The organism is Micromonospora sp. WMMD723 (genome assembly GCF_049863385.1).
GTDB lineage: Bacteria > Actinomycetota > Actinomycetes > Mycobacteriales > Micromonosporaceae > Micromonospora > Micromonospora wenchangensis.
The window spans coordinates 4,416,619-4,474,289 of sequence record NZ_JBMKNR010000001.1 but is presented as its reverse complement, the minus strand read 5'-3'; the positions used below and the strand labels follow the sequence as shown (position 1 = coordinate 4,474,289).

Sequence of the window (57,671 nt, the reverse complement as noted above, 5' to 3'; positions counted from 1 at the left end):
GGCGGGCCGTGACCCACCGGGCGGCGTACGACGTGCCGGGCGGCTCAGCGCTGCCAGACGCGGACGTAGTCGACCCGGAAGTCGGCCGGGAAGCGGGTGGCCGCGTCGGGGTCGCCCAGCCAGCCGCCGACCTGGAAGTTCAGCCGCAGGTTGAACGGCTTGTTGAACGCCTCGTCGAACCACGGGGTGGTGCTGCGGTCCCGCTGCCAGACCTGGCGGCCGTCGATGTACCAGCGGATCACCCCCGGCTCCCACTCGGTGGTGTACGTGTGGAAGCCGTCACCCGGGTAGCCGGTCGGGAAGTCCCACCGCTGGTCCTGCTTGACCGGCGTGTAGTCGTAGAAGATCGCCTGGGTGGCGGCCCCGTGCAGGGACGACCCGCCGGGCAGCTCCACCACGTCGATCTCGCCCTTGCCACCGTCGTCGGGACGCAGCCAGAACGCCGGCCAGAGCCCCTTGGAGTCGGTAGGCCCGTTGGGCGACTTGGCCCGCATCTCGAACCGGCCGTACGTGAACGACGCCTTGCCGATGGTGTCCAGGTAGCTCTGGGTGTACTGCCGGGTCTGCGAGCTGCACACCGCGGTCTCCCGCTGGGCGCGCAGGGTCAGCACCCCGTCGGCGACGAAGGTGTTGTCCGGGTCGTCGACGTTGCAGCCCTTGTCGATGTCGCGGCCCTCGTTGTCGCGCAGGTTCCACCGCTTGAGGTCGACCGTGGGCCCGGTGAACTCGTCGGACCAGACCAGCCGCCAGCCGGGCACGTCGGTGCCGGGGCGCACGGTCGGCGTCGGGCGCGGGGTGGCCGTGGTCGGCGCGGGCGGGCTGACCGTCCGCGTCGGCTTCGGTGACGGCGACGTCCGCGTCGGCGACGGGGCGGCGGTGGTCGGTGCCGCCGTGGTGGCCGGCGGCCGGGTCGGCGTCCGGTCGCCGCGCTGGTAGGTCAGCACCAGGCTCGGTCGGATGGCGGCCTTGGCGTTCTCCCGCGAGGCCCAGTAGATCCGGGTGTTCCAGTTCTCCTGGGTCAACGCGAAGGTGACCGGACCGTTGCCCGTGACGGCGGCGGAGACGTCCCACTCGTTGTAGCCCTGGGCGACCCGGTCGACGGCCGAGAGCACCGGGCCCAGAGTGGGTCGGTAGGCCCATTGGCCGGCGCCGACGGCGGTGCCCTGGGCGGCGTGGGCCCGCACCCGGGAGGAGAACTGCTGCCACGCGTACACCCGCAGCGACGCCTTGACGTCGACCGCGTCGGCGGGCAGGCCCCGCACCTGGAACTCCAGCACCGCGTCGCGCCGGCCGTTGCGGTTGCCGTCGCACAACTGCGGGCAGCTGGCCAGGGTGGTCTTGATCCCGTTGTCGCCGTCCTGCGGCACCTGGGTGACAGTGGTGTCCGCGACGGCGGAGAGTGTGATCGGTGGCACCTCGGCGGCGATCAACGGCATCATCGTGGCCGTGATGCCGCCGACTGCGGTGACGCTCAGGACACTGAGGACGACCGCCTTGCGTCGACCGCTGATGGCCGGAAGTGCGCGGTGGATTCCGTGCCGGCTCAAGGAACACTCCCCGGGTGGGCGACGATTACCGGCAGCAGCGTATCCACCACGGCTGGATATGGCAGGTCGGAAATCAGAGTGGCGACACGACTTAACCAAAGAATAAGGGAACAGGGGTTGCTTTTCGGCAGGCCAGCAAACGAATGCCGCTTCGGCGAGGTTACGCCTGATTGACCGGAAAGTCGGCGATGCGGTGACGACCGGCCGCCGGTGGGTCAGCCGCGGGCCGCCGCCAACGCCGCCCGCATCGCGTCCACCGGTGCCGGCACCCCGGTGAACTGGGAGAACTGGCCGACGGCCTGGGCCAGCAGCAGATCCAGCCCGGAGACCACCCGCCGGCCGGCGGCCTGCGCCGAGGCCGCCAGCGGGGTCGGCCACGGGTCGTACAGGGCGTCGAAGAGCACCGTGGACGGTCCCCAGTCGACCCCGGTCGCGACCGGGTCGGCCACCCCCTTGGGCACGGTGGAGACGACCAGGTCGGCGCGGGTGTGCGCGGCGGCGTCGGACCAGGCGGCCGGCACCAGCTCCACCCCGACCGCCGACGCCACCGGCCGCAACTGCGCCACCGCCTCCGCGCGCCGGGCCACCACGGTCACCTCGGTCGCGCCGAGCCGGGCGGCGGCGGCCAGGGCGGCACGGGCGGTGCCGCCGGCGCCGAGCACCGTCACCGTGGCACCGGGGCGTACCCCGGCCCCGGTCAGCACGTCCACCATGCCGGTGACGTCGGTGTTGTCGGCGTACCACGAGCCGTCGGGACGACGGACCAGCGTGTTGGCCGCGCCGACGGCGGCGGCGACCGGCGACGCGGTGGCGGCCACCGCGAGCGCCGCCTCCTTGCCCGGCATCGTCACCGACAGCCCGGCCCACTCCGGGCCCAGGCCGGTGACCAGTGCCGGCAGCTCCTGCGCCCCGCACTCGATCCGGGTGTACGACCAGCCGTCGAGCCCGGCGGCGACGTAACCCGCGTTGTGGATCACCGGGGAGAGGGAGTGCGCGATCGGCTTGCCGAGCACCGCCGCCCTCACCGGCAGTTCTCGCCGCTCAGCACGCCGTTGGTGCACATCTTGCGTTGCAGCTCGCGGAAGTCGGCGTCGGTGGTGCCGTAGCCCATGGTGCCCTTCTTGTCGATGGTCATGAAGTAGACCCAGGTGCCGTTGGGCGGGCTCATCGCCCCCTTGAGGGCGTCCTCGCCGGGGTTGCTGATCGGGGTGATGGTCAGGCCGTCCGCGCCGTGCGTCCGGTACGGGTTCCTCGGGTCGTTCAGCTCGGACTGCTTGAGGATGTCGGAATCCTTCGGGTTCTTGCCCTGCAACCGCAGCCAGTAGTTGATCGCGCTGTCGATCTCCAGGCACTTGCAGTGGTAGCGGTCGGTGTAGACCCGGTTGTAGATCACCCGGGCCACCTTCGGCATGTCCTCGTGGTTGACCGACTCGGCCTGCGCGATCGACGCGGTGATCAACGCCTCGTACGGCGAGATGCCCCGGTCGGCCTCGACCGTCTCGACGAACTTCATCTCCCCGGTCACGTCGAGGAACTTGTCCACCATCAGCGACAGGATCTGCGGGGCGGTCGCCTTCGGCGGCAGCTCGTAGGTGGCCGGGAAGAGGAAGCCCTCCAGGCTGCGCGGCCCCTTCTTGCCGTCCTTGCGGTTGAACCAGAACTCCGGCACGCCCAACTTGACCGGGTCCTTCGCGGCGGCCTTGAACTCGGCGACCGGAATCTTGGTCTCCTTGGCCAGCAGGTCGTAGATGGCCAGCGTGATCATGCCCTCGGGAATGGTGACCCCGTTGACCACCCGGCTCTTCGGGTCCAGCAGCAGGGCGAGCGCGTCGGTGGCGCGCATCTCCTTCTTGACCTTGTACCGGCCGACCTGGATGTTCTTGCTGAGCGCGTTGTCGTCGGCCGCTTCGACGAAGGCCTTGGTGCTCTTGACCACACCGGCGTCGTAGAGGGAGTTGCCGATGTCCGTGGCGGTGTCGCCCTGCTTGACGTCGACCAGCGCCTCACCGGTGCCCGGCCCGTCGAAGTCCGGGGTGATGAAGTGGTTACGGATCCGGTCGAAGCCGTAGAAGGCCCCGCCGCCGATGCCACCCAGCAGCACCAGGGCCATGAACAGGGCGAAGATGGTCTTTCCGAGCCCGCCGCCCGACTTGCGGCCACCCGACGTGCCGTTACGCCGGTTGACGAAGCCGCGCCGGTGCCGGCCCTTCTCCCCCCTCTCCTGCTCGTCGAACCCGAGGTCCAGATCGTCGATCATTCCGTCCGCCTCCGCTGCGCTTCCAGCCAGCTCTGCAGGATCTCGACCGCGGCGGCCTGATCCACCACCGCACGTTGGCGCTTTCCCCGGACGCCACGCTCGGCAAGCCTACGAGACGCGACGACAGTTGACATCCTCTCGTCGGTGAGGGTCACCGGAACCGGGGCGATCACCTCGGTCAACCGGCCCGCGTACGCCAACACGTGCTGGGCGGCCGGGCCGTGCCGACCGGCCAGGTTGACCGGCAGGCCGACGACGACCTCGACGGCCTCGTGCTCGACGACCAGCTGCTTGAGCTGGGCGAGATCGCTGGGCACCGCGTCCGGTCCGGTGGTCAGGTCCCGGGCCAGGGTGACCAGCGGAGTGGCCAGGATGCCGTGCGGGTCGGACCGGGCCACCCCCACCCGGACCTGCCCCACGTCGACGCCCAACCGGACCCCACGGGACGACTCACTCACGGATGGTCACCCTCCCCGGTGACGAGCCAGGGCGGACCAGCTCGGGTCCGCCCTGGCTCGGGTGCTGTTCCGTCACGCGTCGGCGATCGCCTTCTCGACCGTGAGCAGCAGGTTCGGCGCCTCGGCGGCGGGCAGGCCACCGCCCTGCGCCACGTCCGGGCTGCCGCCGCCACGCCCGGAGAAGGCTGCCTTGACCAGGTCGTTCGCCGCCAGGCCACGCCCACGGGCCGCCGCGTTCACGGCCACCACCAGGGATGCCTTGCCGTTCGATCGGGCCGCCACCGCCACCACGGCCGGCCGCGCCGGATCGATCTTGCCGCGGATCTCCTGGGCCAGGGTCCGCACGTCGTTGCCGGCCGCGCCCTCCGGCGCCTCGGTGCCGACGTACGCCACCCCCCGGACGTCCTTCGCCTGCCCGGCCAGCGCCGCCGCCCCGCCCAGCACCAGCTGGGCGCGGAGCTTCTCCAGCTCCTTCTCGGCGTCACGCAGCTGGGTGACGGTCTGCTCCACCCGGTCGGCGACCTGCTCACCGGGCACCCGGAACAGCTCCGCCAGCCGGGACACCAGCAGGTGCTCGCGGGCCAGGAAGCCGAACGCGTCCATCCCGACCAGCGCCTCGATCCGGCGGACCCCGGAACCGACCGACGCCTCGGAGAGGATCTTCACCAGGCCGAGCTGGGCCGACCGGGCCACGTGGGTGCCGCCGCACAGCTCCCGGGCGTAGTCGCCGACCTCGACGACCCGGACCCGCTCGCCGTACTTCTCGCCGAACAGCGCCATCGCGCCGATCCGCCGCGCCTCCTGCTGGGTGGTGATGAAGGCGTTGACCTCCAGATCCGCCAGCAGCACCTCGTTGACCTGCTGCTCCACGTCGTGCAGCACGCTCGGCGACACCCCGGTCGGGGTGTTGAAGTCGAAGCGCAGCCGGCCCGGCGCGTTCAACGAACCCGCCTGGGTCGCCGACTCACCGAGGAAGTTCCGCATCGTCTGGTGCACCAGGTGGGTCGCCGTGTGCGACCGGGAGATCGCCCGGCGGCGGGTCACGTCGATCTCGGCGTAACCGGTCTCGCCGGCCCGCACCTCGCCCCGGACCACCTTCGCCCGGTGCACGATCAGCCCCGGCACCGGCTGCTGCACGTCGAAGACCTCGACCTGGCCGGCACCGACCGTGATCAGCCCCTGGTCGGGCTGCTGACCGCCGCCCTCGGCATAGAACGGGGTGGTGTCGAGCACCAGCTCGACCGTCTCCCCCTCGACCGCCGCGCCCACCGTCGCGCCACCGCGCAGCAGCGCCCGCACCCGGGACTCCCGCTGCAACTCGGTGTAGCCGGTGAACTCCACCTCCCCGCCGTCGTCGCGCACCGACCGGTACGCCGACACGTCGGTGTGCCCCGTCTTGCGGGCCTGCGCGTCGGCCTTCGCCCGGCTGCGCTGGTCGGCCATCAGCCGACGGAAGCCCTCCGCGTCGACCTGCAGGCCCTGCTCGGCCGCGATCTCCAGGGTCAGGTCGATCGGGAAGCCGTACGTGTCGTGCAGCTGGAACGCCTTCTCCCCCGACAGCGCCGGCTTCCCCGCCGACCGGGTTTCCGCGATCGCCGTGTCCAGGATCGTCGTGCCCGCCCGCAGCGTGGACAGGAACGCGTCCTCCTCGGCGTAGGCGTACTGGGAGATCCGGTCGAACTCCTGCGAAAGCTCCGGGTACGACGGGGACATGCAGTCCCGGGCCACCGGCAGCAGCTCCGGCAACGCCCGATCCTGCCAGCCCAGCAACCGCACCGCCCGGATCGCCCGCCGCATGATCCGGCGCAGCACGTAGCCGCGCCCCTCGTTGCTCGGGGTCACCCCGTCGCCGATCAGCATCAGCGCGGTCCGCACGTGGTCGGCGACCACCCGCAGCCGTACGTCGTCCGGGTGCGACTCGCTCGCCACGTGCCCGGAGTGCGCGCCGTACCGCTTGCCGGTCAGCTCCGCCGCCCGGTCCAGGATCGGCCGCACCTCGTCGATCTCGTAGAGGTTGTCGACGCCCTGCAGGATCGAGGCCATCCGCTCCAGGCCCATGCCGGTGTCGATGTTCTGCGCCGGCAGGTCGCCCAGGATCGGGAAGTCCTCCTTCCCGCTGCCCGGACCCCGCTCGTACTGCATGAAGACCAGATTCCAGAACTCCATGTAGCGGTCCTCGTCGACCGCCGGGCCGCCCTCGCGGCCGTACTCCGGACCCCGGTCGTAGAACAGCTCCGAGCACGGGCCGCACGGGCCGGGAATGCCCATCGACCAGAAGTTGTCCGCCTTGCCCCGGCGCACGATCCGCTCGGCCGGCACCCCCACCGAGCGCCAGATCTCGAACGCCTCGTCGTCGTCGAGGTAGACCGTCGGCCAGACCCGCTCCCCGTCCAGCCCGTAACCGCCCTCGGCGACCGGCTTGGTGACCAGGTCCCAGGCCAGCGGGATCGCCCCGGCCTTGAAGTAGTCACCGAAGGAGAAGTTGCCGTTCATCTGGAAGAACGTGCCGTGCCGGCTGGTCTTGCCGACCTCGTCGATGTCCGGCGTGCGCAGGCACTTCTGCACGCTCACCGCCCGCCGGTACGCCGGGGTCTGCTGCCCCAGGAAGTACGGGACGAACTGCACCATGCCGGCGTTGACGAACAGCAGGTTCGGATCGCTGATGGCGGGCAGCGGAGCGGACGGCACCACGGTGTGCCCGTTCGCCTCGAAGTGGGCGAGGTACCGCCGCTTGATCTCCGCCGTCTTCATCGCTGGGGTTCCTCCGGAAAGATCTCTCGGTCACCGATGCGCGGGTCCTCCCGCAGCTCGGCGAACTGGTCGTCGAACGCCTCACCGCGGGCGAACGCCTCGTGGATCTCCTGCTCGCGCTCGGCCATCCCGATCCGTACGTCCTCCACGAAGTTACGCAGCGACTCGACCAGACCGCCAGCGGATTCGGACAGCCCACTGGCGATGCCCGCCGGGGTGTACGCCTGGGCCGTCCGGGTGGCCTTGCGGACCACCACCACGCCCACGGCCAGCCCGATACCGAGCCAGAAAAGTCGCCTCATGTCCCTATCCTCCTGTGCGCCGCCGGCCCGGGGTCAGCGGTTGCCGCGCCGGGCGGCCCGACGCTGCTGCTTGATGGTGTCGCGCACCTCACGCTCGGTCTCCGCGGTCCGCCGCGCCGACGCGGCCCGGCGGACGCCGTACCCGAAGGCCGCCACCTTCACCAGCGGGTTCGCCGCGGCGGCCGAGACGACGGTGGCCAGGTTCGCCACGTTGGCGGTGACGTTCTGCGCGTGGCTCGTCATCGTGTCGACCTTGGCGAGCTGGAGGTTCACCCCGTCGAGGGAGGTCTGCACCTGCTCCAGGGCGACGTTGACGTTCTTCACCGTGGTGTTCACGTCCCCCAGCAGCGGAGCGGTCTGCTCGTTGAGGTCGTTGATCATCCGGGTCGTCGCGTCCACGGTGTGCCGCAGCCGCAGGATCGGCACCGCCAGCACGAGCACCAGCATCAGGAACGCGCCGGCCGCGATCAGCGCAGCGATCTGTCCACCATCCACGCAAGTCCTCCTCAAGCAGGGTTCCGGGGCCCGACGCCCCGGAACACGCGACCCGGATCCCCGCCGTCGCGGCGTGACCCCGCACGGGGTCATCGGGAGCAGGCGGGCCTGCCAGCCCCAGACCCTACCGTCCGTGATGGAAACCGGCTCAGGATGGTGAGCGTGTCAGATCGCCGAGCGGATCATCGGTAATCGTCGGGAACGGGTCCTCACCGGTCAGTGACGGGTCGGTGCTCGGCTGTGGCCGGGTCCGCTCGTCGTCGATCGCGTTACGGACCTTCACCGAGACCAACGAGCCGGTGCACTCCCCCGCCGCGGGGGGGACCGGGGTGGCCGGCGGCACCGCCGGGTCACCGCTCGCCTGTGGTGCCGCGCAGGTCGGCTCCCGCACCCACAGGTCGAGGGTCAACTCGTCGCGCCGCCAGCAGGTGTAGCTGCCCTTGGCCGGCTGCTCCGGGCAGCGGGTGACCTCCCACCGCCGCCAGCCCTCCGTCCGCAGGGCCTGCTCGTAGACCCGGGCGGTCTCCTCCGGTGCCCGGTCGGACTCCACGGTGCGCTCCCGCAGCCGGCAGTCCTGCAGGCACCAGCGGCTGCCGCTGACGTTGTCCACCGTCTTCGCCGTCGCCCAGCCGGGCACACCCAACTCGTCGAGGGTGTCGAAGACCGGGTCCCGGCTCAACGTCCGCATCGCGAAATAGAGCGGGAGCGCCCCGAGGAGCACCACGCTGACCAGCACCAGGACTCCCAGCCGCAGCCGACGCCGCTCCCCCGACCGGCGTCGCGGCTCGGTGCCGGTCGGCGCGTCGGAGCCGACGCCGGACGCGTCGCCCCCGCTGGCGGGGCGCAACGACCCACCGGCCGGACCGTCGGCATCGGACCGAGCCTCCTGCGGGGAGGTCACCCGGGCCACACCCGGCCCGTCGACCCGGCCGGCGGCGGGTGGCACGGCGGCGGAACCCGCCGCCTCCGCCCGGTCGGCGGGACGCACCGGCGGAGCCGCCCGACCGACGGACTCCTCCGGCCGTACGCCCGGCGCGGTGGCCCGGGCCACCGCCGCCGCCGCGACGACCCCGCCCGCACCGGCGGGCCGGGGGGTGGCATCGGCAGCGGGTCCGGGCCGCCGGTCCCCCTCCGGTCCCGCCACCCGACGCGGGTCGTCGGCGGGTACGGGCGGACGCGCGGTGCCGGTGGCGGGGCCGCCCGGACGCGCGGTGCCGGTGGCCGGACCGGCCGGGCCGTCCACCCGCGCGGTACCGGCGGCCGGGCCGGCCGGACGTGCCACCCCGGTGGCCGGACGCGCGGTACCGGTGGCCGGGGTGTCCGGACGTGCCACCCCGGTGGCCGGACGGGCGGTGCCGGTGGCCGGGGTGTCCGGGCGGGCGGTGCCGCGCGACGGTGCGCCGGGGCGCGGGGCCCGGGGATCGGGCTCGCCGAGCCGCGGGCCGCCCGGGCCCGGGACATCGGGGCCGGGGGCGCCACCGGCGGGCCCGGTCGGGTGGGGGGCGTTCGGGACCGGGACACCGACCCGGGGAGCGCCGGAGGTGGGTGCCGCGACGGCCGCGTCCGGACCGGTGGCACCGGCCGGGCGGGCCACCGGTGGGGACGCCGCCGCACGCGGGCCGTCGGCGACCGGCGCGACGCCGGGCACCGGCACGGCCGCAGTGGCACCGGTCCGGGGCCCGCCGGACGGGGTGCCCCGGACGCCGGGGAAGCCGGGGCCGTCAGGACCGCCGGGGCCGTGGGCGCGCGGGCCACCCGGCACCGGCGCGCTGCCGGGCACCGGAGCCGGGCCACCGGCCCGGGGGTCGGGGACCGCCCCGGCGGCACCGGGACGCGGACCCCGGGTCGGCTCCGGTGACGGACCGGGACCGGCGTGGGTGCCCCGGGCGGGACGTTCGGGCCCCTGCGGCCCCCGGCCGGGGGCCGCCTCGGGCGGGCTCGGCCGGGCCGTCGCCCGGGTCGGGCCGGGCTGGTCGGGCCGGTCGGTCGGTCGGGTCGGGCCGGGCTGGTCGGGCCAGGACGGCCCGGCGGGGACGCCGGTCGTCTCCGGGCCACCCCGACGGGTCGGGGCGGCCGGGGTGGCCGCCGCCGACGGGTCCGGCCGGCCGGGCGGCGGGGTCGACCGGTTCAGCACCCGCAGGGCGGGGTCGGTGTGCGAGGTGCGCCCGGCCTGGCGCAGCCAGTCGGCCGGGCGCTCCGGCCGCTCGCCTCGGGGTCGGTCGCCCGGCACCGGCGGGACCGTCGGCTGGCCGGCCGTCCCGCCCTCGTCGGACCGGCTCCGCCGGCCCGGTGCCTCGTCGGTGTCCGGACGGGCCCGGGAACCGGGGGCGTCGGTGCCGACCGGGTGCCGCCATCCGCCCGACGGCTCCTCGTCGTCGGGGCGGGCCCGACGACCCGCGGGTGCGTCGCCGGCCGGCTCGGGGCGGTGCACGGCCGGCTCGGGGCGGTGCACGGCCGGCTCGGGGCGGTGCACGGCCGGCTCGGGGCGGTGCACGGCCGGCTCGTCGTCGGGGCGGGCCCGTCGGCCGGGCGGTGCGGCGACGTCGGTGGGCGGGCGGCGACGCCCGTTGTCGTCCCGGGCGGCCGCACCGGGCCGACCCGCGACGGAGGGGGCGGCCGGCGCACCCGGCGCGGCGTCCGGCAGCGGTGGCGCGTTGCCGCTCAGCGGCACCAGCGGCTGGTCCGGCTCGGCCGCGCGTCGGCGGCCACCCCGCTCGGCGGCCGGCCGGTCCGCGGGCTCCCGGCCCGCGCCGGTCGCCGCGACGGCGGGCCGGCCCGGTGCACCGGGTGCGGTCGTCTCGGGACGCGGGCCCACCGGTGCCACGGCGGCGGCCCGTGGGCCACCGACCGACGGGTCCGGCAGCAGTCCGGCACCGGCCGGGGCACCCGCCCCGGCCCGGGGGGCACCGCCCGGGTCGACGCCGACGGAGGCGGAACCCTGGCCGGACCTGGCCGGCTCGACCGGTACCGCCGCCCGGCGACCTCTCGGCCGGTCGTCCGGCACCGTCCGGCGGCTGCGCAGGGACGGCTCGGCGGGGGCCGCGACGCCGGGCCGGTTCTCGGGGACCGCCCGGCCGGCCGGTGGCCCGGCTGCCGGGCCACCGGGGGTCGCGACGCCGGGGGCCGTACCGCCGGGGCCGGCCCAACCGACCGGAGGTGCCTGAACCGGCGGAGGTGACTGACCGGGCGGGGGCGCCTGACCCGACGGGGACGCCTGACCGGGCGGGGGCACCGCCCGGCCGGGCCCGGTGCCGGGGACCGACGCACGGCCGGGGGCCGGGACGGCGGCCCGGACCGGGCCGTTACCACCGGTGGTGGGGTCGGGGCGGGACGCCTCCTCGGGCCGCTGCGGGGCCGGCCGGCCGGGCGGTGCCGGGTCCGGCCACGGCCCCGCGCCCGAACGAGGACGCTGCTCGGAGGTCGCGGGCCGGCCCGGCCCACGGACCGGTGGGGCAGCCGGGGCGGCGGGGTGCGGCGGCGGCCCGTCGGAGTGGGCGACCGACCGACCGGGCCGGGCCGGATCGCCCCCGGCCGGCACCGGGCCCGGCCGGGTCAGCCCGGCCGGTGGCGGCTCGGCCGGGCCGCCGGCCTGCGGCGGACGGGCGACACCGGGGGCCGTCGGCTCCCGGCGCGGGCCCGGTTGACCGGGGAACGGGGCTGCCGGGGGCCCGGACTGCGGCCGGACGCCCGGCGGTGCCGGCTCCGGCCCGGTCCCGGCAGGTGTCGGGTGCGGTCGGGGGTCCGGCTGCGCGGGCCGGGGGGCGGCGGGGTCGGGGCGGAGCACCGGCTGACCGACGCGCGGCGCGACCGGCCCGGGCTGCGGCGCGACCGGCCCTCGGCCGACGGGCGGCGCGGCCGGGCCACGCACGGGCGGAACCGGGCCGCCGTCCGGGCCGAGTTCGGTGCGCTGCTGTTTCGCCGTACGCAGGTCGTCGATCCAGCCGAAATCCTCGCCGGCCGGCTCGGGCGGGGTCTCGTCGCCGCCCCGCCCCCGACCCCACCGACGTCCCTTGGCGCGAGGTTCACGCCGCTCGTCGGGACCGTCCTGCGGTTGCTCCCCACCTCGCGATGTCACTGCCGAACCTCCCCGGCGGCGTCGCCGCCGTCCTCGTCCGCCCCACCGGCGTGCCCCGTGCCCGACGGGTGCCGGCCGTTGACCACCGGCACCGGACCGTCGGGGCGCGCCGCCGGGGCGGACAGCCCCCGGACGATCCGGCGCAGCAGGGGCAGCCGGGCGGCCACCGACCGCTCGGCCCCGTGCCCGCTGGGCCGGTAGTAGTCGGTCCCGACGAGATCGTCGGGAGCGTACTGCTGGGTGACCACCCCGCGCTGGTCGTCGTGCGGGTAGCGGTAACCCGTGCCGTGCCCGAGCCCCCGGGCGCCGGCGTAGTGCGCGTCGCGCAGCCCACGCGGCACCGCGCCGCCCCGGCCGGCCCGCACGTCGGCCATCGCCGCGCCGAGGGCGGTGGTCGCCGAGTTGGACTTCGGCGCGGTCGCCAGGTGGATCACCGCCTGGGCCAGGTTGAGCTGGGCCTCGGGCAGGCCGACGTACTCCACCGCGTGTGCGGCGGCGGTCGCCACGCTCAGCGCCGACGGGTCGGCCATGCCGACGTCCTCGCTGGCGAAGATGACCAGACGCCGGGCGACGAACCGGGCGTCCTCCCCGGCGACCAGCATCCGGGCCAGCCAGTGCAGCGCGGCGTCGACGTCCGAGCCGCGCATGCTCTTGATGAAGGCGCTGGTCACGTCGTAGTGGGCGTCGCCGTCGCGGTCGTAGCGCACGGCCGCCACGTCCACCGCCTGCTCGGTGGTGGCCAGGTCGATCCGGTCGACGCCGAGCGCGGTCGCCGAGGCCGCCGCCGCCTCCAGCGCGGTCAACGCCTTGCGGACGTCGCCGCCGGCCAGGCGTACCAGGTGGTCCTCGGCATCGGCGGCCAGGGTGAGCGTGCCGGCGAGGCCGCGCGGGTCGGTCACCGCGCGGCGCAGCAACGCGCGCACGGCGTCGTCGTCGAGCGGCTGGAGGGTGAGCAGCACGCACCGGGACAGCAGCGGCGAGATGACGGAGAAGTACGGGTTCTCGGTGGTCGCCGCGAGCAGGGTGACCGTGCGGTCCTCGACGGCGGCGAGCAGCGAATCCTGCTGGGTCTTGCTGAACCGGTGCACCTCGTCGATGAAGAGCACGGTCTGCGGGCCGCCGGAGCGGCGCTGGCGGCGGGCGGTCTCGATGACGGCCCGGACGTCCTTGACCCCGGCGGTCAGCGCCGACATGGCCACGAACCGGCGGTCGGTGGCCCGGGCCACCAGGTGGGCGATGGTGGTCTTGCCGCTGCCCGGCGGGCCCCAGAGGATGACCGACAGCGCCGCGCCGCCGCCGACGAGCTGCCGCAGCGGGGCCCCGGGGGCGAGGAGGTGCTCCTGGCCGACCAACTCGTCGATGCTCGCGGGTCGCATCCGCACCGGCAGCGGGGCGTCCTGCCCGACGGAGGCGAAGTCGTCGACGCCGACGGAGCCCGCGGGGGCGCTGGGCGCCGCGGCGGGTGCACCGAGGGAGAAGAGGGCGTCGGAATCCATCAGGAAGACAGTACCGGGCGCGGCCCACGACGCCGGAATCGCGCCGTGGGCCGCGCCCGTTCTGATCTGTTGCGGTCAGCCGCGGCCCGGCCGACGGCCCCGGTACCACCGGCCGCCGCCACCGCCGCGCGGGCCGCTGCCGACGCCGGCCAGGTAGAGCGAGAGCAGCAGCAGGCCGATCAGGACCAGGGTGTTCCAGTTGAACAGGTCGGGGGCACCGAAGTTGGTGTTGAGCAGGTCCAGCAGGAGCGCGAAGCCGAACACGACGGCCGCGAGGATGGCGAGCATGGTTATGTCCTCCGGTAGGGGGTCCCAGTAGGTCGGCCCGGATGTACCCAAACGGTCGACTCGTCAATCTCCATCGTGGAGATCGGCGTCGCCGAGGCGTCCCGCCCGGCCGGGTTCTAGGCTGCTTGCATGATCGACACCGACCGGGAACTCGCCGGCCGGGCGGCCGTCCTCGCCGCCACCGACCACCACCCGTTCGTCCGGCACGCGCTGCGGCTCGACGACGCGCCCCGCGCCTGGGCCCGCGACGGCGCGGTGGCCTGGGTGCTCCCGACGGCGGGCAACGACCGGGCCGGCGGCGTGGTCGGCCCGGTCGACGCGGCGGTGGGGCTGGTCGCGGCGCTGGTCGCCGACGGGGTCGTCCGCCCGGGGCAGTACCTGCAGCTACCCCGGGCCGACCGGGAGCTGCTGGTCGACCGGTTCGCGGCGACCCGGGTCGACGACTGGGATTTCCTCTGGACCACCGCCGCCCCGCCCCGGCAAGCCGGGCAGGAGCGGGTGGTCAGCCTCGGTCGGGCGGACCACCCGGCGCTGGCGGCGCTGATCGACGACGCCTTCCCCACCTCCTCGTCACGCCCGCAGGACCCGACGGTCACCGGCTGGTACGGCATCTGGGACGCCGACCGCCTGGTCGCCTGCGGTGCGGACCGCAGTCGCGGCGACATCGGCTTCCTCGCCGGGCTCACCGTGGCCCGTGACCGGCGGGGACGGGGGCTGGGCGCGGCGCTGACCGCCGGGATGACCCGGGCCCTGCTCGCCCGGTACGACCACGTCGCGCTCGGCGTCTACGCCGACAACCTGGCCGCGCTGCGGCTCTATCGTCGGCTCGGCTTCACCGGCACGCTACGGCGCAGCTCGGTGTGGCTCGGCTGAGGCCGCCGCGCCGACCGGTGGGACGGCCCCGGCCGGTTCGGCACCGGCTGCGGGCCCGACCGGTTCGGCCCCGACCGGTTCGGCCCCGGTTCCGGCCGGATCGGTCGCCGGCCCGGCTCCTTCGGGCGTGGCCGGGGTGGCCCGGCGGCCGGCCCACCAGGCGGGCAGGTAGAGCGGGGCGGCCGCCGCCAGCGCGACCGCGCCGACCACCATCGCGGTGCCGACCCCGGAACGGTCGGCCAGGGCGGTGAGCAGCACCGCGCCGAGGGCGAACCCCGGTTGTCCCATCATCGAGTTCAGCGAGATGACGCTGGTCCGGTAGGGCCCGTCGACCTGCCGGTGCAGCAGCCCCAGGTGCAGTGGGTTGGATGCGCCGTGCACGGCGTAGCAGGCCAGGTAGGCGACCAGCACCCCGGCGGGCCCGGCGAGCAGCCCCATGCCGAGCACGGTGACGCCCTGCAGGATCCGCAGCAGCCCGGCGGCGGGGGCGGCGCCGAGCCAGCGCAGCAGCAGCGGGGTGGCCGCCGCGCCGGCCGCCGAGACCAGCCAGGCCGCCGAGTTCGCCGGGCCGAGCATGGCCGCCGCCCGCTCGGGGTCGCCGACCACGTCGGCGAGCCGGATCGGCAGCAGCGACTCGAAGGTGACCATGCCGAAGCCCCAGAACAGCTCCACCGACACCAGGGCCAGCAGCACCCGGGAGCGGCGTAGCAGGCCGACGGCCTGCCCGACCATCCGGGGCGCCGCCACGACCGAGGCACGCAGCGCGCCGGCACCCCGGGCGGGGCCGGTCTCGACCAGCAGGATCAGCAGGACGACCAGGGCGACGGCCTGGAGGGCGGCGGCGACCAGCACCGGCACGGTCAGGGCGCTCACCGGCCCGACCGGTCCGAGCGCGATGAGGCCGCCGGCGAGCAGCGCGCCACCGGCGATGGTGATGCCCGCGACGGTGCCGGCGAAGCCGAGGCCGGGCTCGTAGTCGGCGTCGCGGTCGGCGGCCAGGGTGGACTCGACGTACCAGGAGTCGAGCGGGCCGCTGTCGAGTGCCCGGTAGACCCCCTGCAGGGCCCAGACCAGGAAGAACAGCGCGAACGAGTCCGCCACCGCGAAGAGCCCGAGCGACAGCAGGCTCACCGCCCAGGCGGTGACCAGGACCACCCGGCTGCCGAGCGCGTCGGCCAGGCCACCGGTGGGCAGTTCCAGCGCCAGCACGACCAGGCCCTGGGCGGTGGAGACCAGGCCGATCTGGGACAGCGTCAGGCCGCGTTCCTGCATCAGCAGGATCATCACCGGGATGGTCAGGCCGGTGGGCAGCCACCGCAGGCCGTAGAGGGTCAGGTAGCGCAACCGGACCTGGCGTACGGTCAGCGCGCTCATCGGGGCCCCTCCGGCAGCGGGTAGGCGGCCAGGAACACCTGCACCGGGCGGGCCTGCGGATCGGCGGGCGCGTGTTCCGCCTCGTGGTGGTACCGCTCCAGCACCTGCCACACCTCCGCCGTGAGCGCCTCGAGCCGGTCCGGTGCGACGGTCAGGAAGATGTCGCTCATGCCGATCGCGTCCCGCCACGCGGGGGTCGCCTCGTGCTGGGTGGCGAACCAGCGTTCGGCGTGCTCGACGAGCAGGCGCACCTGGTCACCCTGGATCCACTCGATCGCGGCCCGCGCGTCGGGGTCGTCGTCGAAGTCGGTCGGCTCCCAGTTGGTGACCTCGTGGGCCGCCTGCCACCAGCGCTGCCGGCCGGTCCCCCGGTCGTGGTCTTCGGTGACCAGCCCGACCTCGGCGAGCTGCCGCAGGTGGTAGCTGGTGGCACCGGTGTTGGTGCCGAGCACTTCCGCCAGGGTGGTGGCGGTGGCGGGCCCCTGCACCCGCAGTGCGCCGAGCAGCCGCATCCGCAGCGGGTGCGCCAGCACCCGTACCTGCCGCTTGTCGATCCGCACCTCACGCGGCGCGGGTCGGGGGGTGGGTCCGTCGTTCGCCATAACCGCACAATACCTGTGCACAGTTTATGTGCACAACTCTTGTGCACATAAACTGTGCGTCAGCGGGTCTGCGGCGGGTCGGAGGGCCGGCCGGGCGTGGGGCCGGCCGGGTGTGGGGCCGGCCGGGTGTGGGGCCGGCCGGGACATCGGGTTGGGCAGGGTGGGCGGGGTCAGCCGGCGAGGAGTTCGGCGACGCCGCGCAGTCGGGTCCGGAGCAGACCGGCCGCGCGGGACGAGTCCAGGCGTACCTGCGTCGGGCGGACCAACCCCGACGACCGCCCGGTGGCGGTCGTCATCCCACCCGGGTCGAGCCCGTCCCGCCGGGCCACCAGCAACCCCAGTTCCGCCCGGCTGACCGCGTCGGGGCCGGCGACGTTGAGCAGCCCGGCGTACGACGACGTGGCCAGCTCCAGCACGGCGCGGGCCAGGTCGGTCACGTCGATCGGGCAGCGCAGCTCGTCGGTGAACAGGACGGCCCGCCCGGCGAGCGCCTCCCGGCAGAGTCGGATCTGCTTGCTGCCCTCCCCCACGATCAGTGAGGTACGCACCAGCACGGCGGACGGGTCGATCGCCCGGACCGCGGTCTCCGCCGCCGCCTTCGCCGCACCGTAGACGTGGATCGGGCTGGGCGGCTCGTCGTCGCCGTAGGGTTCGGGACGTCCACCGTGCAGCGCGTCGCTGGACAGGTGCACCAGCCGCGCCCCCACCTCGGCCGCCGCGTACGCGACGTGCGCCGCCCCGTCGGCGGTGACCGTCCAGTCGTCGGCACGGTACGCGGTCCCGACGACGACGTCCGGGCCCACCTCGGCGACCAGTCGGCGCACCGCGTCCCGATCGGTCACGTCCAGGCGGCGTGTCCCGACGCCCGGCACGGCCACCCGGCCGCCGTGGCAGGTCCCCACCACCGACCACCCGGCAGCGACCCCCCGCCGGCACACCTCACGCCCGAGAAACCCGCTCCCTCCCACCACGAGCATCCGCATCCCACCACTCTCCCGTAACGATCAAGAGGTTTGCGTCACCTCGCCGCGCGATGATGACGCAAACCTCTTGATCAACGATGCCGGGTGGGCCCGGCCGGACGGGACCGGGCTCCGGGTGGGGTGGGTCAGACCGGGTCGGCGACCGGGGCGGCCGGGCCGGCGGTGCCGGTGGACGCGGTGGCGGTGGGCTTGGGCTTGGCGTCGATGCCGGCCTCGGCGCGCTGCTGCCCGGTGATCGGGGTCGGGGCACCGGTCAGCGGGTCGAAGCCGCCCCGGGTCTTCGGGAAGGCGATCACCTCGCGGATCGAGTCGGCCCCGGCCAGCAGCATGCAGACCCGGTCCCAGCCGAACGCGATGCCGCCGTGCGGCGGGGCGCCGTACTTGAACGCCTCCAGCAGGAAGCCGAACTTGTCCTGCGCCTCGGCGGGGGTGATGCCGAGCAGGTCGAAGACCCGCTGCTGCACGTCGCCCCGGTGAATACGGATCGAGCCGCCGCCGATCTCGTTGCCGTTGCAGACGATGTCGTACGCGTACGCCAGCGCCCGGTCCGGGGCCTGCTCGAACCGGTCGACCCAGTCGGCGTTCGGCGAGGTGAACGGGTGGTGCACGGCCGTCCAGCCGCCCTCGTCCGTGCGTTCGAACATCGGCGCGTCGACCACCCAGCAGAACGCCCAGGCGCTCTCGTCGACCAGCTTGGCCCGCTTGGCGATCTCGATCCGGGCCGCGCCGAGCAGTTCCTGCGCCTCCCGGGTGTTGGTGCTGGCGGCGAAGAAGACCGCGTCGCCCGGCTTGGCCCCGACCGCGTCGGCCAGCCCGCCCAGGTGCTCGGCGGAGAGGTTCTTGGCCACCGGGCCGCGTGCCTCGCCGGTCTCGGCGTCCAGCACCACGTACGCCAGGCCCCGCGCGCCGCGCGCCTTGGCCCAGTCCTGCCAGCCGTCGAGTTCCTTGCGGGTCTGCGCCGCCCCACCCGGCATGACCACCGCGCCGACGTAGCCGCCCGCGTCGATCGCGCCGGCGAACACCCGGAAGGCGGTGCCGCGCAGGTAGTCGGTCAGCTCGGTCAGCTCCAGGCCGTAGCGCAGGTCGGGCTTGTCGGAGCCGTACCGGGCCATCGCGTCGTGCCAGGTGATCCGGGGGATCGGCCGGGAGATCTCGTGACCGGCCAGGTCCTTCCAGAGCGCCGCGACGATCGCCTCGCCGAGGTCGATCACGTCGTCCTCGGTGACGAAGGACATCTCGATGTCGAGCTGGGTGAACTCCGGCTGCCGGTCGGCCCGGAAGTCCTCGTCGCGGTAGCAGCGGGCGATCTGGTAGTACCGCTCCATGCCGCCGACCATCAGGAGCTGCTTGAACAGCTGCGGCGACTGCGGCAGGGCGTACCAGCTGCCGGGCTGGAGCCGGACGGGGACCAGGAAGTCGCGGGCGCCCTCGGGGGTGGACCGGGTCAGCGTCGGGGTCTCGATCTCCAGGAAGTCCCGCTCGTGCAGCACGGTGCGGGCGAGCTGGTTGGCCCGCGAGCGCAGCCGCATCGCCTTCGCCGGGCCGCTGCGGCGCAGGTCCAGGTAGCGGTAGCGCAGCCGGATGTCGTCGCCGGCCTCGACCTGGTCGTCCACCGGCAGCGGCAGCGGCGCGGCCTCGGAGAGCACCTCCAGCGCGCTGGCGGTCACCTCGATCTCGCCGGTGGGCAGCTCCGGGTTCTCGTTGCCCTCGGGGCGGCGGGTCACCTCGCCGGTGACCTTGACGCAGAACTCGTTGCGCAGCGCGTGCGCGTCCTCCTCGCGGAACACCACCTGGACCACGCCGGAGCCGTCGCGCAGGTCGACGAAGATGACACCGCCGTGGTCGCGCCGGCGGGCGACCCACCCGGCGAGCGTCACCGTGGTGCCGGCGTCCGTCGCGCGCAGGCTGCCGGCGTCATGGGTACGGATCACGACTTGCGTCTCCTCATCTGCGGTACGGCTGTTCCCCCGCATTGTGTCAGCCGCCCGGTCCGCCCGGTTGCGGGGTGAGCAAGGCCGGCCCGCCCACCGGACGCGCGGAACGGGCCGCCGGTGTCCCGACGGCCCGCTCCCGGGTTGGATCAACCGAGGTGGATCAGATGATGCTGACGCCGTAGACGCTCAGCGGCTCGGTGACCGGCTGGAAGTAGGTGGTGCCACCGCGGGTGCAGTTGCCACTGCCGCCGGAGGTGAGGCCGACCGCACTGCTGCCGCTGAACAGCGAACCGCCGCTGTCGCCCGGCTCGGCGCAGACGTTGGTCCGGATCAGGCCGGAGACCGAGCCCTCGGCGTAGTTCACCGTGGCGTTGATGGCGGTCACCGAGCCGCTCTTGAGGCCGGTGGTGCTGCCGGAGCGCTGCACGCTCTGGCCGACGTACGCGTTGGCGGCACCGGTGACGTCCCGGAAGCTGCCGTTGTAGAGGGACACGTTGCCGGTCGCGTTGGCGGCGTTGCTGTGCCGGACGATGCCGTAGTCGTTGCCCGGGAAGCTGGTGCCGGTACGGGTGCCGAGCACGCTGGTCTGGCCGGAGTTCGAGTACCAGGTCGAGCCGATGTTGGTGCAGTGCCCGGCGGTCAGGAAGAAGGTCTGACCGGCGCTGTTGCGGACGTTGAAGCCGAGCGAGCAGCGCCCGCCGCCGGTGTAGATCGCCTGGCCACCGGAGATCTTGGTGCTGAGCACCCCGGCCTCGGCCTCGACCCGGACGGTGCCACCGGTGCGCGCGGCGGCGGCCTTGACCCGCTCCAGCTTGGCGCCGGTGACGGTGCTGTCGACCGACACGACGACCTGGTTGGTGGCGGCGTCGGTCCACCACGCGGTGCCGGGGATCTTGGCCGACCGCTCCAGCTCGGCGGTGGCGGAGCGGAGCTGCGCCGCGCCCCGGGTGACCAGCTTCGGGACCGCACCGGCGGCGCGGACCTGCTTGGCGGCGGCGGTGTCGGTGACGGTGACGACCATCTTGCCGGCGGCGTCGGCGTAGGTGCCGGCGGCGCGGTCACCGAGACGCTCGGCCAGGCTGGCGGCGGCGTCGGGGGATGCGGGCGAGGCGGGGGCCGCCTGGGCGGGGGCACCCATGAGCGCGCCGGTGACCAGGGTCCCGGCCATGGCGACGGCGGCGGCGTGTCGGAGTGAGGACCTCGTGGGTCGCATGCAACAACCTCCGGAAGGGGGTGACGGGCGGCGTCACGGGGACGCACCCGGGGACAACCCGGCCGACCTGGGGAAACCGGCCGAGTGACTGAAGTATTCACATATTTAAGATCGTTATCAAGACATGCGTTTGCCCGGATTCACCCCACCAGCGGTTATGACGGTCAGGCAACATCGTGGACACATCCATGTCAGACCCTCGCCGACCCGCCCCCGCCCCCACGAACGGCCGGGCCCGAAGCGGCCACCGCCGAGGGCCCCGAGCGGCCACCGCCGACGGCCCGACGCGCCCGGTCCCGACCCCCGCCGCACCCGGTCCCGCAGGCACCGCAGCCGCCCCCGTCGACGCACCGACCGACCTCCGCACCGTCCGGGACCCGGTGGACACCGGAGCGGTCCGACCGCGGCCGGGACGGCACGTCACGACCGGGCCGCCGACCAGGACGTCTCGTGCCGGCAGGCCCGATGGCGGCGGAGAACGGCAGCACTCGACACCCGTCACCGGGAGTGATCATCAGTCGACCCCCTCACCCGACGGTCCACCCATTTGCTCTGCTGCCCCCACCGCGACAGCTACACCAGGTAGCTACGCATGAGAAGACCAGCGAACCACACGCCGCAAGGAAGGGCAGTTCAGGCCGGTGTCGCTTCGAGAGCAGCAGAGCAAAGCGCGGAAGGGCAGGACCATGAGGGAGGAGGCTTAGTGACGGAGCGTCACACCCGTCGACCCATCACCGAAAGTCACCCACTCCGAGGGACGGACGGGGCATCCGGGGTGACGCACGACGTCGACACAACCCCGGGCGACGCGCCGGGGCCGGAAGAGCCGTCCCCACCCGTGCGGCACGCCGACGCGCCCGCCGCACGGCACACCCGACGCGTCCCCCGCAGGGGGCGGCGACGTGGGCGCACCTGCGGGCAGGCACGGGTGCGATGAAACCGCCGGAGGGGACGTCAGGTCAGGCGCGGGCGGCCAGCTTGGCGGCCCGGGCGTCGCGCTTCTCCTCGAACCGGGACGCGGCCTGCTCCAGGCCGTCCAGGTGGGCGGCGATCCGGTCACGGGCGGCCTCACCCTCGGCGCCCAGGCCGGCGACGTTGAACACGTCCCACTGGCGCAGCACCGGGGCGACCACGTCGTCGCGGTGCTGACGCAGGTCGTAGATGCCGGCCAGGGCGATCGTCACCGACTTGCGGGTGAAGCCCTCGATACCGACGCCGGGCATCTGGAAGTCCTCCAGCACCTCGGCGATCGCCCGCATCGTCTGGTCGGGGGCCACCTCCAGGGCCGCCCCGAGCAGGTTGCGGTAGAAGACCATGTGCAGGTTCTCGTCGGCCGCGACCCGGCTCAGCAGCGCCTCGCAGACCGGGTCCCCGGTGATCCGGCCGGTGTTGCGGTGCGAGATCCGGGTGGCCAACTCCTGGAACGACACGTACGCCAGCGAGCGCAGCATCGACGAGTCGTGCGAGTTGGTGTAACCGGCGGTCATGTGCACCATGCGGGCCCGCTCCAGGGCGACCGGGTCGACCGCCCGGGTCACCGTCAGGTAGTCCCGGATGGCGGTGCCGTGCCGGCCCTCCTCGGCCGTCCACCGACCCACCCAGGTCCCCCACGCCCCGTCCGGTCCGAACAGGCTGGCGATCTGGTGATGGTACGAGGGCAGGTTGTCCTCGGTGAGCAGGTTGACGATCAGCGCCGTACGGGCCACCTCGGGCAGGGTCGAGTCCCCCTCCGACCACGCCTCGCCGCCGAGCGGGCCGTCGAAGGTGCGCCCCTCGCTCCACGGCACGTACTCGTGCGGGAACCACTCCTTGGCCATCGACAGGTGACGGTCGAGGTTCTTGGCGACCACGGGTTCGAGTTCGTGCAGCAGCGCGGTCTGGCTCAGCTCGGTCACAGGGCCCCTCCCTACGGTGGCGTAACTTACGCCACCGTAGGTCCCCGTCGGCGTACGCGCCAGTAACTGAGACTCAGCCGACCAGCGGCTTCAGATCGGCGTGGGGCGGCGTCCACTCGGCCGGTACGGCGTCCACCTGCTCGCCCGAACGGATGTCCTTCACCTGGTGACCCTCGGCACCCGGGAACCACACGTACGGGATGCCGCGCCGCTCGGCGTAGCGGATCTGCTTGCCGAACTTCGCCGCACTCGGCGACACCTCCGTCGGCACGCCCCGCGAGCGCAGCGCCTCCGCCACGGCGTTGCTGGCCGCCCGCTCCTCCTCCGCCGCGACGGCCACCAGCACGCAGGTCGGCACGCTGCGCGAGATCGACAGCGCCTCGGCACCGAACAGCAGCCCGAGCAGCCGGGTCACCCCGATCGAGATCCCCACCCCCGGGTACGACACGCTCCCGGCGCTGGCCAGGTTGTCGTACCGGCCGCCGGAGCAGATCGAACCGAACCGCTCGTAGCCGACCAGCTGGGTCTCGTAGACCGTGCCGGTGTAGTAGTCCAGGCCCCGGGCGATCCGCAGGTCGGCGACGCACAGCCCCGGCGCGTGCGCGGCGGCCGTCTCCACCACCGCGACCAGTTCGGCGACACCCTCGTCGAGCAGCGGATCGCGCACCCCGAGGGCGTGCACCGCGTCGGCGAAGGACGCGTCCGGCGCGGAGATCCCGGCCAGCGCCAGGCAGGCGTCGGCCTGCGCCGCGCTCGCCCCCGCCGTCTCGGCCAGCAGGTCGGCCACCTTCGCCGGGCCGATCTTGTCGAGCTTGTCGACCGCGCGCAGCGCCGCCTCCGGGTCGGTCAGCCCGATGCCCCGGTAGAAACCCTCACAGATCTTGCGGTTGTTGACCTGGATCAGCACCGGCGGGACGGGCAGCGACCGCAGCGCGTCCCCGATCACCAGCGGCATCTCGGCCTCGTAGTGCGCCGGCAGGGTGTCCCGGTCGACGATGTCGATGTCGGCCTGGAGGAACTCCCGGTAGCGCCCCTCCTGCGGGCGCTCGCCCCGCCACACCTTCTGGATCTGGTAGCGGCGGAACGGGAACTGGAGCTTGCCGGCGTTCTCCAGGACGTAGCGGGCGAACGGCACGGTCAGGTCGAAGTGCAGCCCGAGCGCGTCGTCACCGGCCGGGCCGTCCGCGTCGGCCTGCAACCGGCGCAGCAGGTAGACCTCCTTCGAGGTCTCCCCCTTACGCAGCAACTGGTCCAGCGGCTCCACCGACCGGGTCTCCAGCGGGGCGAACCCGTACAGCTCGAAGGTGTGCCGGATCCGGTCGAGGACGAACTGCTCGATCATCCGCTGCGAGGTGGTCCACTCCGGGAAACCGGAGATGGGCGTGGGCTTGCTCATGACGTACTCCTTGCGGGTCCGCGCCGGGCGCGGTGGGATCGACAGGTCCGCGTGCGGCGCGGAGGAACGACTAGAGGCCCCGGGTGGGGGCGGCCGGATGTGCGCCGTCCGGGTCGGCCAGGTCGGCGAGGTACGGGTTACGTGCCCGCTCCCGGCCGATGGTGGTCGCCGGGCCGTGGCCGGGCAGCACCACGGTGTCGTCGGCGAGTGGGAGGACCTTCTCCCGCAAGCTGGTCAGCATCCGGGGCATGCTGCCGCCCGGCAGGTCGGTGCGGCCGATCGAGCCGGCGAACAGCACGTCACCGGAGAGGCAGACCTGGTCGGCCTCCCAGGGCGAGCCGGCACCGGGCAGCCGGAACAGCACCGACCCGCCGGTATGGCCGGGCGCGTGGTCGACGGTGATCTCCAGGCCGGCCAGCGCCAGCGTCGCCCCGTCGGTCAGCTCCGCGACGTCGTCGGGCTCGGAGTACGGCAGGCGGCCGCCGAACAGCCCGGCGAGGTCCATCGACAGCGCCTTGGTCGGGTCGGCCAGCAGCTCCCGGTCCTCCGGGTGCACGTACGCGGGGATGCCGCGTGCGCCGCAGACCGGCGCGACGGAGAAGGTGTGGTCGAGGTGGCCGTGGGTGAGCAGCACGGCGGCCGGGTGCAGGCGGTGCTCGGCGAGCACGGCGTCGAGCCGGTCGAGCACCCCGATGCCGGGGTCGACCACCACGCACTGCTCCCCCGGCGCGGTCGCCACCACGTAGCAGTTGGTGCCGAAGGCGTCCGCGGGAAAGCCGGCCACGAGCACGTCCGCTCCCCTTCCGTCTCAGTCGTCCGTCTCCTGGGCAGCCTAGTCGCCGACGCGATCCGATATCCGCGCCCACCCGTACCACGGGCCCCGTACGGCACAGTGACGCACTTTGATAAACCCAGGCCGGCCCTCGTACACCACTTTCACAGCAGGTACCCGTACACTCTGGCGGGCGTGTGGCGTGGCGCACCTGCGGGCACGGCGGGCGCGCACGGCCCGACCGCCGGTGACGACCAGGGTAGAGGAGGGGAGCACGGGTGGCTTCCAGCAGGGACCGGCAGCGCAAGCTCGCGCGGGAGAAGCTCGACCGGCAGTTGGCCCGGCGGGCCGCCGCCGCCCGACGGCGTCGGCAGATCCAGGCCGGGGTCGGTGCGGCAGTGGTGCTGGTGCTGATCGTGGCCGGTGCGGCGTGGGGGCTGGGTGCCTTCGACAGCGACCCCGAGCCGAAGGCCGCCGAGGACGTCTGCCTCTGGACGCCGCAGGACGCCGCCGCCAACACCAACCTCAAGGACGTCGGCACCCCGGCCACCAAGGATCTGCCCACCACCGGGGTACGCACGATGACCATCGACACCGACCAGGGCGGCCCGATCACCGCCGAACTGGATCTCGCCGGGGCCCCCTGCGCCGGGGCGAGCATCGCCCACCTGGCCGGCACGTCGTTCTACGACAACACCAAGTGCCACGAGATCACCACCGAGGGCGCGCTGCGCTGCGGCGACCCGAGCGGCACCGGCCTGGGCGGCCCCAGCTACTCGTTCTACAACGAGAACGTGCCGACCGCACCCGAGGCGAGCCCCTCGGCCAGCCCGCAGCCCGGGCAGCCGCCGACGTACCCCAAGGGCACGGTCGCGATGATCGGCAACCCGCCGGGCGCCAACGGCAGCCAGTTCCTGCTCTTCTTCAAGGACTCCAGCCCGGCCCAGCCCGCGTACCCGATCATCGGCCGGATCACCGGCGGCCTCGACGTGGTCGAGAAGATCGGCGCCCTGCCGACCGTGGACAACGGGGCGGGCGCCAAGGTCAAGCCGAAGACCGACGTGGTGATCCGCAAGCTCACCGTCGGCGAGGCGCAGGCCGCCCCGGCACCGGCGACCGGCTCCCCGGCCGCGTCCCCGGCGGCCAGCCCGAGCGCCGGCTGAGCCGGCCCACAACCCGTACCTGCGGCCCCGCCGCGCCAGAGAAAGCCCAGGAGGAGTGACCGTGACGTCCACGAGAGAGCGGCAGCGCGCGGCGGCGCGGGCCCGACTTGAGCGGGAGATGGCCGAGCGTTCGGCCAAGGCCCGTAAGCGCCGGCAGACGCAGGCGATCGTCGGGGCCGCCGCCATCCTGGTGCTCGTGGTCGCCGGCACCGTCTGGTTGGCGACCAGCCTCGGTGGCGACGACGACGACAGCAAGCAGCAGGCCGCCGGCACCGAGGGCTTCTCGCAGTGCGCCTACACCGAGACGCCGAAGGAGGGCCGGCCGGCCCAGGTCAAGGACGTCGGGCTGCCCCCGAACCAGCAGGCCAACAAGGGCACCCAGACGATGACCATCGACACCAACCTGGGCCCGATCGTCGCCAAGCTCGACCGGACCAAGGTGCCCTGCACCGCCGGCAGCTTCACCCACCTGGCCAGTAAGGGCTTCTTCGACAACACCAAGTGCCACCGGCTGGTGACCGAGGGCATCAAGGTGCTCCAGTGCGGCGACCCGAGCGCGACCGGCAAGGGCTGGCGGCAGACCGACGGCACCGGCGGGCCGAGCTACGCCATGGCCGAGGAGAACCTGCCGACCGACAAGCGGCCCCCCTACCCGGAGGGCGTCATCGCGATGGCCAACGCCGGGCAGGGCAGCACCGGCAGCCAGTTCTTCATCGTCTACGGCGACTCGCAGCTCGACCCGAACTACACCGTGCTGGGCACCATCACCTCCGGCATGGACCTGGTCAAGCAGGTCGGGGCGGCCGGCGACGACAAGGCGTACGCGCAGCAGGCGGGGGGTGGCCACCCCAAGAAGGAGGTCACCATCACCAAGCTGACCATGAGCGACATCGAGAGCTGACCCGCAGCGTACGACGAAGCGCCCGCCGGCTGAGCCGGCGGGCGCTTGTCGTGTCAGGTGACTACGGGACGCGGCCGACGGTCAGGCGCCGGAGGTGACCCGATAGGCGTCGAAGACCCCGTCGACCTTGCGCACGGCGGCCAGCAGGTGCCCCAGGTGCTTCGGGTCGGCCATCTCGAAGCTGAACCGGCTCACCGCCACCCGGTCCCGGGTGGTGGTGACCGTCGCCGACAGGATGTTGACCCGTTCCTCGGAGAGCACCCGGGTGACGTCGGCCAGCAGCTTGTGCCGGTCGAGGGCCTCCACCTGGATGGCCACCAGGAACGTCGAGGCGGAGGTGAGCTTCCAGCTGACCTCCACCACCCGCTCGACCTGGGCCCGCAGGTCCTCGGCGTTGGCGCAGTCGTCGCGGTGCACGCTGACCCCGCCGGAGCGGGTGACGAACCCGAAGACCGAATCCGGGGGCACCGGCGTGCAGCACCGGGCCAGCTTGATCCAGACGTCGCTGACGCCCCGCACCACCACGCCGGGGTCGCTGCTGTTCTGCCGGCTGTGCGGCGGACGGGTGGCGACGGCGGTCTCGGCGATGTCCTCCGCCGCGCCCTCCTCACCGCCGTACGCGGCCATCAGCTTCTGCACCACCGACTGCGCCGACACCTGGCTGTCGCCGACCGCCGCGTAGAGCGAGGCGACGTCGGCGAGGTGCAGGTCCCGGGCGATCGCCATCAACGCGTCGGAGGTGAGCATCCGCTGCAACGGCATGCCCTGCTTACGCATCGCCTTGACGATCGAGTCCTTACCGGCCTCGATCGCCTCCTCACGCCGCTCCTTGTTGAAGTACTGGCGGATCTTGGTACGCGCCCGGGGACTCTTGACGAAGCTCAGCCAGTCCTGCGTCGGGCCCGCCGTGTCGGACTTCGAGGTGAAGATCTCGATCACGTCGCCGTTGGACAGCGTCGACTCCAACGGCACCAGCTTGCCGTTGACCCGCGCCCCGATGCACTTGTGCCCCACCTCGGTGTGCACCGCGTACGCGAAGTCCACGGGCGTCGACCCCGTCGGCAGCGGGATGACGTCGCCCTTCGGGGTGAAGACGTACACCTCCTGGCTGGACAGGTCGAACCGCAACGCGTCGAGGAACTCCGACGGGTCGGCGGCCTCCCGCTGCCAGTCCAGCAACTGCCGCAGCCAGGTCATCTCGTCGATGTGCGCCGGCGGGCCGACGATCTGGGTGCCCTTGTGCTCCTTGTACTTCCAGTGCGCGGCGATGCCGAACTCGGCGGTGCGGTGCATCGCGTAGGTGCGGATCTGCATCTCCACCGGCTTGCCGGTGGGCCCGATGACCGTCGTGTGCAACGACTGGTACATGTTGAACTTGGGCATCGCGATGTAGTCCTTGAACCGGCCCGGCACCGGCTGCCAGTTGGCGTGGATGACCCCCAGCGCCGCGTAGCAGTCCCGCACCGTGTCGACCAGGATCCGCACCCCGACCAGGTCGTAGATGTCGTTGAAGTCCCGCCCCCGCACGATCATCTTCTGGTAGATCGAGTAGAGGTGCTTCGGCCGGCCGGTCGTCTCCGCCTTGATCTTGGCGGCCTTGAGATCGGTGCCGACCTTCTGGGTGACCTGCTTGAGCAGCGACTCCCGCTGCGGCTGGTGCTCCCCGATCAGCCGGAGGATCTCCTCGTACCGCTTGGGGAACAGGGTGCCGAAGGCCAGGTCCTCCAACTCCCACTTGATCGTGTTCATACCGAGCCGGTGGGCCAGCGGGGCCAGGATCTCCAGCGTCTCCTTGGCCTTCTGCTCCCGCTTCGGGGCCGGCAGGAAGGACAGCGTCCGCATGTTGTGCAGCCGGTCGGCCAGCTTGATCACCAGGACCCGGGGGTCCTTCGCCATCGCCACGACCATCTTGCGGATCGTCTCCGCCTTGGCCGCGTCGCCCAGCTTGACCTTGTCCAGCTTCGTCACACCGTCGACGAGCAGGGTGACCTCGGGGCCGAAGTCGACCTTCATCTGGTCGAGGGTGTACTCGGTGTCCTCGATGGTGTCGTGCAGCAGGGCCGCCACCAGCGTGGTGGTGTCCATCCCCAGGTTGCCCAGGATGGTCGCCACCGCCAGCGGGTGGGTGATGTACGGGTCACCGGACTTGCGGTACTGGCCGGAGTGCCAGCGCGCGGCGGTGTCGAAGGCCCGCTGGAGCAGCCGGGCGTCGGCCTTCGGATGGTTCTCCCGGTGGCTGGCGATCAGCGGTTCGAGGACCTCGCTGACCTGGGAGGTCTGCCACGGGGCGTTGAACCGGGCCAGCCGCGCCCGGACCCGACGACCGGTCGGGGCGTTGGAGAGCGCGAAACCACCGCTCGGCGACGGGTCGTCGTCGAACGACGCCCCCACCGCCAGGCCGTCCGGCGTGCCGCCGACGTCGTCGCCGGCCCCCGTCGGGCCGGCCGCCGGATCGTTGTTCCGAGCGGTCACCGCGCCGTCAGCGTCGCCTGTCGGGTGCACCGTGCCCTCCACCGGAGGAACGACATCGTGGGACACCGGCCTCCTCACCGATCGCCGGGACCACGCCGGCCGTACGGCCGACGCCTGACTTGCCGAACCGGCCGTCACGCCGGCGTGTTCCCCGCCGGCCGCCGCCGGGTCGGTGGCACTGCCCGCCGGCCCTGCGGCCGGCACCTGACCACCGCCCGGACGGGTGACCGTCCGGTCAGCAATGGGCAATGCTACCCGCACGGTAGGTGCCGTGCCGCTCCGCCGGACGGTCCGTCCCAGGTCGGCGGGACGACCCAGGAATCAAACGGTCAGCAGGGCATGGACCGGACGCCCGGCGAGCCGTTCCCGCCCGCCCAGGAAGCCCAACTCCAGCAGCACGGTGAACCCGGCCACCGTGCCGCCGGCCCGCTCCACCAGTCCGAGGGTCGCCTCGGCGGTGCCGCCGGTGGCCAGCACGTCGTCGACCACCAGCACCCGGTGCCCGGCGGTGAAGGCGTCCTGGTGCACCTCCAGCGTCGCCTCGCCGTACTCCAGGGCGTAGGAGGCCGCGTACGCCGGCCGGGGCAGCTTGCCCCCCTTGCGTACCGGCACCACCCCCATCCCGGTCGCGTACGCGATCGCGGCGGCGATCACGAAACCCCGGGCCTCGATGCCGACCACGATGTCGAAGTTGTCCCGCCCGTGGTGGTCGATGATCCCGTCGATCACCTCACGGAACACGTCGCCGTCGGCGAACAACGGCATCAGGTCCTTGAACATGACCCCGGGCTTGGGGAAGTCCGGCACGTCCAGTACCCGGCTGGCGACCAGCCGGGCCACCTGCGGGCCGCTGTCCCCGCGTACACCGGTGCTGTGGGTCTCCGTCACGGTGGTCGGCTCTCCTTCGATACGACGACGGCGTCCGTCACGCTGCTCGCACAGCATGGCGGACGCCGTCGACTCGACGTGGGGCGGGTGGCCCGTCGGTCAGCGCCGCTTCGCGCCACCGGGCCGGTTGCCGCCGCCCCCGGCGGGACGGCCGCCCCGGGCGCCGGCCGACCGCTTGGCCGCCGGACGCGCGCCGACCTTCGGTGCGCTGCCGGCCAGGGCCGCCGCCTCCGGGTCGATCGGGTCGTCGGTGGCCTCCTCGGCGGCGGCCTGCCGGGCCGCACCGCGCGGGGTGATCTCGCCCCGGGCGATGGCGCCCCGGCGGGCCAGCACCCGCTTGGTGTGCGCGTCGATCCGCGGGTCCTGGTTCTTGAGCAGCACCAGCAGCGGGGTGGAGAGCAGGATCGAGGTCAGGAACGCCATCGCCATACCGACGAACAGCACCAGGCCCAGGTCCTTCAGGGTGCCCGCGCCGAGCAGGCCGGCACCGATGAAGAGCAGACCGCCGACCGGGAGCAGGGCGACCACCGAGGTGTTCAACGACCGCATCAGGCTCTGGTTGAGCGCCAGGTTGGCCGCCTCGCCGTAGGTCTGGTTGTTGTTGGCGGTGATGCCCCGGGTGTTCTCCTGGACCTTGTCGAAGACCACCACCACGTCGTAGAGCGCGAAGCCCAGGATGGTGAGGAACCCGATGATCGTCGACGGGGTGACCTCGAAGCCGACCAGCGAGTAGATACCGGCGGTGAGGATCAGGTTCATGAACAGCGAGATGATCGCGGCGACCGCCATCCGCCACTCGAACCGCAGCACCAGGTAGGCGGCCACCACGAGGACGAAGATGACCAGGCCGAGCAGCGCCCGGGAGGTGACCTGGCTGCCCCATGCCTCGCTGACCTGGCTGCCGCTGATCTGGTCGGCGTTGATGCCGAACTCGTCGGCCATCTTGGCCTTGACCGCGTTGGCCTGGTCGGCGCTGAGCTGCGAGGTGCGCAGCTCGTAGTACTCGCCGCTGGTGCTGCCGACCTTCTGCGCGGTCACCACCTCGGCACCGCCGCCCTCGGCCGCCAGCGCCTCGTCGACCTTGCTCTCGGCCTGCTCCAGGGTGCCGACGCTGGCCGGCACCTGGAACGAGTTGCCGCCGGCGAACTCGATGCCCAGGCTGAAGCCGCGAACCGCGAAGCTGAGCACGGCGATCAGCACCAGCACCCCGGCGACGGTGAACCACAGCTTGCGCCGGCCGACGATGTTGAGACCGGCCTCGCCCCGGTAGAGCCGGGACGCCAGACCACTCTTAGCCATCTCAGGCCTCCTTGACGCGCGGGTTGCGGGCGGTGCCCGGCTCGGCCGACCGGGCGGGCAGGGCCCGACCGAGGCCGCTGACCCGCGGCGACAGGAACGCCGGGGTCCGGGCGAACATCGTCATGATCGGGTGCCGGAACAGGAAGACGACCACCAGGTCGAGCACGGTCGCCAGGCCGAGGGCGAAGGCGAAGCCCTTCACCGTGCCGACCGAGACGATGTAGAGGACCACGGCGGACATCAGGGTGATCGCGTTGGCCGAGATGATCGTCCGGCGGGCCCGGATCCAGGCCCGGGGCACCGCGCTGCGCGGGCTGCGCCCCTCCCGGATCTCGTCCTTGAGCCGTTCGAAGTAGATGACGAACGAGTCCGCCGCCACACCGAGCGAGACGATCATGCCGGCGATGCCGGCGAGGGTGAGGGTGAAGCCGATCGACCGGCCGAGCACCACCAGCGCGCCGAAGACCAGCAACGCGGAGAGCACCAGGCTCAGGAAGATGACCGAGCCGAGCAGCCGGTAGTAGAAGAACGAGTAGATGATGACCAGCAGCATGCCGATGCCGGCGGCCAGCAGACCGGCCCGCAGGTGGCTGTCGCCCAGCGTCGCGGTGACGTTCTGCTGCTCCTGCGGCACGAAGGTGACCGGCAGCGCGCCGTAGCGCAGCTGGCTGGCCAGCGCGTTGGCCGACGTGTTGTCGAAGCTGCCGGTGATCTGCGAGTCGCCGGTGAGCACGCCCTGGATCTCGGGCGAGGAGACGATCTCGTTGTCCAGCACCACGGCCACCCGGCACTTGCCGTCCTGGCCGAGAGCGGTCTGGTCGCAGGCACCACCGGTGTTGTTGAACGCCTCGCGGGTCAGCTCGGTCCACTTGGACTGGCCGTCGCCGGTGAAGTTCAGGCTGACCACCCAGGTGCTGGCCTGGTCGAGGACCGCATTGGCGTCCTTGACGTCGGTGCCGAGCACCTTGGCCTGGTCGAGCAGGTACTTCGCCGCGCCACCCTCACAGGCGACCACCTGCTGCTTCTCGTCCTTGATCGACGCGGGGGGCCGCTTGTCGAGCTGGGCGCAGGTGATGGTCGGCACGTTGAACTGCATCTGCGGGGTCAGTACCGCGACCTCCTGCGGGGAGAGCGTGCCGAACGGCTTGAACGTCTCCGCCAGGGCCGGGTTGGTGGCCAGGTCGGCCGGGGCCTGGAGCCCGCTGGCGGCGGCCCAGGCGGCCGCGCCGACCTTCTTCTCGACGGCCTTGCGCTGCTCCTCGATGCTCTGCGACACCGGCGCCTCGCTGGCGCTGGGCGAGGCGGCCGGGGCGCTCGGCGAGGCCGACCCGGACGGGGTGGCGCTGGCGCTCGGCGCGGGGGCGCCGCCGCCCTGCCCACCGGCGCTCGGCGAGCCGGACACCTTCGGCGACGCGCTGCCGGAGGCCTTCGGCGAGGCGCTGCCCGACGGGGCGGGCGACGCGCTGCCGGACGGGGCCGGCGAGGCGCTGCCCGACGGTGCCGGGGCGGCGACCGTGCCGCTGCCGTCGGCGGCCTTGAGCACCTTGCGGAAGCGCAGCTCCGCGGCGCTGCCGACGTCGGTCAGCTCCCGGTTCTCACCGGGCAGGGAGATGACGATGTTCCGGTTGCCCTCGGTGACCACCTCGGCCTCGGCCACGCCGTAGGCGTTGACCCGGCTCTCGATGATCTGCCGGGCCTCCTCCAGGTTGGCCGACGTCGGGGGCTTGCCGTCGATGGTGTTGGTCGCCTCCAGCGTCAGCCGGGTGCCACCGATCAGGTCCAGGCCGAGCCGCGGCTCCAGCCGGTCCTTCCAGCCGCCGCTGGCACCGCCCGAGAAGAACACCAAGGAATAGAGGACGACGAAGATGAACCCGAGCACGGCGAGCTGCCGCCCGGGGCGCATCTGTCCCTGAGGTGGTGCCACGGCTGTCTGTCTCCCTGTAACGGTCGCGCCGCCGGCGCAGCGGCGACGAGGTCGGAGCGGGGTTCCCGCCCCGACGTGCTCTGCGCGGGCCACTCCCGACCGACGGCACGGCGCACCACCGCCGACGTGGTGGCGTCGGGCGGACGGTGCGGGTGCCGACCCTGGGGACCGGCCCACCTATCCAGTTGTCCCGCCGCTACCCGCCCGTGGTGCCGGACGGGTGGCGGCCTCACTCCTTGACGACTTCCGCGTCCTCGGTGACCGGCTCGTCGGCCTCGGGGCGCTCGGCCCGGGTGACCACCCGGGCGATGGCCGGCCGGGCGTAACGGGTCTGCACGCCGGGGGCCACCTCCAGCAGCACGGTGTCGTCCTCGACACCCACGACCGTGCCGTAGAGCCCGCCGATGGTGACGACCTCGTCACCGGGGCCGAGCGCGGACTGCATGGCCTCGGCCTCGCGGCGGCGCTTCTGCTGCGGCCGGATCATCATGAAGTACATGACCCCGAAGAGCAGGGCGATCATGAGGATCGGCGTCAGACTGCCGGCGCCTCCGCCGGACTGTGCTGCGTAAAGCACGGTGTGCGACCTTCCCATTGGCCCCCGTCCCGGTACGTGCGCACCGGAGCGGAGGCGGATATTCACATCCTGTACAGACCGCGGCGAGTCTAATCCCTGCACCTGGGAACGCCGAATGCGGCGCAGATCACGTTCAGATCACGGTGGATCGGGCGCGTTCGAGAAGAGATCGGGCACGGCGGGGGCTTCCACACCGAATGTACCATTTGGTGGGGTGCGGCCGAGGTGTCGCCAGGCGGCCTCGGTGGCCACCCGCCCCCGGGGCGTACGGGCCAGCAGCCCGGCGCGGACCAGGAACGGCTCGCAGACCTCCTCCACCGTGTCCGGCTGCTCCCCCACCGCCACCGCCAGGGTGGACAGGCCCACCGGACCACCCCGGAACGAGTCGACCAGCGCGGTCAGCACCGCCCGGTCCAGCCGGTCCAGGCCGAGGGCGTCCACGTCGTACACGGTCAGGGCGGACCGGGCGGTCTCCAGGGTGACCACGCCGTCGGCCCGGACCTCGGCGTAGTCGCGCACCCGGCGCAGCAGCCGGTTGGCGATCCTGGGCGTGCCTCGGGACCGGCCGGCGATCTCCACCGCCCCCTCCGGGGTGATCGGCACGCCCAGGATGCGCGCCGAGCGGTGCAGCAGCGCCTCCAGGTCGGCCGGGGAGTAGAAGTCGAGGTGCGCGACGAAGCCGAAGCGGTCCCGCATCGGGCCGGTCAGCAGGCCGGACCGGGTGGTCGCGCCGACCAGGGTGAACGGCTCCACGTCGAGCGGGATCGCGGTCGCCCCCGGGCCCTTGCCGACGATCACGTCGACCCGGAAGTCCTCCATCGCGCTGTAGAGCAGTTCCTCCGCCGGCTTGGCGATCCGGTGGATCTCGTCGATGAACAGCACGTCGCCCTCGGCGAGGCTGGTCAGGATGGCGGCCAGGTCGCCGGAGCGCTCGATCACCGGCCCGCTGGTCACCCGGATGCCCGAGCCCAGCTCGGCGGCCACGATGTTGGCCAGGGTGGTGTTGTGGACCACGAAATCGTTCACGGTGAAGGTGTGGTCGCCGTCGACGGTCAGGCAGCGGCAGCGGTGCAGACCGACCGGTTCCACCGAAGCCACCCGATCGGCGGCGAGCTGCTCTTCGAAGCGGTCCCTGCGTGGTGCCCACTCGTCCAGGCGCCTGCCACGGTCACCGATGACGGTGACCCGCTCCACGAACCGGGCCACATCGTCCTGGCTGGTGATACTGAGCCGCCACGACTCGTGCGGCCGGCCCTGGTAACGACCGCGCTTGAGCTTCAGCCGCGACTGTATGCCCAGCCGGAGCAGGAGGTGCTGGACGTCGGCAAGCAGGCCGTGGGAGACGCTGTAGTACTCGACCACAAGGTCGTAGCGGTCCCGGCCACGCCGGCTGACAGTGCCGTCACAGGCGAAGTAGGCGCCGAGGAAGGCACTGACCTGCCAGCTGTCCCCCCGGTAGACGAACTCCGGCACCCGCTTCTGCCAGGCGTTCTTGTCGAGCAGCCCGTGTTCGGCGAGCCAGGGTCGCAGCCCGGAGATCCGGATCAGGGAACTCCGGGCGCTGTTGGGCCGGATGGTGTGGGCGTACCCGAGGCGGTCACAGGTCGACTGAAAGTCGACGAGCACATCCGGATCACCCCCGGTGAAGGTCACCTGGTTGGTGGTGCAGCCGTCCCCCACCAGGTATCCGGCGAGCTTGTACTCGGCCAGGTCCTCCGTACCGTCGGCGACGAGTTCCGGACGCAGCACGTTCGCGACGAAATCCTGCTCGGTGAGGTCGCCCGCCTTGATCCAACCGTCCGGCGTCCAGAACGGGTGGTCCGGTGCGGCCACCACCTCCCGGCCACTGGTCGTCCGGATCCGCACCGACGGCAGCTCACCCTGCTCGTGGACGGCGGTGACCAGGGCGCCCACACCGGTACGGGTGACGACGCGATCACCCACCACGATCTCACCCAGCCGACGTCTGGTGCCGTCCTCCAGCAGCACCAGGGCGTCGACGGAGACCGGCTTACCGAGGCCAGGAGGGCCGGACAGGAGGATGTGGTCGGGTGGGGCGCCGCGCCGCATCGCGCCCTGCAACAGCAGGTCGAGCTGGTCGCGGACCCGGTGCTGGGCGATGAACTCGTCCAGCCGCTTCGGCCGGACGCTGACCTCCGCGTCTCGCTCCGCGTCGTCGGCGTACGCCGAGACCAGGCCGTCGCCGCTCATGCCGGCCGCCCCGGCCGGGACCGTGCCACGCCGGTCACCGGGTCCGGCCGAGCAGTCGGATGGCCTGCTTGAGCAGGACCGGCACCGGCGGGGTGGGCCCGTCCACGGTCTCCGCCACGGCGGCCACCGCCTGGTCGGCCTGGCCGGCCGTCCAGCCGAGCCCGACCAGCGCCTGGCGGACCTGGTCCGGCCATGCCCCGGCGGTCACCCCGGCGGCGCCGTCGGGGCCCACCGGGACCGGGCCGATCCGGTCGCGCAGCTCCAGCACCAGCCGCTCGGCGCCCTTCTTGCCGATCCCCGGCACCCGGGTCAGGGCGGCGGTGTCAGCGTTGGCGATGGCCTTGCGCACCGCGTCGGGGGTGTGCACGGCCAGCACCGCCTGGGCCAGCCGCGGGCCGACCCCGCTGGCGGTCTGGAGCAGCTCGAACAGCTGCTTGGCGTCGTCGTCGGCGAAGCCGTAGAGGGTGAGCGAGTCCTCCCGGACCACCAGGCTGGTGGCGAGCCGGGCCGGCTGGCCGACCCGCAGCTCGGCCAGGGTGCCGGGGGCGCACTGCACCGCCAGGCCGACCCCCCCGACCTCCACCACCGCGTGGTCCGGGCCGGTCGCGGTCACCGTGCCGCGCACGCTGGCGATCATCGTGCTCCTCCTCGTCGTGCCCGGTCGGCGGCCTCGGCCAGCTTGGACCGGGTGCCGCCCCGCCACACGTGGCAGATGGCCAGCGCCAGGGCGTCGGCCGCATCGGCCGGCCGGGGCGGCTCGGCCAGCCGCAGCAGCCGGGTGACCATCGTGGTCATCTGCTTCTTGTCGGCCTGGCCGGAGCCGGTCACCGCGGCCTTGACCTCGCTCGGGGTGTACGTCTGCACCGGCAGCCCGGCCCGCGCCCCGGCCAGCACGGCGATCCCGCTGGCCTGGGCGGTGCCCATGACGGTGCGGACGTTGTGCTGGCTGAACACCCGCTCCACGGCGACCGCGTCGGGCCGGTGCTCGGCCACCAGACCGGTCAGCGAGCGGTCCAGGTGCAGCAGGCGCAGCGACAGGTCGTCGGCGGGATCGGTGTAGACGACGTAGTAGGCGACCAGCGTGCAGGGCCGGCCCGGCACGCCCTCGACCACGCCGACCCCGCACCGGGTCAGGCCCGGGTCGACGCCCAGCACACGCACGCCGCCTCCCTGAGGCCCCTCGACAGTACGGGTGTTCGACACCCTACTGGTCCGCTCCGACACGCCGGTGGGCGGACACGCCGCCCGGCCGTGGGCTCAGCGGGCCCGCAGCCCGTCGAGCACACCGTCGACGACCTTCTCGGGGAGCAGCCGGTCGTCCAGCTCCGGGTGCCAGCGCATCAGCCGCTGGACCAGCATCGGCCCGGTGAGCAGCGCCATCGCCACCTCGATGTCGAGGTCGGCGCGCAGCTCACCTGTGGCCACGCCCCGGCGGAGCACCTCCCGCATGATCTTCCGCCGGGGCTCGATGATGTTCTGGTAGAGCTGGAAGTGGTCGGGGCTGCGGTTCACCTCGGGCACCAGGCACGGCATGATCCGCTCGGCCCGGGGGTCGATGTTGTGCCCGACGGCCCCGACCAGCAGCACCAGGTCGTCGCGGACGGAATGCCCGGCCGGCTGGGCGACCACCCCCTTGAGCCGGCGCAACGCGTCCAGCAGGAGGGCGTCCTTGCCGGGCCAGCGGCGGTAGATGGTGGCCTTGCCCACTCCGGCGCGGGTGGCGATCGCCTCGATCGACAGCGCCTCGATGGTGCTGCCCTCGGCGAGCAGGTCGAGGACAGCCTCGATGATGGCCTCGTCCGCGCGGATGCTCCGCGGTCGCCCGGGCGACCGCGGAGCATCGACGGTGGGGTTCGTGTCAGACATCGTCCTGCGAACCTACGTGGTTGCGGCCAGTTCCCGCTCCGCCACCGGCGTGGCGGGGACGGCCGCGTCGGGCCGGCCCGGCATCCAGCGCAGCACGACGATGATGCCGAGGGCGGCCACCACCGCGGAGATCGCCGCCGCCCAGTGCATGGCCGAGACGAAGGCGTCGTTGGCCGCCGCGATCAGCCGCGGGGCCGCCGGACCGAGCTGTGCCGCCGCCGCGTACGCCCCGGAGACCGACTCGGTGGCCGCCTCCCGGGCCGGTGCGGGCAGGGCGTCGGCGACCGTGGCGATGTCCTGCCGGTAGACCGCGGAGAGCACCGAGCCGAGCACCGCGACGCCCAGCGCGCCGGCGATCTGGCGGACGGTGTTGCTGACCGCCGAGCCGACGCCGGCCTTCTCCCGGGGCAGTGCCGACATGATCGATTCGGTGGCCGGGGGCATGATGTTCGCCATCCCGACCCCCTGGAGGAAGAAGGCCACCAGCACCACCCAGATCGGCGTAGCGGCGTCGATGAAGGCGAACGCGGCCAGCGCCACGGCGGTCAGCACGAGGCCGACCGTGGCGACCGCCCGACCGCCGTACCGGCGCACCATGGCGGCGCTGCGCGGCGCGAAGACCAGCTGGGCCACGGCGAACGGCAGGAAGAACAGGCCGGTCTCCAGCGGGCTGTAGCCCCGGACGAGCTGCATGTAGAACGAGCTGAAGAACATCACGCCCATGGCGGCGAAGAAGACCAGCCCGACGATCGCCACCGGGGCGGCGAACCGGGGCACCCGGAACAGCCGCACGTCAAGCGACGGGTGGTCGCTGCGCCGCTCGTGCGCGACGAACCAGGCCAGCACCGCCACCCCACCGAGGATCGCGGCCCACACGGTCGGCCGGCCGAAGCCGTGCTCGCCGCCGTCGATGATGCCGTAGGTCAGCGCGACCAGGCCGACGACCGAGAGCAGCACGCCGAGGATGTCGACCCGGCCCGGCCGGGGGTCCCGGGACTCGGGCACCAGCAGGGCCACCAGCAGCACCCCGAGCGCCACCACCGGCACGTTGATCAGGAAGACCGAGCCCCACCAGAAGTGCTCCAGCAGCGTGCCGCCGAGGATCGGGCCGATCGCCACCGCGAGGCCGACCGCGCCGGCCCAGACGCCGATGGCGCGGCCCCGCTCCCGGGGGTCGAAGACGTTGGAGATGATCGACAGGGTCACCGGCATGATCGCCGCGCCGCCGACGCCCATCAGGGCGCGGGCCGCGATCAGCTGGCCGGGGCTCTGCGCGTACGCCGAGAGCAGGGACGACAGGCCGAACAGGACCAGGCCGACGAGCAGGAACCGGCGTCGGCCGGCCCGGTCGCCGAGGATGCCGAAGGTGAACAGCAGGCCGGCGAAGACGAGGGTGTAGGAGTTGATCGCCCATTCCAGCTCGCCCTGGCTGGCCCCGAGGCCGTGTACCGGGTCGGCCAGGGTACGCAGGGCGACGTTGAGGATCGTGTTGTCGAGGACGACGACGAGCAGGCTGACCACCAGCACGCCGAGGATCGCCCATCGTCTCGGATGTCCGGTGTTCTCGTGCGGTTGCATACGCTCCGGTGCTCCCCCCGGTTGCACCCGTGCCGCAGAAATACGGAACGGGTCAGACTCGTAACGGTGCTCACCTTACGAGCCTCATGTTTCGATACGGCACCGGTTCGTATCGGATGTGGTGCGGGTCACCCGGTCAGGCTGGCGGCCCGCAGGCGGCCAGCGCGGCGGAGAAGCTGGTCAACCGGGTCGCGGGGGGTGCCAGGGGTTCGATCCAGCCCGGCCCGGCGGCGTACACCCGTACCCCCGGGAAGTCGCGGCCGAAGCGGACCAGGCGGTACGCCCGGCCGGTGACAGGCGTCTGCGACCACACCACCACGCTGCGCGGACGGGCCCGCAGCACGGCGGAGCCCAGCGCCACCCACGGCAGCGCCGGCCCCAGGTGCAGGCAGCCGCGACCCTGCTCGCGCAGCGCGGCGGCCACCGCGTGCAGGCCCAGGCAGTGCGCCTCGTTCTCGGCCCCGGCGAGCAGCACCCCGTCGGTGCGCAACCGGCGGCCGGGAACCCGCCGGTGCACGTCCAACCCGATCCGGATGCCCTCGGACAGGGCGTGCTCGACGGCGATCTCGGCGGCGTCGCGCCCGCGCAGCCCGGCCAGCAGCGGCACGCACACCGCCTCCCACACCGCCGCCACCCCGGCGTCGGCGGCGAACTCCAGCACCAGCGCGGCGACCAGGTTCGCGTCGAGGTCCTCGGCGGCGGCCGAGAGCCGCTTGTGGGCCGTCTCGACGACCTCGCGCGGCATCGGATCCGACAACACCAGACGCACCCCCCGGGTAGGACACCGTTACCAGGGGGTTCGCCCGGACGGGGCGGTTCGGATGCGCCGTCGGGGAAAAACTGCGGTGGTTCAGCAGGTGAGCGTCTCCAACGCCAGGTCGACGTCCGCCTCGGTGGTGTAGAGGTGGAACGCCACCCGGACCCGCCCGGCGCGCACCGCCGCCCGGATCCCGGCGCGGGCCAGCCGCTGCCGCGCGTCGAACACCTCCACCGCGACGATCGCGCTCTCCCCCGGCGGCCGGCCCAGCCCGGCGAGGAACCGGTTCGCCAGCGCCACGTCGTACGCCCCGATCGCCGCCGGGCCGAGGGCGGCGAGCAGTTCCAGCGCCGGGGCGGTACCCACCCAGCTGAACCAGGCCGGGGAGCTGTCGAACCGACGCGCGTCGTCGGCCAGCCGCAGCGGCGGACCGTAGTAGGTGGACAGCGGCTCCTTGCCCGCGAACCAGCCGGCGGCGTCCGGACGCATCCGCTCGCGCAGCCCCGGGGCCAGGTAGGCCAGCGCCGAGCCGCGTGGCGACACCAGCCACTTGTACGTCCCGACCGCGACCGCGTCGGCCAGGGCCGCGTCGAACGGCAGCCACCCGCACGCCTGGGTGGCGTCCACCACCACCAGCGCGTCGTGCGCGCGGGCCGCGGCCACGATCTCCGCGTACGGGGCGACGGCCCCGTCGGCGGACTGCACCAGACTGAACGCGACCAGGTCGGTGCCGGCGTCGATCGCGTCGCACAGGCCGGCCAGCGGCACGGTGCGCACCCGCACGCCGCGTTCCTCCTGCACCAGCCAGGGGAAGAGGTTGGCGGTGAACTCGACCTCGGGAACGACCACGGTGGCCCCGGCGGGCAGCGCGGCGGCGATCGGCCCGAGCAGCTGCGACACGCTGCCGCCGACCGCGACGTCGGTCACCGGCACCCCGACCAGGCCGGCGAACGCCTCCCGGGACCGCCCGGTGGCCTCCTCCCACACCTCGTGGGAGGTACGCCCCACCCGCCAGTCGGCCAGGGCCTCCTGCACCGCCGTCCAGACCGGCTCGGGCGGGAGCCCGTAACTGGCGGTGTTCAACCAGCCGGGTCCCGGCTGCCACAGCTCGCGTGCCTGCGCCAACTCCATGCGTCGAGGCTAGTGACACCCCCGCGCGCCCGGTCAGCACCAATCCGCCGGTGGTGGCCCGCACCCGCCGGCCACCCGACCGGCACCGGCTTGACCCGCTGACCTAGGTTGATGATCCACACAGCGACGCTCCCTCGGAAGGGTGATGCCCCGTGCCCGTCGGCTTCACGTTCGCCGTCATCCTCGCCGTCGGGGCGCTGGTCGCCGGAGCGGTCCGGCTCCTCGCCCGGTACCCGGCCGTCAAGCGCACCAGCACGCTGGTCGCGCTCGGCTGCCTGGCCGGCGCGCTGCTGTTCGGGATCGGCGCCAGCGCGCACTCCGTGCCGATCCGCTCGGTCGGCATCGTCACCAGCTTCAACAAGCCTACCGGCGAGGTCACCGGCTCCGGGCTCAAGTGGGTCGCCCCCTGGCAGAAGGTCGGCGAGTGGGACGCCGGCCGACAGAAGTACGACCACATCGGCGGCGACAAGTGCGTCCGGGTCCGCACCGGCACCCTCGCCGACGCCTGCGTCGAGGTGCTGATCGAGTGGCAGGTCAAGCCCGAGAACGCGCCGAAGCAGTTCATGGACTACAAGGGCGACTTCGTGAGCTTCCGGGGCCAGCGGGTGGGGGTGCAGCTCGACAGCGCGGTCAACGACGCCTTCGCCACCTACAACCCGCTGGAGAAGATCGACGCCCGGACGGGGAACCTGAACGTCGACCTCAAGCCGTTCGCCGAGAGCATCCGGGGCAACGCCGAGGGCCGGCTCTCCGGCGACGTCGACATCCTGTCCGTCACCATCACCCGGGTCAACCACGACGACAAGACCGAGGGCAACATCAAGGCATTCCAGGACAAGCTCGCCCAGACCCGCAACCTCGAACAGGACCGCCGCAACGCCGACATCCAGCGGCAGATCACCGAGACCAACGCCAAGGTCGACAAGGTGTCCCGCTGCCTGGAGATCGCCGAGAAGAACGGCAGCACCCCCGGCCTGTGCATCAACCCGGGGATCGTCACCGGCGGCAAGTGACCTGGGCGCCGGGCGGTGGTCACCCACCGCCCGGCGGGTCAGCTCACGTTGGCGGGGCCGAGGACGCTCTTGAGGTCACCCATCAGCGCGGTGGTGGCGGCCACCCGGAACGGGCCGAGCCGCAGGGTGGTCACCTTGCCGCCGTTGAGCAGCTTGACGTGCACCTCGGTGTCGCCCGGGTGCAGCACCAGGGTCTCCTTGAGCCGTTCCACCAGCGGCGGGGTGCAGCGGTGCACCGGGATGGTCAGCGTCACCGGCTTGCTGCCGGGGGTGCTGGTGACGTCCGGCATGGACATGTCCATCGCCATGATCCGGGGGGTGTCGTCGCGCCGGTCCACCCGGCCCTTGACCACCACGATCGCGTCCTCGGCGATGTACTGGCCGATCACCTCGTAGGTGTTCGGGAAGAACAGCGTCTCCACCCCGCCGGCCAGGTCCTCCAGCGCGGCCGACGCCCAGGCCCGGCCCTGCTTGGTGACCCGGCGCTGCACGCCGGAGAGGATGCCGGCGAGGGTGACCACCGCGCCGTCGGGCACGGTGCCCTCCTCCGACAGCGCGGCGATGGTGGTGTCGGCCGCCGCACCCAGGACGTGTTCCAGGCCGAACAGCGGATGGTCGGAGACGTAGAGGCCGAGCATCTCGCGTTCGAAGGCGAGCTTGTCCCGCTTGTCCCACTCGGCGTCGCCGATGGTCGGCATCACGGTGGTGCTGCCGGTGTCGGCGTCCCCGAAGCCCGCCCCGAACAGGTCGTACTGGCCGACGGCCTCCTTGCGCTTGACGTCGGCGAAGGCGTCGATGGCGTCGGCGTGCACGGTCAGCAGGCCCTTGCGGGTGTGTCCCAGCGAGTCGAACGCACCCGCCTTGATCAGTGATTCGATGGTCTTCTTGTTGCAGACCACCGCGTCGACCTTGGACAGGAAGTCGTAGAAGTCGGCGTACTCGCCCTTCTCGTCGCGGCACCGCATGATCGCCGCGACCACGTTCGCCCCGACGTTGCGTACGGCGGCCAGGCCGAACCGGATGTCCTTGCCGACCGGGGTGAACGGGCCGGCGGAGGTGTTCACGTCCGGCGGCAGCACCTGGATGCGCATCCGGCGGCACTCCGACAGGTAGAGCGCCATCTTGTCCTTGTCGTCACCGACGGAGGTCAGCAGCGCCGCCATGTACTCGGCCGGATAGTGCGCCTTGAGGTACGCCGTCCAGTACGACACCAGGCCGTATGCCGCCGAGTGCGCCTTGTTGAAGGCGTACCCGGCGAACGGGACCAGGACGTCCCACACGGCCTGGATGGCCTCGTCGGAGTAGCCGCGCTCGCGGCAGCCGTCGCGGAACGGGATGAACTCCTTGTCGAGGATCTCCTTCTTCTTCTTGCCCATCGCCCGACGCAGCAGGTCGGCCTGACCGAGGGTGTAGCCGGCGAGGATCTGCGCGGCGCGCTGCACCTGCTCCTGGTAGACGATCAGGCCGTGGGTGGGCGCGAGGATCTCCCGCAGCGGCTCCTCCAGCTCCGGGTGGATCGGGGTGATCTCCTGCAGGCCGTTCTTGCGCAGCGCGTAGTTGGTGTGCGAGTCGACGCCCATCGGGCCGGGCCGGTAGAGCGCCAGCACGGCCGAGATGTCCTCGAAGTTGTCCGGCTTCATCAGCCGCAGCAGCGAACGCATCGGCCCGCCGTCGAGCTGGAACACCCCGAGGGTGTCGCCCCGGGCGAGCAGGTCGTAGGCCGGCTTGTCGTCCAGCGGCAGGCCCAGCAGGTCGAGTTCCTGACCGTGGTTGAGCTGGATGTTCTTGACCGCGTCGTCGATGATCGTCAGGTTGCGCAGGCCGAGGAAGTCCATCTTCAACAGCCCGAGCGACTCGCAGGTCGGGTAGTCGAACTGGGTGATGATCACACCGTCGGCGTCCCGGCGCATCAGCGGGATGTGGTCGATGATCGGCTCGGCGGACATGATCACGCCGGCGGCGTGCACGCCGGTCTGCCGGATCAGCCCCTCGATACCCTTGGCGGTGTCGATCACCTTGCGGACGTCCGGGTCGGTCTCGTAGAGGCCCCGGATCTCGCCAGCCTCGGCGTACCGGGGGTGCTTCGGGTCGAAGATGCCGGTGAGCGGGATGTCCTTGCCCATCACCGCCGGGGGCATCGCCTTGGTGATCCGGTCACCCACCGCGTACGGGAAGCCGAGGACCCGGGCCGAGTCCTTGATCGCGGCCTTCGCCTTGATCGTGCCGAAGGTGGCGATCTGCGCGACCTTGTCCTCGCCCCACTTGTCGGTCACGTACTTGATCACCTCGCCGCGCCGACGCTCGTCGAAGTCGATGTCGACGTCAGGCATCGAGACCCGCTCGGGGTTGAGGAACCGCTCGAAGATCAGGCCGTGCGGGATCGGGTCCAGGTCGGTGATGCCCAGCGCGTACGCGACGAGCGAACCGGCCGCCGAACCACGGCCGGGGCCGACCGCGATGCCCTGGCTCTTGGCCCACTGGATGAAGTCGGCCACCACCAGGAAGTACGACGGGAAGCCCATCTGGTTGATGACGCCCAGCTCGTACTCGGCCTGCACCACGTGCCCCTCGGGGATGCCCCCCGGGTAGCGTCGGGCCAGCCCCTTGAAGGTCTCCTTGCGGAACCAGGACTCCTCGGTCTCCCCCTCGGGCACCGGGAACCGCGGCATCAGGTTGTGGAACTCGAACATCCCGCTCGGGTCGACCTTCTCGGCCACCAGCAGGGTGTTGCGGCAGCCCTGCTGCCAGAACTCCGAGGAGTCGACCGCGCGCATCTGGTCGGCGGACTTGACGAAGTAGCCGCCGCCCTCGAAGCGGAACCGGTTCGGGTCGGCGACGTTGCTGCCGGTCTGCACGCACAGCAGCACGTCGTGCGCCTCGGCCTGCGCCTCGTGGGTGTAGTGCGAGTCGTTGGTCACCACCGGCGGGATGTCCAGCTTGCGGGCGATGGTGATCAGATCCTCGCGGACCCGCTGCTCGATGGAGAGCCCGTGGTCCATGATCTCCAGGAAGTAGTTCTCCTTGCCGAAGATGTCCTGGTAGGCGGCGGCCACCTTGAGCGCCTCGTCGAACTGGCCCAGCCGCAACCGGGTCTGCACCGCGCCGGACGGGCAGCCGGTGGTGGCCATGATGCCCTCGGCGTGCTCGGCGATCAGCTCCATGTCCATCCGGGGCCACTTGACGTAGTGCCCCTCCATGGACGCCCGGGAGTTGAGGGTGAACAGGTTCTTCAGGCCCTGCGCGTTACGCGCCCACATGGTCTTGTGGGTGATCGCGCCGTTACCTGAGACGTCGTCGCTCTTCTGCTCCGGCCGGCCCCACTTGACCCGGGCCTTGTGGTAGCGCGACTCCGGCGCGACGTACGCCTCGACGCCGAGGATCGGGGTGATGCCGGCCGCCATGGCCTGCTTGTAGAAGTCGTTCGCGCCGTGCATGTTGCCGTGGTCGGTGATCGCCACCGCCGGCATTCCCAGCCGGTTGGCCTCGGCGAAGAGATCCTTCAGCCGGGCCGCTCCGTCGAGCATCGAGTACTCGGTGTGCACGTGCAGATGCGCGAACGAATCGCCCATGCGTGGCGTCCCCCCGGATCGGATCATGGGTCACGAGATCAGGCCGGTCCACGATAGCGCCGCCCGGGGAAGCCGCCGCACCCGCCGCGCGGACACCTCGGCGCGGAGCTCGTCCGGTTCCGCACGCCGTACACCGACGGTCACCGAACGGTCCCGCGAGCCCACCGCCGACGCGGACGGGGGTGCCCCCGCCGGCCGGGCGGGGGCACCCCTGCGACGTCCACCGACGCGATCAGACGACGGTGACGGAGACCTCACGGTCGTTTCCGAGGATGTTGGTCAGTTGCACGGTCACCCCGCCGTAGGTGACGGTGTGGCCGATCGTGGTGAGGGTGGCGTTGACCAGCGCCTTCTCCTCAGCGCTGCACGTGGTGACGTCCGAGCCGGGGGTGCGGTCGACCACCTCGACCGGGAAGGGTCCGCCGATGGGGGGAACGTTTCCGCCGGACCAGGCGCCGCCGCTGAACACCGCGGTGGTCACCCGGTAGACCAGCACTCCGGCCTGGAAGCAGCCCGACGCCACGTCGAGCGTACTGACCTGCCGGTTCTCCACCACCACTGCGGTGTTCCCGCCGGTGTGGACGACCACCGCCTTGGTGCCACCGGCCGTACCCAGGGGGGTCAGGACCGTCGAGGCGCTCCCCGTCGTGGTCCGGCAGTCGACCTGGGAGTCGGTGAGCCAGCCCGCCTTCCACTTGTGCCAGGCGAACAGGTCGGGAGCGCTGGCGGAGATGAGGCCCATCAGGTCCCAGCCGCCCACCGCCCGGTGGATGCTGTCGGCGTTGTTGTACGAGTAGAGGTCCGGCAGCCCGAAGAGGTGCCCGGTCTCGTGGTTGAGGATCTTGTGGCCCCAGTAGTCGACGTCCTGACCGAAGGTGACGGCGTGACGCAGTTCGACCCCGTCGACGGTCACCCCGCCACCGGGGGCCGCGACCCAGGTCGGCGAGAGGTCGAAGGTCGTCGCGGACTTCGGCGGCACCACGTAGACGATCTGGTAGGAGCTGAAGTCGATCGCGGCGTTCGCGGCGGCCACCGCGGCGGCCACGTACGACCGCTGGGTGGTGAAGTTCGACTTGTAGCCGGCGAAGTTGCCGTGGGGCTGCAGGATGTGCCGCCACGCGGTGTCGAACGTCAACTGGAGGTTCAGCGCGCCGTACGAGGACTGGGTGAAGACGTTCGGGGCGGCGCTGAACATGCTGGTCCGGCTGGTCCGCTCCCCGCTGACCGGGGCCGCGTCGGTGAAGTCCACGAACAGCACGATGCCCCGGACGGTGCCGCTCGGCGGCAGCCAGGTGGCGTAGTTGGTCGGCCCCTCGTGCTGCCACCCGGTCGCCGGGGTGGGCAACTGGCAGGGGCTGACCAGTGTCGACCGGGCGGGGCCCACCGCCGAGCCGCCCGCTGCCAACGGCGCTACGGCCGGTGACGCCGCCGTCGCCGGCACCGCCGGGGCGAGCAGCACCCCGGCCAGCACCACCGCGAGGGCCGTCCTGGCCCGGACGCTCAGCGACGTCCACATCCTCCTGCGGGACCTTCTGTCGTTCGCTGGTTCGCTCATGGTGCCGACCCTGCCAAGGTGCCCATCAGGCTCGCATCGGTAGAAACCACCTAGTCCCCGCGCCGGAGATCCACCCGATGGTCCCCGCCGGTAACGACGACGGTCCCGGGCCGCAGACCGGGCCCGGGACCGTCGTCGTCGACGTCAGTGCATCGCGGTCAGGGCCGCCGCCTCCTGCTCGGCGCGCTCGTCGCCGCTCACCTCGTGCAGCGGCTTCTCCCTGATGAACAGGACCGCGACCAGGGCGAGCAGGGCGATCGGCGCACCGATCAGGAACAGCTCGGAGGTGGCCGTGGCGTACGCGTCCTGCACGATCGCCAGGACCGGGGCGGGCAGCGCGGACAGGTCGGGCACCTCGGTGGTGCCGCCGCCGGTGGCACCGGCCGCCGGGCCGAGCCGCTCGGTCATCAGGCCGGTGACCCGGTTGGCCAGCACCGCGCCGAGGGCACTGACCCCGATCGCGCCACCCATGCTGCGGAAGAAGGTCAGCACCGAGGTGGCCGCACCGAGTTCGTGGGCGGGCACGTCGTTCTGCGCGGCGAGGACCAGGTTCTGCATGAGCATGCCCACGCCGGTGCCGAGCACCGCCATGTAGAGCGACAGCAGCGGCACGCCGGTGTCGGCGTCGATGGTGCTCAGCAGCAGCATGCCGACGGTCATCACGGCCGCGCCGGCCACCAGGTAGACCTTCCACCTGCCGAACCGGGTGATGAGCTGGCCGGCGACGGTGGAGGAGACCAGCAGACCGAGGATCATCGGCAGGCTCATCAGGCCGGCGACGGTCGGCGACTTGCCCAGCGAGGTCTGGAAGTACTGCGACAGGAAGACCGTGCCGCCGAAGAGGGCCACCCCGACCAGCACGCTGGCGACCGTGGTCAGCGTGACCGTACGGCTGCGGAAGATACGCAGCGGGATGATCGGCTCGGGCACCCTCGACTCGACCCAGACCGCCAGGGCCAGCAGCACCAGCCCGCCGACGACCATCAGCGCCGTCCAGCCCGAGGCCCAGGCGAACCGGTGCCCGGCCAGCGACGACCAGACCAGCAGGGTGGACACGCCGGCGGTGATCAGCAGCGCGCCCCACCAGTCGATACGGGCCCGGCGGCGGACCACCGGCAGGTGCAGGGTGCGTTGCAGCAGGACGATCGACAGCAGGCTGAACGGCACGCCGATCAGGAAGCACCAGCGCCAGCCCAGCCAGGAGGTGTCGACCAGGACGCCGCCGATCAGCGGGCCGGCGATCGTACCGACGCCGAACACGGCGCCGAAGATGCCGGCGTACCGGCCCAGCTCCCGGGGCGGGATCATGGCCGCCATCACGATCAGCGCCAGGGCGGTCATCCCGCCCGCGCCGATGCCCTGCACGATCCGGCTGGCCAGCAGGGTCTCCACGTTGCGGGCGAGGCCGGCGATCAACGAGCCGAGCACGAACAGGCCGAGGGAGAGCTGGATGAGCAGCTTCTTGCTGTAGAGGTCGGCCATCTTGCCCCACAGCGGCACGGTGGCCGTCATCGCCAGCAGCTCGGTGGTGACGATCCAGGTGTAGACGGTCTGGCTGCCGTTGAGTTCGGCGATGATGCGCGGCAGCGCGTTCGCCACCACCGTCGAGGCGAGGATCGCCACGAACATGCCCACCATCAGGCCGGAGAGGGCCTGGAGGACCTCCCGGCGGGACATCCGGCCGGTGCCCACCTCGGGCGGGGTCGACGCGGCAGTTGCGGTCATGGACGTTTCCTTACCGGGTTCGATGCACGCCCGGCGCGGTCGCGCCGGGCTGGTCGGGGGTACGGGGGTCGGGCAGCCCGGCGGCGACGGCGGCGAACGCCTCGTCGAGCAGGTCGGCCAGGGAACGGGACCCGCCGCCGGTGGCCCAGCGGACCATCGCGGTACGCAGCGCGGCCCCGGTGACCGCCACCACGAGGGCGGGATAGCCGTCGTCCGGGGCGTGACCGGTGCGCGCCGCGAGCGCCTCGACCATGGCCTGCTCGGTCGTCGCGTTGCCGGAGACCAGCCGGGCCAGCAGCATCGGGTGCTGCATCACCACCTGCATCCGCAGCAGCCACAACGCGGCGTCGCCCTCCACCTCGTCGATCACGCCGGCCAGGGCCGACCGGATCGCCGTCAGCGCCGGCACCTGCGCCGGTACGGCGGCCAGCGCCCGCAGCACCCGTTCCCGGTCGCCCGCCGTGTCGCCGACCAGCGCGTCGTCCTTGGTGGCGAAGTAGTTGAAGAAGGTCCGGGCGGAGACGTCCGCCGCCTCGGCGATCTCCTCGACGGTGACCTGGTCCAGCCCCCGCTCGGCGACCAGGCGCAGTGCGGCGGCGGCCAGTGCGGCACGGGTCTGCCGCTTCTTGCGGTCCCGCCGTCCGAGTCCCTCGTCCCTGGTCACGGAGGGAGCCTACGGACAAGATTGCAGTGCCTGCAAACTTGCACAGTGTGACATGAAACTCGACCGGGGCCACGCCGGTCCGGGGTGGCCCGGCTGGGTCCCGGCGGCATAGCCTCGACGGCACACCACACCACCTCGGTCGGGGGACGGCCATGCTCCTCGCGGACGACATCGACGACCTGGCCCACGCCGCCGCCCGGGGTGAGCCGGGTGCCCTCGACGCGCTGCTGACGGCGGTACGCCCCGAGGTCCTGCGGCTGTGCGGCCGGCTGCTGCCCCACCGGGAGGACGCCGAGGAGGCCTGCCAGGACGCCCTGCTCGCGGTGGCCCGGGGCATCGGACGCTTCGAGGGCCGCTCGTCGTTCCACACCTGGCTGTACCGGCTCACCGCCAACCGGGCCCGGTCGACCTACCGGGCGCTGCGCCGGCGCTGGCAGGTCGAGGCCGGCGGGGTGCCGCTGCCCGACCCGCCGGACCCCCGACGCACCAGCGTGGTCGCCGGTACCCGGCTCGACCTGCTCGACGCGTTGGACACGGTCCGCCCCGAGGCGGCCGAGGCGCTGACCCTGCGCGACCTGCTCGGCCTGCCCTACTCCGAGATCGCCACCCTGCTCGATACGCCGGAGGGCACCGTGAAGTCCCGCGTCCACCAGGCCCGCCGCCAGGTCCGGGAACGGTTGACCGGTGGCTGAGCGGACCGGCCGGTGGCTGGCCGCCGTGCTGCTGCTCGTACCGGTGACCGGCTGCGCGGCCCCGGTCGCCCCGCTCCCGGTCCGGGCACCGACGCCCACCCCGGCGATCCCGACGACCGCACCCCCGGCCACCGTGGCCCCGACCCCCACCGGCCCGACCCCACGCAGCGTGGCGGCGCTGCCGACGCGGTCCACAGCGGCACCGTCCACCCCCGACCGGACCCCGGGCACCCGGCCACCGTCGGCGAGCCCCCGGCCGAGCGCCTGCCTGGGCCCGGTCCGCTACGACCTGGTCCTCGCCGACACCGAGCTGGCGCTGCTGACCTCGCTGTGCCTGGGAGTCGGCGGGGTGCTCCGGCTCCAGGGGATCGGACCCGGCGAGGTCACGGTGGACCGGGAGGACCTGGTCGACCAGAACTACGAGGCCGGCGTGGTCGACCTCCGCTTCCTGCGCGCCGGCACGATCGGGGTGACCATCCCGTACGAGGGGACGACGTACCTGGTCACAGTGGTGGTCGTCTAGCCGGGACGGACGCGCACCCCGGCCAGCAGTGCGTCGACGACGTCCGGCCCGCTGCCCGGCGGCGGGACGACCTGCGCGTAGAGCAACCCGGCCCGGCCGGCACGGGCGGCAGCCTCGACCAGTACCGGCCGACCCGCCGGGCAGGTGAACCGGGCGACCACCCAGACCGTCGCGCCCCGGCGGACCCGCCGTACCGGGGCGGCCACGCAGTCGGCGTGCGGACGCTGCGCGACGAAGTCCGCCGGGGTGGACCAGCGGCCCAGGGTCGCGGAGAGACCGACGAAGGCACCGGGCATGGTCGGGTCGGTCGCCCACCGGCCCGGGTCGGGCGAGACGACAAGCGCCGGTTCGAGCCGCCCCCGCGCGTCGTACCGGCCGGCCCAGCCCGTCCCGGCGGCCCGCCAGCCGGCCGGCAGGAGCACGCTCACCGGCCCGCTGCGGCCCCACCGGCCGTCGGCCGTGGGTCGGGTGGCGTCACCGCCGGTGGCACCCACCGCGACCAGGATCAGGGCCCCGGCCAGGCCGAGCCGGCGCGCCACCCGGCGACCGGCAGCCGACCCGGCCCGGCTGACCGGCCGCCCCTCCCCCGCCGGGAACGCCCTCCCCGGTCGCCGGGTGGCGGGGTCGTCGGGTGGACCGGCGGCCCGGCGCAACGCCGCCCGGAAGGCGTCCGCGTCGGGGTAGCGGTCGGCGGGGCGGGGGGCGGTGGCCCGGCGCAGCACCGCCACCACCGGCGCGGGCACCCCGTCCAGGTGCGGCCGGGGGCCGGGGCCGCCGAGCAACCGCAGGCCGAGCCGACCCAGCCCGAACACGTCGCTGCGGGTGTCCACCACGGCCAGCGGATCGTCCTGTTCGGGCGCCATGTAGCCGGGCGTGCCGGCGCGGGCGGTCAGCCCGGAGGCGGCGGCGAGCGCCTTGGCCAATCCGAGGTCGGCGATGACCACCCGTTCCCCGTCGGCGGTCGAGGTGAACAGCACGTTGCCCGGGGTGAGGTCGCGGTGCACCACCCGCTCCCGGTGCAGCACGGCGACCCCGGCGGCGATCTCGTCGAGCAGATCCAGGGCCGGCGGCACCGGGGGCGTCCCGGCGGCCAGCCGGTCCCGCAGGCTTCCACCGTCAGCCAGGGCCAGCACCGCGTACGGCCGACCGTCGGGTAGTTCGCCGACCGCGTGCACCCGTACCAGCCGGGGGTGGTCGAGCCGCCGCAGCAGCCGGGCCTCGTCCCGGAAGCGTTCGCGGACCCGCAGGTCGTGACTCCAGTTCTCGGCCAGCACCTTGATCGCCACCCGGGAGTCGAGAGCGGGGTCGTGACCGAGCCAGACGGTCGCGAAGGAGCCCGCACCGAGCAGCCGTTGCACCCGGTAGGGCCCGATCCACGCCGGAATGCCCATCGTTCCACCCCCACCGCACGGTATCCGGCGTCGGCGGGTGCCGGTGTGCGCCGGAGGCGGTCGGAAAGCCGACGAACGGATTCCGGCCCGGCGGAGACCAACAGAACGACAGACCCGTACCTGCGAAGGAGTTGTCATGCATCGTCTCCGCACCATCCTGCTCACCGGCGTGCTGGCCCTGGCCGTCGTCGCGCCGGCGGTACCGGCCGGGGCGCATCCCGACGTCGCGTCGGGTTCCACGGTGGACCGCGCGTCGGGGGTCGCCGCCGAGCTGCGGTCGGGCGGCCTCCCCGGGCGTCCCACCGGCGGCACCGACCTGCTCAGCGTCCGGGGGGCGGGGCCGTTCCGGATCGGCGCGTCACTGACCCGGCTCACCGCGGCCGGACTGATCGACTGGACGGTCGTCGACTGCGAGGGCGTGGTCACGGCCGGCGTCACCGGCGAGTGGGCCGGGAAGATCATGGTGGCCTTCCGCAACGGACGGCTGGTCGAGATGGGTACCGCCACCGCCCCGCCCCGCTCGCCGGCCGGGGCGAGCGTGGGCATGTCCTTCGCCGAGGTGGCGCGGATCTACGGCTCCCGGGGCGAGTTCATCCACAACGACGCCGGGGACGACACGGCGTACCTGGTGCGGTTCGGCAACCGGGTCGAGTTGTTCACCGGGCACCCGATCCGACCGGGAGTCGGCTACTTCCAGGTCGGGCTGGCGGACCACGTCGAGCGGGCCTTCCGGCAGGGCCATCCCTGCTGACCAGCCGGTCGGAGCCGGGGCGTCGGGGTTTCCCCGACGCCCCGGCTCGCATGGTGCCGACTCCTACATTGCTGCGCCGATGGACATTAGTGTGTGCCACACAGTATGGTGTGACGTATGGTCAACGAAGAGGTTCTGCGGACCCATCTCCAGGAGCTGCGCCGCGGCACGGTGGTGGTCGCCAGCCTGCTGGCCCTGCGCACGCCCGACTACGGCTACGCACTGCTGCAACGTCTGGCCGGGCACGGCTTCCCGGTCGACGCCAACACCCTCTATCCGCTGCTGCGGCGGCTGGAGGAACAGGGGCTGCTGACCAGCGAGTGGAACACCGAGGAAAGCCGGCCACGCAAGTTCTACCGGACCAGCGCCGACGGCGAGACGGTGCTGACCCGGCTGCTCGACGACCTCGCCGCCGTACAGACCTCCGTGACCGGGCTGATCGAAGGAGCCGACCGATGAACACCCTGACCGACCGCTACCTCGCGGCGACGCTCCGCTCGGTGCCCGTCGAGCGTCGCGACGAGATCGCCACCGAGTTGCGCGCCTCGATCGAGGACATGATCGAGGACCGGAGCGGCGGCGGCCAGCACACCGCCGCCGCCGAGCGGGAGGTGCTCACCGAGCTGGGCGATCCGGACCTGTTGGCCTCCCGGTACGCCGACCGCCGGCTCCAGCTCATCGGCCCGGCCTACTACCTCGTCTGGCTCCGGCTGCTCAAACTGCTGCTCAGTTTCATCCCGGCGATCGTCGGCACGGTCGTCGTGATCGTCAAGGTGGCGCAGGGCAACGGATTCGGCGCCATCGGTCCGGGCATCGTCGCCGCCATGCAGGTGGGCGTCCAGATCGCCTTCTGGCTCACCCTCACGTTCGCCGTCATCGAACGCGCCCAACCGGGCACCGCCATGCCCGGCTGGACCGTCGACCAACTCCCCGACGTCCCCACCCACCGGGACGTCTCCCTCGCCGAGACCGTCGCCACGGTGGCCATGCTGGCGCTGGCCATCGGGTACCTGCCCCTGCAGCACTTCCAGTCGTGGGTGCGCGACACCGACGGCGGCAACATCCCGCTCCTCGCCCCGGCGCTGTGGGCGTTCTGGCTGCCGGCGCTGATCGTGGTGCTGGCCGCCAGCGTGGTGTTCGAGATCGTCAAGTACCGGATCGGACGCTGGACCTGGCCACTGTTCGGGGTCAAGGGCCTGCTCGACGTGGCCTTCGCGCTGCCGGTGGCGTGGCTGGCGCTGAGCGACCGGCTGCTCAACCCCGCCCTGGCCGACCGGCTGAGCTGGCTCGCCGACCAGGACAACCGGGACACCCTCGGAGTCGTCATCGCGCTGAGCGCGGCCGGGGTGGTGGTCTGGGGGCTGATCGACAGCGCCGTGAAGACGCGCCGCCAGGCGCGCTGAGCCGACCCGCACCCGACGGGCCCGGCGTACCCACGCCGGCCCGTCGTGCGGTCCGGGAGCCGGGCTGCACGGGGCGGGTCAGGTCAGCCGCATCGACGAGGGCGACGTGGGGCTGCGGAGCTGGCCCCGGCACGGCGGCCCAGCCCGGCGGCACCGACGGCAGGTAGAGCGCCAACGGGTCGTCGGTGTCCGCCAGGCAGATGGTGGGGCAGCCGAACCAGACCTCACCACGCAGGATCTCCCGCCGGACGACCACGTCGCCCGGCGGGAACCGGCGTGCCGGCCCGACCGTCAGGCGTCCACCGCGGCCATCACGTCGTCCGAGACGTCGAAGTTGGCGTAGACGTTCTGCACGTCGTCGCAGTCCTCCAGCACGTCGATCAGCTTGAAGATCTTGCGTGCGCCGTCCTCGTCGAGCGGCACGTTGACGCTGGGGATCAGCGAGGACTCGGCCGACTCGTACTCGATCCCGGACTCCTGCAGGGCGGTGCGGACCGCGATCAGGTCGGTCGGCTCGGAGACCACCTCGTACGCCTCACCGAGGTCGTTGACCTCCTCGGCGCCGGCGTCGAGGACCGCCATCATCACGTCGTCCTCGGTGGTGTCGGCCTTGGGGACGATCACCACGCCCTTGCGGGAGAACATGTACGACACCGAGCCGGCGTCGGCGAGCGAGCCGCCGTTGCGGGTCAGCGCGGTACGGACCTCGGTGGCGGCCCGGTTGCGGTTGTCGGTCAGGCACTCGATCAGCATGGCCACGCCGTTCGGGCCGTACCCCTCGTACATGATGGTCTGCCAGTCGGCGCCGCCGGCCTCCAGGCCGGAGCCGCGCTTGACCGCGCGGTCGATGTTGTCGTTCGGCACCGAACTCTTCTTGGCCTTCTGGATGGCGTCGAAGAGGGTCGGGTTGCCGGCCGGGTCACCGCCGCCGGTGCGGGCCGCCACCTCGACGTTCTTGATCAGCTTGGCGAACATCTTGCCGCGCTTGGCGTCGATGACGGCCTTCTTGTGCTTGGTGGTCGCCCATTTAGAGTGGCCGGACATCTCGTACCTCCGTCTGTTGACTCACGCCTCGCGTCGGCTGGCCGCGCCGACTCCGGGCCAGCACCGGCCGCGTTGGAGGGCTGCGACGGGCAGTGCCCGCGCCGAACCGCGGCAATCCTACCGAGAGCACCGACCCCGCCGTCACACCCGGCGCGCCACCACCACCGACCCCCGGCAAATCGCCACGAATGACCGCTTTCGTTCCCGGGTCGGGCCGGCTCAGCGGGCGGCGGCGACCAGGTCGGCGAAGTAGCGGTGCAGGCGCAGGTCGCCGGTCAGCTCCGGGTGGAACGAGGTGGCCAGCAGATTGCCCTGGCGGACGGCGACCACCCGGTCGACGGCCGGGCCACCGGTGACCCGACCCAGCACCTCGACGCCGGGGTCGACCCGCTCGACCCAGGGGGCCCGGATGAAGACGGCGTGGAACGCGGGCCCGTCGACCCCGGCGATGCGCACCGGGGCCTCGAACGAGTCCACCTGGCGACCGAACGCGTTGCGTCGCACGGTCATCCCGATGCCGGCGAAACCCCGCTGGTCGGGGCGGCCGTCCAGCACCTCGGCGGCCAGCATGATCATGCCGGCGCAGGAGCCGTAGACCGGCATCCCGGCGGCGATCCGCTTGTCGACCGGCTCGCGCAGGCCGAAGATGTCCACCAGCTTGCTCATCGTGGTGGACTCCCCGCCGGGAAGGACCAGCCCGTCGACCGCGTCCAGCTCGGCCGGCCGGCGCACCGGGCGGGCGTGGACACCGACCCCGGCCAGAGCGGTGAGGTGCTCACGGACGTCCCCCTGCAACGCCAGCACCCCGATCACCGGTCCGCGCACGGCTGCCCCTCCCGACGTCGTGGCCCCCGGGTCACCAGCCGCGCTCGGCGAGACGGTGCGGCTGCGGGATCTCGTCGACGTTGATGCCGACCATCGCCTCGCCCAGTCCTCGGGACACCTTGGCCAGCACGTCCGGGTCGTCGTGGAAGGTGGTGGCCTTGACGATCGCCGCGGCCCGCTCGGCCGGGTTGCCCGACTTGAAGATGCCGGAGCCGACGAAGACGCCCTCCGCGCCGAGCTGCATCATCATCGCGGCGTCGGCCGGGGTGGCGATGCCCCCGGCGGTGAACAGCACCACCGGCAGCTTGCCCGTCTCGGCGACCTCCCGGACCAGCTCGTACGGGGCCTGCAACTCCTTGGCGGCGACGAACAACTCGTCGGCCGGCAGGGAGCTGAGCCGGGCGATCTCCTGCCGGATCCTCCGCATGTGCATGGTGGCGTTGGAGACGTCCCCGGTGCCCGCCTCACCCTTGGAGCGGATCATGGCCGCACCCTCGGTGATCCGGCGCAGCGCCTCGCCCAGGTTGGTCGCGCCGCACACGAACGGGACGGTGAACGCCCACTTGTCGATGTGGTTGGCGTAGTCGGCCGGGGTCAGCACCTCGGACTCGTCGACGTAGTCGACGCCGAGCGACTGGAGGATCTGTGCCTCGACGAAGTGGCCGATCCGGGCCTTGGCCATCACCGGGATGGAGACGGCCTGGATGATGCCGTCGATCATGTCCGGGTCGCTCATCCGGGACACGCCGCCCTGGGCCCGGATGTCGGCCGGCACCCGCTCCAGCGCCATCACGGCCACCGCGCCGGCGTCCTCGGCGATCTTGGCCTGCTCGGCGGTGACCACGTCCATGATCACGCCACCCTTGAGCATCTCGGCCATGCCCCGCTTGACGCGGGCGGTGCCCCAGACCTGGGCGTCACCGGCGTTCGGGGAGGTCGTTTCGGGCACGGCTCATCACTCCTCGGACGTGCTGGGGGGTGGGTTCCGGCTGATGCTACGACCGTGGCGACGCCGTTCCGACAGCCAATCGGCCCCAC

General features: G+C 72.8%; 45 protein-coding genes and 4 pseudogenes. 9 read left to right on the top strand and 40 right to left on the bottom strand.

The window, feature by feature from the left end; genetic code table 11:
* Nucleotides 1-44: 44 nt before the first annotated feature.
* From ACN261_RS19770 to ACN261_RS19725, 10 genes are all read right to left on the bottom strand, one after another.
* Nucleotides 45-1,547 (bottom strand): family 16 glycosylhydrolase, encoded by a 1,503-nt coding sequence (locus tag ACN261_RS19770; protein WP_425851483.1) that lies wholly within the window; start codon nucleotides 1,545-1,547, stop codon nucleotides 45-47.
* Between the two features lie 215 nt (nucleotides 1,548-1,762).
* The gene (locus ACN261_RS19765; protein WP_425851481.1) at nucleotides 1,763-2,572 is read right to left on the bottom strand and encodes a shikimate dehydrogenase; all 810 of its coding nucleotides are present in this window, start codon (nucleotides 2,570-2,572) and stop codon (nucleotides 1,763-1,765) included.
* Complete coding sequence (mltG, locus tag ACN261_RS19760; protein WP_421481206.1) at nucleotides 2,569-3,804, bottom strand: endolytic transglycosylase MltG; 1,236 nt, start codon at nucleotides 3,802-3,804, stop codon at nucleotides 2,569-2,571. Before mltG ends, ACN261_RS19765 begins: the two co-directional genes overlap by 4 nt.
* The gene (ruvX, locus tag ACN261_RS19755) at nucleotides 3,801-4,262 is read right to left on the bottom strand and encodes a Holliday junction resolvase RuvX (protein ID WP_421481205.1); all 462 of its coding nucleotides are present in this window, start codon (nucleotides 4,260-4,262) and stop codon (nucleotides 3,801-3,803) included. The genes mltG and ruvX overlap by 4 nt, the downstream gene beginning before the upstream one ends.
* Before the next feature lie 72 nt (nucleotides 4,263-4,334).
* Nucleotides 4,335-7,013 carry an alanine--tRNA ligase gene (gene alaS / locus ACN261_RS19750; protein WP_421481204.1) on the bottom strand — a complete coding sequence of 893 codons (2,679 nt, stop codon included), beginning with the start codon at nucleotides 7,011-7,013 and terminating at the stop codon, nucleotides 4,335-4,337.
* Nucleotides 7,010-7,315, bottom strand: coding sequence for a hypothetical protein (locus ACN261_RS19745; RefSeq protein WP_204927608.1), 306 nt, complete (start codon nucleotides 7,313-7,315; stop codon nucleotides 7,010-7,012). The genes alaS and ACN261_RS19745 overlap by 4 nt, the downstream gene beginning before the upstream one ends.
* A 33-nt stretch (nucleotides 7,316-7,348) precedes the next feature.
* On the bottom strand, nucleotides 7,349-7,810 hold the full coding sequence (locus ACN261_RS19740) for a DUF948 domain-containing protein (RefSeq protein ID WP_088647310.1): 462 nt from the start codon (nucleotides 7,808-7,810) through the stop codon (nucleotides 7,349-7,351).
* Between the two features lie 148 nt (nucleotides 7,811-7,958).
* The gene (locus tag ACN261_RS19735; RefSeq protein ID WP_421486775.1) at nucleotides 7,959-8,558 is read right to left on the bottom strand and encodes a hypothetical protein; all 600 of its coding nucleotides are present in this window, start codon (nucleotides 8,556-8,558) and stop codon (nucleotides 7,959-7,961) included.
* Between the two features lie 3,323 nt (nucleotides 8,559-11,881).
* Nucleotides 11,882-13,381: a replication-associated recombination protein A gene (locus ACN261_RS19730; RefSeq protein WP_425851478.1), complete on the bottom strand. Its 1,500-nt coding sequence runs from the start codon at nucleotides 13,379-13,381 to the stop codon at nucleotides 11,882-11,884.
* Nucleotides 13,382-13,456: 75 nt separating this feature from the next.
* Nucleotides 13,457-13,669 (bottom strand): hypothetical protein, encoded by a 213-nt coding sequence (locus ACN261_RS19725; RefSeq protein ID WP_067307861.1) that lies wholly within the window; start codon nucleotides 13,667-13,669, stop codon nucleotides 13,457-13,459.
* Between the two features lie 129 nt (nucleotides 13,670-13,798).
* On the opposite strand from ACN261_RS19725, the gene ACN261_RS19720 reads away from it, so the two are divergent.
* Nucleotides 13,799-14,542, top strand: coding sequence for a GNAT family N-acetyltransferase (locus ACN261_RS19720; RefSeq protein ID WP_425851475.1), 744 nt, complete (start codon nucleotides 13,799-13,801; stop codon nucleotides 14,540-14,542).
* On the opposite strand, the gene ACN261_RS19715 is transcribed toward ACN261_RS19720, so the two are convergent.
* The 8 genes from ACN261_RS19715 to ACN261_RS19680 all read right to left on the bottom strand — a co-directional run bounded on the left by ACN261_RS19715 (nucleotide 14,513) and on the right by ACN261_RS19680 (nucleotide 24,729).
* Nucleotides 14,513-15,916, bottom strand: a complete 1,404-nt coding sequence (locus tag ACN261_RS19715; RefSeq protein ID WP_425851473.1) for an MFS transporter — start codon at nucleotides 15,914-15,916, stop codon at nucleotides 14,513-14,515. The two genes, ACN261_RS19720 and ACN261_RS19715, sit on opposite strands and share 30 nt — an antisense overlap.
* Nucleotides 15,913-16,518 (bottom strand): ArsR/SmtB family transcription factor, encoded by a 606-nt coding sequence (locus tag ACN261_RS19710; RefSeq protein ID WP_421481200.1) that lies wholly within the window; start codon nucleotides 16,516-16,518, stop codon nucleotides 15,913-15,915. Before ACN261_RS19710 ends, ACN261_RS19715 begins: the two co-directional genes overlap by 4 nt.
* Nucleotides 16,519-16,688: 170 nt before the next feature.
* Nucleotides 16,689-17,501 carry an SDR family oxidoreductase gene (locus ACN261_RS19705; RefSeq protein ID WP_425851471.1) on the bottom strand — a complete coding sequence of 271 codons (813 nt, stop codon included), beginning with the start codon at nucleotides 17,499-17,501 and terminating at the stop codon, nucleotides 16,689-16,691.
* Between the two features lie 125 nt (nucleotides 17,502-17,626).
* Nucleotides 17,627-19,432 (bottom strand): aspartate--tRNA ligase, encoded by a 1,806-nt coding sequence (gene aspS / locus ACN261_RS19700; protein WP_421481199.1) that lies wholly within the window; start codon nucleotides 19,430-19,432, stop codon nucleotides 17,627-17,629.
* A gap of 163 nt (nucleotides 19,433-19,595) precedes the next feature.
* The gene (locus ACN261_RS19695) at nucleotides 19,596-20,648 is read right to left on the bottom strand and encodes a S1 family peptidase (RefSeq protein ID WP_421481198.1); all 1,053 of its coding nucleotides are present in this window, start codon (nucleotides 20,646-20,648) and stop codon (nucleotides 19,596-19,598) included.
* A gap of 959 nt (nucleotides 20,649-21,607) precedes the next feature.
* Nucleotides 21,608-22,543 carry an acyl-ACP desaturase gene (locus ACN261_RS19690; protein ID WP_357930721.1) on the bottom strand — a complete coding sequence of 312 codons (936 nt, stop codon included), beginning with the start codon at nucleotides 22,541-22,543 and terminating at the stop codon, nucleotides 21,608-21,610.
* Nucleotides 22,544-22,616: 73 nt separating this feature from the next.
* Nucleotides 22,617-23,939 carry a histidine--tRNA ligase gene (gene hisS, locus ACN261_RS19685; RefSeq protein WP_421481197.1) on the bottom strand — a complete coding sequence of 441 codons (1,323 nt, stop codon included), beginning with the start codon at nucleotides 23,937-23,939 and terminating at the stop codon, nucleotides 22,617-22,619.
* Nucleotides 23,940-24,009: 70 nt separating this feature from the next.
* The gene (locus ACN261_RS19680; protein ID WP_421481196.1) at nucleotides 24,010-24,729 is read right to left on the bottom strand and encodes an MBL fold metallo-hydrolase; all 720 of its coding nucleotides are present in this window, start codon (nucleotides 24,727-24,729) and stop codon (nucleotides 24,010-24,012) included.
* Between the two features lie 260 nt (nucleotides 24,730-24,989).
* Here ACN261_RS19680 and ACN261_RS19675 point away from each other — a divergent pair, with 260 nt between their 5' ends.
* Entirely contained in the window at nucleotides 24,990-25,874 is an 885-nt protein-coding gene (locus tag ACN261_RS19675; protein WP_421481195.1) for a peptidylprolyl isomerase, read from the top strand.
* Between the two features lie 61 nt (nucleotides 25,875-25,935).
* Entirely contained in the window at nucleotides 25,936-26,775 is an 840-nt protein-coding gene (locus ACN261_RS19670) for a peptidylprolyl isomerase (protein WP_421486774.1), read from the top strand.
* Nucleotides 26,776-26,856: 81 nt separating this feature from the next.
* Here ACN261_RS19670 and ACN261_RS19665 read toward each other — a convergent pair.
* The 14 genes and pseudogenes from ACN261_RS19665 to ACN261_RS19600 all read right to left on the bottom strand — a co-directional run.
* Nucleotides 26,857-29,136: pseudogene (locus ACN261_RS19665) on the bottom strand (RelA/SpoT family protein); the annotation flags it as partial.
* A 432-nt stretch (nucleotides 29,137-29,568) separates the two neighbouring features.
* Nucleotides 29,569-30,135: an adenine phosphoribosyltransferase gene (locus tag ACN261_RS19660; RefSeq protein WP_421486773.1), complete on the bottom strand. Its 567-nt coding sequence runs from the start codon at nucleotides 30,133-30,135 to the stop codon at nucleotides 29,569-29,571.
* A gap of 99 nt (nucleotides 30,136-30,234) precedes the next feature.
* Nucleotides 30,235-31,434: a protein translocase subunit SecF gene (secF, locus tag ACN261_RS19655; protein ID WP_425851467.1), complete on the bottom strand. Its 1,200-nt coding sequence runs from the start codon at nucleotides 31,432-31,434 to the stop codon at nucleotides 30,235-30,237.
* A 1-nt stretch (nucleotide 31,435) separates the two neighbouring features.
* The gene (secD, locus tag ACN261_RS19650; RefSeq protein WP_421486771.1) at nucleotides 31,436-33,358 is read right to left on the bottom strand and encodes a protein translocase subunit SecD; all 1,923 of its coding nucleotides are present in this window, start codon (nucleotides 33,356-33,358) and stop codon (nucleotides 31,436-31,438) included.
* Between the two features lie 229 nt (nucleotides 33,359-33,587).
* Nucleotides 33,588-33,953 (bottom strand): preprotein translocase subunit YajC, encoded by a 366-nt coding sequence (gene yajC, locus ACN261_RS19645; RefSeq protein ID WP_421486770.1) that lies wholly within the window; start codon nucleotides 33,951-33,953, stop codon nucleotides 33,588-33,590.
* A 120-nt stretch (nucleotides 33,954-34,073) separates the two neighbouring features.
* Nucleotides 34,074-35,057: pseudogene (gene ruvB, locus ACN261_RS19640) on the bottom strand (Holliday junction branch migration DNA helicase RuvB); the annotation flags it as partial.
* Between the two features lie 72 nt (nucleotides 35,058-35,129).
* Nucleotides 35,130-35,768: pseudogene (locus ACN261_RS19635) on the bottom strand (LAGLIDADG family homing endonuclease); the annotation flags it as partial.
* Nucleotides 35,769-35,894: 126 nt separating this feature from the next.
* A pseudogene (locus ACN261_RS19630) lies at nucleotides 35,895-36,146 on the bottom strand (Holliday junction branch migration DNA helicase RuvB); the annotation flags it as partial.
* A 34-nt stretch (nucleotides 36,147-36,180) separates the two neighbouring features.
* The gene (ruvA, locus tag ACN261_RS19625) at nucleotides 36,181-36,783 is read right to left on the bottom strand and encodes a Holliday junction branch migration protein RuvA (protein ID WP_145918888.1); all 603 of its coding nucleotides are present in this window, start codon (nucleotides 36,781-36,783) and stop codon (nucleotides 36,181-36,183) included.
* The gene (gene ruvC / locus ACN261_RS19620; protein ID WP_421486769.1) at nucleotides 36,780-37,307 is read right to left on the bottom strand and encodes a crossover junction endodeoxyribonuclease RuvC; all 528 of its coding nucleotides are present in this window, start codon (nucleotides 37,305-37,307) and stop codon (nucleotides 36,780-36,782) included. Before ruvC ends, ruvA begins: the two co-directional genes overlap by 4 nt.
* A 96-nt stretch (nucleotides 37,308-37,403) precedes the next feature.
* Nucleotides 37,404-38,012: a TetR/AcrR family transcriptional regulator gene (locus ACN261_RS19615; protein WP_421486768.1), complete on the bottom strand. Its 609-nt coding sequence runs from the start codon at nucleotides 38,010-38,012 to the stop codon at nucleotides 37,404-37,406.
* 12 nt (nucleotides 38,013-38,024) lie between these two features.
* On the bottom strand, nucleotides 38,025-39,590 hold the full coding sequence (locus ACN261_RS19610; RefSeq protein ID WP_421486767.1) for an MFS transporter: 1,566 nt from the start codon (nucleotides 39,588-39,590) through the stop codon (nucleotides 38,025-38,027).
* 136 nt (nucleotides 39,591-39,726) lie between these two features.
* Nucleotides 39,727-40,350: a transcriptional regulator gene (locus ACN261_RS19605; RefSeq protein ID WP_421486766.1), complete on the bottom strand. Its 624-nt coding sequence runs from the start codon at nucleotides 40,348-40,350 to the stop codon at nucleotides 39,727-39,729.
* Nucleotides 40,351-40,440: 90 nt separating this feature from the next.
* Nucleotides 40,441-41,478: an aminotransferase class V-fold PLP-dependent enzyme gene (locus ACN261_RS19600; RefSeq protein ID WP_425851464.1), complete on the bottom strand. Its 1,038-nt coding sequence runs from the start codon at nucleotides 41,476-41,478 to the stop codon at nucleotides 40,441-40,443.
* Between the two features lie 152 nt (nucleotides 41,479-41,630).
* Here ACN261_RS19600 and ACN261_RS19595 point away from each other — a divergent pair, with 152 nt between their 5' ends.
* Nucleotides 41,631-42,491, top strand: coding sequence for an SPFH domain-containing protein (locus ACN261_RS19595; protein ID WP_421486764.1), 861 nt, complete (start codon nucleotides 41,631-41,633; stop codon nucleotides 42,489-42,491).
* 38 nt (nucleotides 42,492-42,529) lie between these two features.
* On the opposite strand, the gene dnaE is transcribed toward ACN261_RS19595, so the two are convergent.
* From dnaE to ACN261_RS19575, 4 genes are all read right to left on the bottom strand, one after another.
* Complete coding sequence (gene dnaE / locus ACN261_RS19590; RefSeq protein ID WP_421486763.1) at nucleotides 42,530-46,060, bottom strand: DNA polymerase III subunit alpha; 3,531 nt, start codon at nucleotides 46,058-46,060, stop codon at nucleotides 42,530-42,532.
* 232 nt (nucleotides 46,061-46,292) lie between these two features.
* Nucleotides 46,293-47,615, bottom strand: coding sequence for a M6 family metalloprotease domain-containing protein (locus ACN261_RS19585; protein WP_425851461.1), 1,323 nt, complete (start codon nucleotides 47,613-47,615; stop codon nucleotides 46,293-46,295).
* Between the two features lie 144 nt (nucleotides 47,616-47,759).
* Nucleotides 47,760-49,340, bottom strand: a complete 1,581-nt coding sequence (locus ACN261_RS19580) for an MDR family MFS transporter (RefSeq protein ID WP_421486761.1) — start codon at nucleotides 49,338-49,340, stop codon at nucleotides 47,760-47,762.
* Between the two features lie 10 nt (nucleotides 49,341-49,350).
* Nucleotides 49,351-50,004, bottom strand: coding sequence for a TetR family transcriptional regulator (locus ACN261_RS19575; RefSeq protein WP_421486760.1), 654 nt, complete (start codon nucleotides 50,002-50,004; stop codon nucleotides 49,351-49,353).
* Nucleotides 50,005-50,156: 152 nt separating this feature from the next.
* Here ACN261_RS19575 and ACN261_RS19570 point away from each other — a divergent pair, with 152 nt between their 5' ends.
* Together ACN261_RS19570 and ACN261_RS19565 are read left to right on the top strand one after the other, a co-directional pair.
* Nucleotides 50,157-50,696: an RNA polymerase sigma factor gene (locus tag ACN261_RS19570; protein ID WP_421486759.1), complete on the top strand. Its 540-nt coding sequence runs from the start codon at nucleotides 50,157-50,159 to the stop codon at nucleotides 50,694-50,696.
* Nucleotides 50,689-51,219: a hypothetical protein gene (locus ACN261_RS19565; protein WP_421486758.1), complete on the top strand. Its 531-nt coding sequence runs from the start codon at nucleotides 50,689-50,691 to the stop codon at nucleotides 51,217-51,219. The genes ACN261_RS19570 and ACN261_RS19565 overlap by 8 nt, the downstream gene beginning before the upstream one ends.
* Here ACN261_RS19565 and ACN261_RS19560 read toward each other — a convergent pair.
* The gene (locus tag ACN261_RS19560; RefSeq protein ID WP_425851458.1) at nucleotides 51,216-52,610 is read right to left on the bottom strand and encodes a protein kinase domain-containing protein; all 1,395 of its coding nucleotides are present in this window, start codon (nucleotides 52,608-52,610) and stop codon (nucleotides 51,216-51,218) included. The two genes, ACN261_RS19565 and ACN261_RS19560, sit on opposite strands and share 4 nt — an antisense overlap.
* A 136-nt stretch (nucleotides 52,611-52,746) precedes the next feature.
* Here ACN261_RS19560 and ACN261_RS19555 point away from each other — a divergent pair, with 136 nt between their 5' ends.
* The 3 genes from ACN261_RS19555 to ACN261_RS19545 all read left to right on the top strand — a co-directional run bounded on the left by ACN261_RS19555 (nucleotide 52,747) and on the right by ACN261_RS19545 (nucleotide 54,764).
* On the top strand, nucleotides 52,747-53,361 hold the full coding sequence (locus ACN261_RS19555; RefSeq protein ID WP_421486756.1) for a hypothetical protein: 615 nt from the start codon (nucleotides 52,747-52,749) through the stop codon (nucleotides 53,359-53,361).
* A gap of 117 nt (nucleotides 53,362-53,478) precedes the next feature.
* Nucleotides 53,479-53,820, top strand: a complete 342-nt coding sequence (locus ACN261_RS19550) for a PadR family transcriptional regulator (RefSeq protein ID WP_425851455.1) — start codon at nucleotides 53,479-53,481, stop codon at nucleotides 53,818-53,820.
* Nucleotides 53,817-54,764 carry a permease prefix domain 1-containing protein gene (locus ACN261_RS19545; RefSeq protein ID WP_421486754.1) on the top strand — a complete coding sequence of 316 codons (948 nt, stop codon included), beginning with the start codon at nucleotides 53,817-53,819 and terminating at the stop codon, nucleotides 54,762-54,764. Before ACN261_RS19550 ends, ACN261_RS19545 begins: the two co-directional genes overlap by 4 nt.
* 291 nt (nucleotides 54,765-55,055) lie before the next feature.
* Here the strand turns inward: ACN261_RS19545 and ACN261_RS19540 are convergent, their stop codons facing one another.
* From ACN261_RS19540 to pdxS, 3 genes are all read right to left on the bottom strand, one after another.
* A complete protein-coding gene (locus ACN261_RS19540; protein WP_204961337.1) occupies nucleotides 55,056-55,808 on the bottom strand; it encodes a YebC/PmpR family DNA-binding transcriptional regulator in 753 nt (250 codons plus the stop codon).
* Nucleotides 55,809-56,027: 219 nt separating this feature from the next.
* Nucleotides 56,028-56,633, bottom strand: a complete 606-nt coding sequence (gene pdxT, locus ACN261_RS19535; RefSeq protein ID WP_421486752.1) for a pyridoxal 5'-phosphate synthase glutaminase subunit PdxT — start codon at nucleotides 56,631-56,633, stop codon at nucleotides 56,028-56,030.
* Nucleotides 56,634-56,664: 31 nt separating this feature from the next.
* Nucleotides 56,665-57,582: a pyridoxal 5'-phosphate synthase lyase subunit PdxS gene (gene pdxS / locus ACN261_RS19530; protein ID WP_421486751.1), complete on the bottom strand. Its 918-nt coding sequence runs from the start codon at nucleotides 57,580-57,582 to the stop codon at nucleotides 56,665-56,667.
* Between the last annotated feature and the right edge of the window lie 89 nt (nucleotides 57,583-57,671).

What these genes read in the sequence shown, in the direction of transcription:
- mltG (WP_421481206.1), bottom strand. Translation starts at nt 3,804, where the DNA reads ATGATCGACGATCTGGACCTCGGGTTCGACGAGCAGGAGAGGGGGGAG.
- alaS (WP_421481204.1), bottom strand. Translation starts at nt 7,013, where the DNA reads ATGAAGACGGCGGAGATCAAGCGGCGGTACCTCGCCCACTTCGAGGCG.
- ACN261_RS19745 (WP_204927608.1), bottom strand. Translation starts at nt 7,315, where the DNA reads ATGAGGCGACTTTTCTGGCTCGGTATCGGGCTGGCCGTGGGCGTGGTG.
- ACN261_RS19730 (WP_425851478.1), bottom strand. Translation starts at nt 13,381, where the DNA reads ATGGATTCCGACGCCCTCTTCTCCCTCGGTGCACCCGCCGCGGCGCCC.
- ACN261_RS19725 (WP_067307861.1), bottom strand. Translation starts at nt 13,669, where the DNA reads ATGCTCGCCATCCTCGCGGCCGTCGTGTTCGGCTTCGCGCTCCTGCTG.
- ACN261_RS19720 (WP_425851475.1), top strand. Translation starts at nt 13,799, where the DNA reads ATGATCGACACCGACCGGGAACTCGCCGGCCGGGCGGCCGTCCTCGCC.
- ACN261_RS19715 (WP_425851473.1), bottom strand. Translation starts at nt 15,916, where the DNA reads ATGAGCGCGCTGACCGTACGCCAGGTCCGGTTGCGCTACCTGACCCTC.
- ACN261_RS19710 (WP_421481200.1), bottom strand. Translation starts at nt 16,518, where the DNA reads ATGGCGAACGACGGACCCACCCCCCGACCCGCGCCGCGTGAGGTGCGG.
- ACN261_RS19705 (WP_425851471.1), bottom strand. Translation starts at nt 17,501, where the DNA reads ATGCGGATGCTCGTGGTGGGAGGGAGCGGGTTTCTCGGGCGTGAGGTG.
- ACN261_RS19695 (WP_421481198.1), bottom strand. Translation starts at nt 20,648, where the DNA reads ATGCGACCCACGAGGTCCTCACTCCGACACGCCGCCGCCGTCGCCATG.
- hisS (WP_421481197.1), bottom strand. Translation starts at nt 23,939, where the DNA reads ATGAGCAAGCCCACGCCCATCTCCGGTTTCCCGGAGTGGACCACCTCG.
- secF (WP_425851467.1), bottom strand. Translation starts at nt 31,434, where the DNA reads ATGGCTAAGAGTGGTCTGGCGTCCCGGCTCTACCGGGGCGAGGCCGGT.
- yajC (WP_421486770.1), bottom strand. Translation starts at nt 33,953, where the DNA reads ATGGGAAGGTCGCACACCGTGCTTTACGCAGCACAGTCCGGCGGAGGC.
- ruvA (WP_145918888.1), bottom strand. Translation starts at nt 36,783, where the DNA reads ATGATCGCCAGCGTGCGCGGCACGGTGACCGCGACCGGCCCGGACCAC.
- ACN261_RS19615 (WP_421486768.1), bottom strand. Translation starts at nt 38,012, where the DNA reads ATGTCTGACACGAACCCCACCGTCGATGCTCCGCGGTCGCCCGGGCGA.
- ACN261_RS19610 (WP_421486767.1), bottom strand. Translation starts at nt 39,590, where the DNA reads ATGCAACCGCACGAGAACACCGGACATCCGAGACGATGGGCGATCCTC.
- ACN261_RS19600 (WP_425851464.1), bottom strand. Translation starts at nt 41,478, where the DNA reads ATGGAGTTGGCGCAGGCACGCGAGCTGTGGCAGCCGGGACCCGGCTGG.
- dnaE (WP_421486763.1), bottom strand. Translation starts at nt 46,060, where the DNA reads ATGGGCGATTCGTTCGCGCATCTGCACGTGCACACCGAGTACTCGATG.
- ACN261_RS19585 (WP_425851461.1), bottom strand. Translation starts at nt 47,615, where the DNA reads ATGAGCGAACCAGCGAACGACAGAAGGTCCCGCAGGAGGATGTGGACG.
- ACN261_RS19580 (WP_421486761.1), bottom strand. Translation starts at nt 49,340, where the DNA reads ATGACCGCAACTGCCGCGTCGACCCCGCCCGAGGTGGGCACCGGCCGG.
- ACN261_RS19570 (WP_421486759.1), top strand. Translation starts at nt 50,157, where the DNA reads ATGCTCCTCGCGGACGACATCGACGACCTGGCCCACGCCGCCGCCCGG.
- ACN261_RS19560 (WP_425851458.1), bottom strand. Translation starts at nt 52,610, where the DNA reads ATGGGCATTCCGGCGTGGATCGGGCCCTACCGGGTGCAACGGCTGCTC.
- ACN261_RS19555 (WP_421486756.1), top strand. Translation starts at nt 52,747, where the DNA reads ATGCATCGTCTCCGCACCATCCTGCTCACCGGCGTGCTGGCCCTGGCC.
- ACN261_RS19550 (WP_425851455.1), top strand. Translation starts at nt 53,479, where the DNA reads ATGGTCAACGAAGAGGTTCTGCGGACCCATCTCCAGGAGCTGCGCCGC.
- ACN261_RS19545 (WP_421486754.1), top strand. Translation starts at nt 53,817, where the DNA reads ATGAACACCCTGACCGACCGCTACCTCGCGGCGACGCTCCGCTCGGTG.
- ACN261_RS19540 (WP_204961337.1), bottom strand. Translation starts at nt 55,808, where the DNA reads ATGTCCGGCCACTCTAAATGGGCGACCACCAAGCACAAGAAGGCCGTC.